Consider the following 56,382-nt stretch of genomic DNA (forward strand, 5'->3'; position numbering starts at 1 on the left):
CGTCTACGGGGATCTGGAGACCTCCACACTGCGGGAGCTGCCCCGCGGCCGCCGGCCGATCGTCAGCTCGGTGATCTTCGAAAAGGAGAAGCCGGCCTGGCTGGACCGGGCCTGGTTGCGGATCCGCGAGGAGGTGGCCGCCGGGCGGCAGGTCTACGTGGTGGCACCCCGCATCGACGAGTCCGACGAGGACAGCAAGCCCGGCTCGGCCGAGGCGCCCCCCCGAACCTCGGCCACCGCGGTGGGACTGTTCGATCGGCTGCGGTCCGGGCCACTGTCGGGGCTGCGGCTGGGCTTGATGCACGGGCGGCTCACCGGGGACGAGAAGGACGCGGTGATGGCGGCGTTCCGCAGTGGTGCGGTCGACGTGTTGGTCTGCACCACGGTCATCGAGGTCGGCGTCGACGTGCCCAACGCCACCGTGATGCTGATCGCCGACGCCGACTGGTTCGGCATCAGCCAGCTGCACCAGCTGCGCGGCCGGATCGGCCGCGGTGAGCACGCCAGCCTCTGCCTGTTGGTGACCTCGAGCGACCCGAGATCCAGGGCCGGCAAACGTTTGGATGCGGTGGCCGGCACGCTGGATGGGTTCGCGCTGGCCGACCTGGACCTGCGGGAGCGCGGCGAGGGAGATGTGTTGGGCCGCAACCAGTCCGGCTGGCGCGGCGGTCTGAAGCTGCTGTCGTTGGCCGATCACGGCGAGCTGATCGAAGCCGCCCGGGAGTTCTGCGTGCGGGCCTGGGCCGCCGACCCGTCCGATGCCGGTCTGGCGCTGCTGGCCGCAAGCTTCACCGATATCGACTACCTGGACAAGGCATGACATCCAACAGAAGAATGCTGCTGTGGCTGGCGGTGGCGGCGCTGCTGGCCGTCGTGGTCGCCGTCCAGACCGTGTCCGCGGCGAACCATCGCAGCCGTGCCCTCGCCGCGCAGGCCGGCATGCCCACCGTGGCGCCCGGCGCCGATGCACTGGCCGGAATCACGGTGGTTCCGGCCCGCACTCACCGCTACGATTACCGCCGCTCGTTGTTCGGCGACGCCTGGGACGACGACAACGACGCGCCCGGCGGCCACAACGGCTGCGACACCCGTGACGACATCCTCAACCGCGACCTCGTCGACATCACGCACGTGTCGACGAAGCGCTGCGCCGACGCGGTCGCCACCGGCACCCTGCATGACCCGTACACCAACGCCACGGTCGCCTTCACCCGCGGCGCCAAGATCGGCGAAGCCGTGCAGATCGATCACATCGTCCCGCTGGCCTACGCCTGGGACATGGGCGCCTCGGCATGGCCGTATCGCCAGCGGTTGCGCTTCGCCAACGACCCGGCCAACCTGCTCGCGGTCGCCGGGCAGGGCAACCAGGACAAGGGTGACGCCGGGCCGGGCCAGTGGATGCCGCCGAATAAATCGTTCGCCTGCCAGTACGCCGTCGCCTACATTGCCGTTCTACGCGGCTATGCGCTGCGTCTGGATCAGCCGTCGGCCGACATGTTGCGCCGGGCCGCCGCGACGTGCCCCACGGGATAGGGATGCGATGACGAACGACTACTGGGCCACCGCGCCCACCTTGCGCGGCGAACTTCTGCTGCTACGGCCGACGGTGCTCGCCGATGTGGCCGGACTGGCGCGTGCCTACGACGTCGAGTCCACCCGGTACTTCCTCTGCGGAAGCCAATCCGGCCCGCCCACCGAGCAGTCCGTGGCCGAGGCGCTGGCATCGCAGCGCCAGGTATTGACCCAGGTCGACGTGTCTACCGGCGACATCGTCGGGACGACGTCGATCTATGACATGAGCGAACTGCACCGCCGCGTGACGGTCGGCTACACCTGGCTGACATCGCGGGTACGCGGCTCGGCGGTCAACTCGGAGTCCAAACTGCTCTTGCTGGACCACTGTTTCGGCGCCCTCGGCGCGGTCCGGGTGCAATTCAATGTCGATGACCTCAACGAACGTTCCCGGAGCGCTGTGCAGGCCATCGGGGCAACGCAGGAGGGTGCGCTGCGCCGGCACGCCCGCCGTACCGACGGATCGTGGCGCACCACGATGGTCTACTCGGTGATCGACGAGGAGTGGCCGGCGGCGCGGGCCCGTTTGGTGGAGCGGATCAGCCGCCGAGCGGGCCGGGGTCAGACGCCGGTGTAGGTCAGCGGGTCCTCGCGGACGCGGGTGCCGTCGTTGAGGCCGTTCAAGGTGTCCATGTGCTCGCCGGCCAGCTCGAAGCCGAACACGTCGAGGTTGGACGCGATGCGCTCCGGCTGAGCAGAGCGCGGGATGACCACATTGCCCAGCTGCAGGCTCCACCGGATCAACACCTGCGCCGGTGTCTTGCCGTACTCGCCGGCGATCGACGTCACCGCCGGGTGGTCGAGCAGCCGACCCACCGCCAGCGGACTGTAGGCCTGCGTGACGATGTTGCGCTCGGCGTGCGCGGCCCGCAGCTCAGCCTGGTTGAGCAGCGGGTGCAGCTCGATCTGGTTGACCGCAGGTGTCTCGAACGCCAGCTCGATCACGTCGTCGAGGTGCGCCGCGGTGAAGTTGCACACCCCGATCGAGCGGGTCAGGCCCTGCTCCCTGGCCTGGATCAGCCCGCCGTAGCTGTCGACGTACATGCCCAGCGGAGGGGCCGGCCAGTGGACCAGGTACATATCGACATAGTCCAGTCCGAGTCGCTCCACGCTGGCCTCGCAGGCCTCGATGGCGGCGGTCAGCCCCTGGTCGGCGTTGGCCAGCTTGGTGGTGACGAACAGCTCGTCGCGCGGGATGCCCGACCCGGCGATCGCCCGGCCCACCGCCGCCTCGTTGCCGTAGACCTTGGCGGTGTCGATCAACCGGCAGCCCAGCTCGAGTGCGGCCGAGACCGCGCGCTCGGTTTCGGCGTCCGACAACTCGGCCACCCCGATGCCCAGAGCCGGAATCGTGTGATCGTCGTTGAGCGCGACGGAGGGGATCGCAGTGCCCGGCGTCATCTCACCTACCTGTGTAATCGAATGTGCGTGGATCGGGTCCCATTCGGACACCGTCGTCGAGCGAGGATATCGCGGCCATCTCTGCCGCGCCGAGTTCGAAGTCGAAGACGTCGAAATTGCTGACGATGCGCTCAGGGTTGACCGATTTCGGAATCACGATATTACCGAGCTGAATGTGCCACCGGATCAGCACCTGCGCCGGTGTCTTGCCGCAACGCTGTGCGACCGCGGTGACCGCCGGGTGCGCCAGCAGCGAGCCCCGCCCCAGCGGCGCCCACGCCTCGGTGGCGATACCCAGGCGGGCGTGCACCTCACGCAGTTCGGCCTGGGGAAACCGCGGGTGCAGTTCAACCTGGTTGACGACGGGCACGATGCCGGTCCCGTCGACGAGCATCTCGAGGTGTTCGCGTTCGAAGTTGCTCACCCCGACCGAGCGGATCCGGCCCTGATCCCGCAGATGGGCCAGCGCCCGGAAGGTCTCGACGAATTTGCCGCGCGCCGGAAGGGGCCAATGGATCAGGTACAGATCCAGGACGTCGAGACCGAGTCGGCCCATGCTCTTGTCGAATGCCCGCAGCGTCGACTCGTATCCCTGGTCGGCGTTCCACAGCTTGGTGACGACGTAGACATCGTCACGTGGCAGTCCGGAGGCCACCACCGCACGGCCGACCTCGCGCTCGTTGCCGTACATCGCCGCGGTGTCGATGTGGCGGTACCCGGCCGCAAGCGCGGTGCTCACCGCCTGCTCGGTGTCGGCGGGCGAAATCTGGTAAACCCCGAAACCGACGCAGGGGATCGAATTACCGTCATTGAGCGTGACCGAGCGCAAGTTACTTCGAGCAGTCATGACAGGAAGTCTGCCAGGCGGGTCCGGCCCCGGGTCGGCAGCGCGGTGGGCCGAACAGCTGCAGAGCACCGTCTTCAACGTCGGCATGAAGGTGACGCCGATGCTGCCGATCGGGGTGCAGCGGCTGATGACCGGTGGACGGTTGGTGACCATCGACGGCAATACCCTGGATCCCACGTTGCGGTTGGCGTTGGCCGGACAGCGCGCGTTGGGCATCAACGGCATCATCGTCGACGACGACGCCGCCGCTTCCCGGGCCCAGCTGCGTGACTTGACCGCCGGGCTCGGCGGCGCTGACATCCACGGCTGCGATGTACGCGATATCTCACTGCCCGGCCCGGCCGGCGAGATCGCCGCCCGGCACTACCGGCCGGTCGGTGATCCGGCAGGTGCAACCCACCCCCTGCTGGTCTTCTATCACGGCGGCGGATTCGTGGTCGGGGACTTGGACACCCACGACGCGGTATGCCGGCTCACGTGTCGCGACGCCGATATCGCGGTCCTGTCGATCGACTACCGGCTGGCCCCGGAACATCCGGCACCGGCCGCGCTCGACGACGCCTACGCGGCGTTCCGGTGGGCCCACGACCACGCCGCGGAGCTGGGTGCGGTGCCCGGGCAGGTGGCGGTGGGCGGGGACAGCGCCGGTGGCAACCTGGCCGCCGGGGTGGCGTTGCGGGCCCGCGACGACGGGGGACCGATGCCGATCCTGCAGTGGCTGCTCTACCCGGTGACCGACTCGGCCGCGGCGACCCGCTCGCGCACGCTCTACGGCAACGGCTACCTGCTCACCAAGCACGACATCGACTGGTTCACCGCCCAGTACGTGGGCCGCTCGCAGCTGGACCCGACCGACCCGCGGGTGTCGCCGTTGCGGGCTCCGGACTTATCGGGATTGCCGCCCGCGCTGGTCGCGGTCGCGGGCTTCGATCCGCTGCACGACGAAGGCGAACAGTTCGCCACGGCGCTGCGCGACGCCGGGGTGGTGGTCGACCTGCGGCGGATGCGGTCGCTGACGCACGGATTCATCAACCTGTTCGGACTGGGGGGCGGCAGCGCCACCGCGACTACCGGGTTGATCTCGGCGCTGCGCGCACACCTCAGCCGCGGCTGAGGCCCGTAGCGCACGCCGGTACGCTGAACCGCAAACCGACCACCGAACACGAGGACCAACCGACTGTGGCCAGCAAACCCAAACGCCCCGGCGCCTCCGGCTTGAGGGCCGCCGATCACAAACGCAACCTCGCCATGCAGATCGGGCTCGTCGCCATCGTGGTGGTCTTCGCGGCGGGCCTCATCGGCTACATCGTGATGTCCAACAGCCACAAGAAGGGTGCTGGGGCCGGCGAGGCGATCCGGGTGACATCGAGCAAGCTGGTCACCAAGGACGGCACTGATGAGCCCAAGGCTGTGCTGTCGTTCTACGAGGACTTCCTCTGCCCGGCCTGCGGCAACCTCGAGCGTGCGCTCGGCCCGACGGTGTCCCGGCTGATCGACAGCGGGGCCATCGCCGCCGACTACCACATGGTCGCGATCCTGGACCGGTCGCAGAACGACGACTACTCCTCGCGGGCGGGGGCGGCGGCCTACTGCGTCGCAGACGAGAGCAACGACGCGTTCCGCCGGTTCCACACCGCGCTGTACACCGAGGAACTGCAGCCCTCCGAGATCGGGACGGAGTTCCCCGACAACAAGCGCCTGATCGAGCTGGCCCGCCAAGCCGGTGCCGCCGGCAGCGTTCCGGCGTGCATCAACAGCGGCAAGTACCTCAAGATGGTGGGCGGCATGGCCCAGGCCGCCGGCATCCACGCCACCCCGACGCTGCGCATCAACGGCGAGGACTATCGCCCGTCGACCCCGGAAGCCCTGGTCGCGAAGATCCGGGAGATCGTCGGCGACCTGCCGGGTATGGACGTGCCGGCCAAGCAGTCGTGAGCATCGCGGCTCCGACGATCGAGTCACCCGCACCGCCGGTGTCGGGGGCACCGCCGTCGGCAGCTGCGGCCTGGGCGGTGCTGATCGCCGGGGTCGTCGGACTGGCCGCCTCGGTCACCCTGACCGTGGAGAAGATCCGGCTGCTCACCGATTCGGCCTATGTGCCGTCGTGCAACCTCAACCCGGTGTTGTCCTGCGGGCCGGTGATGGCCACCCCGCAGGCATCGGTGCTGGGTTTCCCCAACCCGCTGGTGGGGATCGTGGCGTTCACCGTGGTGGTGGTCAGCGGTGCGCTGGCGGTGACGAAAGTGTCTCTCCCGCATTGGTATTGGGCAGGACTGGCGGTGGGCACCCTGGCCGGCGCGGGCTTCGTGCACTGGCTGATCTTCCAGAGCCTGTACCGGATCGGCGCGCTGTGCCCCTACTGCATGGTGGTCTGGGCGGTCACGATGCTGCTGCTGGTGATCTTCACAGCCCTCGCATTCAGGCCGGATCGTGGACGCAGAATTTCGCAACTTCTGCACCACTGGCGGTGGACGTTGATTGCGTTATGGTTCATCGGGTTACTCCTGTTGATATTCCTGCGATTTCAGGACTACTGGCTGACGCTGATTTAAGGGGTGCCCTGTGATCTCCAAAGTGCTGGTCGCCAACCGCGGAGAGATCGCCATCCGCGCGTTTCGCGCCGCCTACGAGCTCGGGATCGACACGGTTGCGGTCTACGCCTACGAAGACCGCAATTCGGTGCACCGCCTCAAAGCCGACGAGTCCTACCAGATCGGCGAACCGGGACACCCGGTGCGCGGTTACCTGTCGGTGGAGGCCATCGTCGCCACCGCCAAGCGGTGCGGTGCCGACGCGGTCTACCCCGGATACGGCTTCCTCTCGGAGAACCCGCGGCTGGCGCAGGCCTGCGCGGATGCGGGCATCGCCTTCGTCGGCCCCGGCGCGGACGTGCTGGCGCTGGCCGGCAACAAGGCACATGCGGTGGCCGCGGCGCGCGAGGCCGGGCTGCCGGTGCTGGCGGCGTCGGAGCCCTCACGCTCGGTGGACGAATTGGTTGCGGCCGCAGCCGATATGTCCTTCCCGCTGTTCGTCAAGGCGGTCTCCGGCGGAGGTGGTCGCGGGATGCGCCGCGTCGCCGACATCGGCGGGCTGGCCGAGGCCGTCGAAGCGGCCAGCCGGGAAGCCGAATCGGCGTTCGGTGATGCGACGGTCTATCTCGAACAGGCGGTGATCAACCCGCGCCACATCGAGGTGCAGATCCTGGCCGACACCCACGGCAACGTCGTACACCTCTATGAGCGGGACTGCAGCGTGCAGCGCCGGCATCAGAAGGTCGTCGAGTTGGCGCCTGCGCCGAACCTGGATCCGGCACTGCGCGACAAGATCTGCGCCGACGCCGTCGCGTTCGCCCGGCACATCGGCTACAGCTGCGCGGGCACGGTGGAGTTCCTGCTCGACGAGCGTGGCGACTACGTGTTCATCGAGATGAATCCGCGGATTCAGGTGGAGCACACCGTCACCGAGGAGATCACCGATGTGGATCTGGTCTCCGCCCAGCTGCGGGTCGCCGCCGGGGAGACCCTTGAGGATTTGGGCCTGCGCCAAGACGACATCGTCCTGCACGGAGCGGCACTGCAGTGCCGGATCACCACCGAGGATCCGGCGAACGGATTCCGGCCCGACACCGGCCGGATCACCGCGTACCGCAGCCCGGGCGGCGCTGGAATCCGGCTGGACGGCGGCACCAACCTGGGCGCGGAAGTCAGCCCGCATTTCGACTCGATGCTGGTCAAATTGACCTGCCGGGGACGGGATTTTCCGACTGCGGTGAATCGGGCACGGCGGGCGATCGCCGAGTTCCGCATTCGGGGTGTGTCGACGAATATCCCGTTCCTGCAGGCTGTGCTCGACGATCCCGACTTCCGAGCCGGTCACATCACCACGTCGTTCATCGATGAACGCCCGCAACTGCTGACCTCGCACGCTTCAGCCGACCGCGGCACCAAGATCCTGACCTACCTGGCTGACGTCACCGTCAACCAGCCCCATGGTGCGCGCCCGTCTGCGGTGTACCCACGCGACAAGCTGCCCGACATCGACCTGTCGGGTGCGCCGCCGCCGGGCTCCAAACAGCGGCTGATGGAGCTCGGGCCGGAGGGTTTCGCCCGCTGGTTAAGGGCGTCGGCGGCTGTTGGGGTTACTGAGACGACGTTCCGGGATGCGCACCAATCGCTGCTGGCCACCCGGTTACGCACCAAAGGTCTGCTGAACGTGGCGCCGTACGTTGCCCGCACCACCCCGCAGTTGCTGTCGATGGAGTGCTGGGGCGGGGCGACTTACGATGTGGCGCTGCGCTTTTTGAAGGAGGACCCGTGGGAGCGCCTCGCTGTGCTGCGCGAGTCGATGCCCAACATCTGCCTGCAGATGCTCCTGCGGGGCCGCAACACCGTCGGCTATACGCCCTACCCGGAGCTGGTCACCTCGGCGTTCGTGGAAGAGGCCACCGCCACCGGCATTGACATCTTCCGGATCTTCGACGCACTCAACAACGTCGACTCGATGCGCCCGGCGATCGACGCGGTGCGCGAAACCGGCAGCGCGGTAGCCGAAGTCGCCATGTGCTACACGGGTGATCTGGCCAGCCCGGCCGAGAACCTCTACACCCTGGACTACTATCTGAGGCTGGCCGAGCAGATCGTGGCGGCAGGCGCGCATGTGCTGGCCATCAAGGACATGGCCGGCCTGCTGCGGCCTGCGGCGGCCACCACGCTGGTGAGCGCGCTGCGAAGCCGCTTCGACCTGCCGATCCACGTCCACACCCATGACACACCGGGTGGGCAATTGGCCACCTACGAGGCGGCCTGGCACGCCGGCGCCGACGCCGTTGACGGGGCGGCCGCACCGCTGGCCGGCACCACCAGCCAGCCCGCGCTGAGCTCGATCGTGGCCGCCGCAGCGAACACCGAATACGACACCGGCCTGTCGCTGTCGGCGGTGTGCGATCTGGAGCCCTACTGGGAAGGTGTGCGAAAGGTCTACGCGCCGTTTGAATCCGGGCTGGCCGGGCCTACCGGGCGGGTTTACCGCCACGAAATCCCCGGGGGCCAGCTGTCCAATCTGCACCAGCAGGCCAAAGCGCTGGGGCTGGCCGACCGGTTCGAGGACATCGAAGCCAACTACGCCGGAGCCGATGCGGTGCTGGGCCGGCTGATCAAGGTCACCCCGAGCTCGAAGGTGGTCGGTGACCTGGCCCTGACCCTGGTCGGCGCCGGCGTCACCGCCGAGGAGTTCGCGGCCGACCCGGCCCGGGTGGACATTCCCGATTCGGTGATCGGATTCCTGCGCGGGGAACTCGGGGAACCGGCCGGCGGGTGGCCGGAACCGTTGCGCACCAAGGCATTGGCAGGCCGCGAGCCGGCGCGCGAGGTGCAGCAGCTGTCCGCCGACGACGAGGCCGCGCTGGCGCTGACCGGACCGAAACGCCAAGCCACCCTGAACCGGCTGCTGTTTGCCGGTCCCACCAAGGAATTCGAGGAGCATCGGGACCTCTACGGCGACACCTCGCAACTGTCGGCCAACCAGTTCTTCTACGGACTGCGCCAAGGCGAGGAGCACCGGGTTCGGCTTGAACGCGGCGTGGAACTACTGATCGGCCTGGAGGCCATCTCCGAGCCGGACGAACGCGGCATGCGCACCGTGATGTGCATCATCAACGGCCAGTTGCGGCCGGTCGAGGTGCGCGACCGCAGCGTGGCCAGCGAGGCGCCGGTGGCCGAAAAGGCCGACCGCACCAAGCCCGGTCACGTCGCGGCGCCGTTCGCCGGGGTCGTCACGATCGGGGTGTCGGAGGGCGAGCAGGTCACCGCCGGACAGACCGTGGCCACCATCGAGGCGATGAAGATGGAGGCGGCCATCACCGCTCCGTCCGACGGAACCGTGGAGCGGGTGGCTGTTTCGCAGACCGCGCAGGTCGAAGGCGGCGATTTGTTGGTGGTGCTGAGCTGACCCGCATCGTCGGCGGCGCGGCTGGCGGGCGGCGCATCGCCGTGCCACCGCGCGGCACCCGCCCGACCACCGACCGGGTGCGTGAGGCGCTGTTCAACGTGCTCGACGCCCGGCTGGATCTGACCGGGATGGCGGTCCTGGACCTGTTCGCGGGGTCGGGGGCGCTGGGGCTCGAAGCGCTGTCGCGGGGTGCGGCCACGGCGGTGTTCGTCGAATCGGACCGTCGCGCCGCCGAGGTGCTGGCCGGCAACATCACCTTGTTGGGGCTGGCCGGCGCGACGCTGCGACGCGGCACGGTGACCGCGGTGCTGACCGGCGGCACCGAGGCCCCGGTGGATCTGGTGCTGGCCGACCCGCCTTACGAGGTTGCGGCCGCCGACATCGACGCGCTTCCGGGCTTGTTGACCGCCGGTGGCTGGGCCGGCCCCGGCACGGTCGTGGTGATCGAGCGCGCAGTGTCCAGCCCGCCGGTGGCCTGGCCCGACGGCTGGGAGGCGTGGCCGTCGCGGCGTTACGGCGACACCCGTCTGGAGCTGGCGGAGGTGGCCTGATCGGGCTGCTAGCGTCATGAACCATGAGCGGAGCACTGTGCCCGGGCTCGTTCGACCCGGTGACCCTGGGGCACGTCGACATCCTGGAGCGCGCGGCTGCGCAGTTCGACGAGGTGGTGGCCGCCGTACTGATCAACCCCGCCAAGAAGGGCATGTTCAGTCTGGACGAGCGCCTCGAGATGATCGGCGAAGCCACCGCGCACCTGCCCAATGTGCGAGCCGAATCCGGCCGTGGCCTGGTGGTCGATTTCGTCCGGGAGCGGGGGCTGACCGCGATCATCAAGGGCCTGCGTACCGGGACCGACTTCGAGTATGAGCTGCAGATGGCGCAGATGAACAAGCACATCGCCGGGGTGGACACCTTCTTCGTGGCCACCACGCCGCGGTATTCGTTCGTGTCGTCGTCGCTGGCCAAAGAGGTGGCATCGATGGGCGGGGACGTCTCCGACCTGCTGCCCGAGCCGGTGAACCGCCGGCTGGCCGCGAAGTTGGGCTCGTAGCGGCTTCGTCCTGCTCGCCTATTGCTGCCTGCCCCTGCAGATCCCCGCTGGTGGCGGCCGCACTGCGGGTCGGGCGGTCCGCCTGTCGACAACGTTCGGCCTGACCCGATTGCTTGCTAACGTCTGGAGCGTGGCGCAGCTGTCGGATGTGGAGAGTGTCGAGCTGTTGATCGCGGCTTCGCCGGAGCAGGTCTTTGCCCTGCTGACCGATCCGGGCCGTCATCACGAGTTCGACGGATCAGGGGCGGTGCGCGGCGTGCGTGGTTCGGCTGCCGCACTGGCCTTGGGCAGCAGGTTCACCATGTCGATGCGCAACGGCCTGCCGTACGCGATGGTGAACACCGTCATCGAATACCAGCTGAATCGCCGGATCGCCTGGCAGACTCGCGGGCCCACTGCGCTGGGGCGATTCGTGGCCGGACGGATCTGGCGCTATGAACTCGAACCGGGCGACGGCGGCACGCTGGTGCGGGAGAGCTGGGATATCTCCCGGGAATCGGTGCTCACCAAGGCACTGATCCGGTCGGTCGCCGACGCCACGCGCCGCAATATGGCGGCGACGCTGGCTCGGATCGACCGGCTCCTGACCGGCGAGGCGGGCTCGCGCTCATGAGCCTGCCCGCGCCCGGACCGGATTCCACCGCCCTTGTCACCGGCGCATCGTCGGGCATCGGCGCGGCCATCGCCCGGGAACTAGCCTCCCGCGGCCACCATGTCACGCTCGTTGCCCGCCGCGCTGACAAGCTGGACGCACTCGCCGCCGACATCGCCCACTCGGGCGGTCGCGCGGCCGTCCTAGCCACCGACCTGGCGGACGGCCACGCTCGGGCGGAGCTGCCGGAACGGGTCGAGGCACTGGGTCTGATCCCCGATATCCTGGTCAACAACGCCGGCGTTTCCACCTTTGGGCCCGTCGCCACCGCCGATCCGGCCGCCGAGATGCGCATGATCGAGGTCGATGTCGTGGCGGTGGCCGACCTGTGCACCAGGTTTCTGCCCGGGATGATCGCGCGCAGTCGCGGCGCCGTCCTCAACGTCGCCTCCACTGCGGCGTTTCAGCCACTGCCGGGCCAAGCCGGCTACGGTGCGTGTAAGGCGTTCGTGCTGTCCTACACCCAGAGTCTGAGCGGTGAATTGTCCGGCACCGGCGTCACCGCGACGGTCCTCTGCCCGGGCCCGGTGGACACCGGCTTCGGGGAGGCCGCCGGGTTTTCGAAAGAAGACGCCGAAGCCGCACTGCCCGCGGTCATGTGGGTCAGCCCCGAAAAGGTGGCGCGCACCGCCGTCGAAGCCGTCGCCGCCGGAAAGCTGGTGGCGATACCGGGTTTGGCCAACCGCGCGGCAGCAGTGCTCAGCCGGTTGACACCCAACCGGCTGCTCATCCCGCTGCTGGCCAGGACGCACCCGGCTGTCCATCGGCTGCCGCCGACGAAACGGGCGCCGTAATCCGTCCATGCCACCGAATCGTCGTGTGTGGATGGCCGACGGTCTACTCCGGTGCCAACCCCAAGCGCTCCGCAGCCCCCTTCCGCATCCGGGCAAAACCCTTGCCGCAACCCAGCACCCGTAGCGCGGCTTCGGCAATGCTCCACGGATACTCCGGCGGGCAGGTGCCGTCATCCAAGCGGCGGTTGATCACCGACTCCGCCAACCGGAACGGCAGATCCTCGGCGGCTTCGGGCCCGTCGTGCTCGGTGATCACCGCGCGCGCCAGCTCGCGGTAGTGATCGCGTAGCTCACCCCGGCGCCGCCGGAACGCGGCGAAACGCTCGACGCGAAGCTCCGGAAGCAGATACAGGCTGCCCAGATTCCAGCTGCCACCGCATAGTTGGGCGGTGTCGGCGACGACGAGTGTGTGCAGCCGCGGGGCCGGCGCCCCGGCTTCGGCCAGCAACTCGACGGCCAACTGCAGCGAGGTGTCAACGGTGTCGGCCAGCAGTGCGTCGAGGATGTCCTCCTTGGCGGCGAAGTGGTGATACAGCGAGGCCTGCCGGATCCCGACTCCCTCGGCGATGCGCCGGGTCGAGGTGGCCGAATAGCCGATGGTGGTGAACAACTCCGCTGCGGCATCGAGGATTTCGTCGCGTGCGCTGTTCCCGGGCCGGCGGGAGGCCACCAGCCTGGGACGTCCGCGTCGGTCGCTCTGCACGCACTACTGCCTATCACGCCGCAGCCGCCCCCGCATCTAAAACCTGTCAAGCGATAGAAAATATGCTACCGTCGGGTCATGGACACCGACTCGACCAGCGGGGCCCGTTCACACGCCCGCGCCCAGGCGCAGCACGCCGAAACACGGATACCGGCGACCCCCGATGACGTCGACCCGTCGCGGCTGATCTGGGCCGAGTCGATCCCACCGACCGGCTACGTCAGCAAGGTGCTGGGCCGCGGCAGCCGGATCCGGCTGATCGACGCCGACGGGGGTGCGTGCGCTCACCTGCTGCTGTATCGGGCCGAGGCGCCGTGGGAGCGGCTCAACATCGCCGACACCATGAAGGTGCCCTGGCAGGCTTACCTGAGCGCCGGCCATCCGCTGCTGTCCGATCAGGGCCGGGTGCTGGCCACCGTCGTCGCCGACTCGTCGGGCCACCACGACCTGCTGTGCGGACCCGACGCCACCGGCCGGCGGTTGCTGCTGCTGGGTGCGGTCAAGCAGGGCATGGACATCCGGGACGTGGCGCCCTCGGCGGCGCTGTTCCGGGGTGTTCGCGTCGATCCCGCCAGTGGCGCCCTGGAATTCACCGGGTCGGCGGGACCCGGCGCGGCGGTCGATTTGCTGCTCCATCTTCCGGTGGTGTTGGTGCTGGCCAACACCGCGCACCCGCTGGACCCCGACCCTCCCGGCGGCGCGCTCGACGTGCTCGGCTGGAGAGCCCTCGAGCAGCTGGCCACTCCGATCAGCGAGGACCCGGAGTACCTGCGCGCATGGGCGAACACCGAAGCGGTGGTGCGGGCATGGTGACCATCAGTGATGAGGTGGTGCCGGCCCGCGCACCCTGGTCGAAGGTGGTACGCGCCGGGGAGCAGCTGCAGATCATCGACCTGCACGGCAACCAGGCGGTGGACTGCCTGCTCTATGACGCCGGTGACCACACCCGTCGCTACAGCGCCCAGGCCACCGTCGCGGCCCAGCGCAACATCTTCTTGGGCACCGGCTCGGCGCTGCGCACCGCCGACGGCACCGCGCTGATGACCGTCGTCGCCGACGACGTCGGCAATCACGACACCATCGCCGGAGCCTGCTCGCAGGAGTCCAACACGCTGCGCTACGGCCATCACACCGTCCACCAGCACGCCTGCGTGGAGAACTTCCTGGCCGAGGGCGCCAGGCACGGCCTGGGCAAGCGCGACATCGTCTCCAACATCAACTGGTTCATGAACGTCCCGGTCGAAGCCGACGGCACCCTGGGCATCGTCGACGGGATATCGGCCCCGGGCAAGAGCCTGACCCTGCGGGCCGAGATCGACACCTTGGTGCTGGTCTCGAACTGCCCGCAGATCAACAACCCCTGCAACGGCTTCGACCCGACACCGGTGCGCATGGTGATCACCCGACCATGATCGGCATCGAGGTGGTGCAACCGGGCATGCTCACCACCGTGCAGGACTGGCCCGGGCGGGTCGGCTACTGGCATGTCGGAGTGCCGCCGTCCGGGCCGATGGACGACCTGTCGTTTCGCCTCGGTAACCAGGTGCTGGGAAACTACGAGGGCGCCGCCGGCCTGGAATGCACCAAAACAGGCCCGGCCCTGAGGGTTTCGGATCCTTGCTGGATATGCGTCACCGGGGCGGCGGTGCCGGTAACCGTGGATGGTGACGCGGTGCCGCAGTGGCAGTCGGTGCGGGTGCCCGGCGGTGGACTACTGGAGATCGACGCCGTCCCCGGCCCGGGATTACGGTGCTATCTGCTGGTGGAGGGCGGACTGTGCGAGCCGGAATTCCTCGGCAGTGCCGCGACATTCACCCAGGGCGGGCTCGGCGGCCACCGGGGGCGGGCTCTGCGCGGCGAAGATCAGCTCAGCGCGGCCGGCCGGGACGGTGCGCCGCCGGCGCTTGCCCGCGCACCCGGAGAGAGCCAGCCCAGTATCGGCTCGCACTGGGAATTGGCGGTGACCGAGGGGCCGCACGCCGCGCCGGAGTTCCTCACCCGCGCCGACATGACCACACTGACGAACACCGACTACACCGTGCATTTCAACTCCGATCGCACCGGAGTGCGGCTGGCCGGGCCGAAGCCGCACTGGGCCCGCCGAGACGGAGGGGACGCGGGCCTGCATCCGTCCAACATCCACGACACCGCGTACTGCGTTGGCGCACTGGATTTCACCGGCGACACCCCGATCCTGCTGGGGCCCGACGGGCCCAGCCTCGGCGGGTTCGTCTGCCCGGTGACGGTGGTGCGCGGCGACCGGTGGAAGCTCGGTCAACTCACCCCCGGTGACACTGTGCGGTTGGTGCCGGTGCGCGCCGATCACGCCCCGCCGCCGGCCTCGTTGGGTGCGCGGCGGCGGGCGGCATCACCGGTGGTGTTCTCCCGCTCCGGGGACGGCGACGACGGGGTGCTGCAGCGCTACACCGGCCGCGACGGTACCGCCGTCACCATGCGGCGCGCCAGCGATGGTGGCGTGCTGCTCGAATACGGCCCGACGACACTGGATTTGGCGTTGCGGGCGCGGGTGCAGGTGCTCTACGAACAACTCCGGGAGCGTGGCCTGCCCGGTCTGGCCGAACTGACGCCCGGTGTGCGGTCACTGCAGATCCAGTTCGACACCGACCAGTCCTCGTGCGCCCAGGTGGTCGAACAGCTGGCGGTCATCGACGACGCGCTGCCGCCGTGCGACGAGCTCGTCGTACCGAGCCGGTCGGTGCGCCTGCCGCTGAGCTGGGACGATCCCGGCACCCATGAAGCCATCCGTCGCTATGAGTACGGCGTGCGGTCCGACGCACCGTGGTGCCCGTCGAACATCGAATTCATCCGACGTATCAACGGACTCGATGACATCGCGCAAGTCCACGACATCGTCTTCGGCGCCCAGTATCTGGTGCTGGGTCTCGGAGACATCTATCTCGGGGCTCCGGTGGCCACGCCAGTGGACCCCAGACACCGGCTGGTCACGACGAAGTACAACCCGGCCCGCACCTGGACCCCGGAGAACGCCGTCGGGATCGGCGGAGCGTACCTGTGCATCTACGGTATCGAGGGACCCGGCGGCTACCAGTTCGTCGGCCGCACCACCCAGGTGTGGAACCACCGCCATGCCACGGCAGGCCTGTTCGATCCCGAAACACCGTGGCTGCTGCGCTACTTCGACCGCATCAGCTTCTATCCGGTCGGCGCGGACGAACTGTTGGAGCTGCGCGCCGACACCGCGGCCGGACGCGGCCGGGTGGCCATCACCGACGGCGAGTTCTCGCTGGCCGGTTACCACCGGTTCCTGGAAGACAACGCCGAGACCATCGCCGGATTCCGTCAACAGCAAACCGCTGCGTTCGCCGCCGAGCGCAGCGCCTGGCACCAGGCCGGCGAAATCGCCCGCTGTTAGGCCAATTCCAACGAGTCGTCGCGGCACAGCACGAAGAAGTACGGCCGGCGCGAGCCCCGCAGGTCCATCGCGCCGATCACCGCTTCGTCGGAGAGCCGGCGGAACACATCGTTGACCGGAGCCTGGTCGTAGACCATCGTCGCGCTGTCGGTTCCGCGGTAGCGCGTGGTGCGCAGCCGGGCCTTGGGCGAACGGGTCCGCAGCAGCGGCTGCAGCGTGCTGATCGGCCCGGCGAATGAGCGGTTCTTCAGCGCCGGCAGCTTGGTCGCGAGTCCGAGGACACTGAACGCCAGCGCCGGGTTGAACGCCCACAGCGCGGAGCCGTCTCGGGTGGGGAACAACAGCGGATGGACAGTCTCGGCATCGATGAACTGCTTGCCCCACCAGCCGCTGGCGGCCAACAGTCCGTCCAGCGGGTGGCCGGTCGGCAGCTCGGCGCCATGCCAGGTACCGAGCATGAAGTCGGGGTCGACTGCCTCCGCGGCGTCGAAGATCTCAAAGGCCTCGGTGGTCGTCGTCGGGACGCTCGAGAACAAGTCCTGCACCAGCATGCGATTCACCGTACTTGACAGATGTCAACGGAGGGAGCCCCGGTTAGAGCACCACCGTTTCGTTGTCCACCCGGATCACCCGATCCTGGCAGTGCCACTGCACCGCCCGCGACAACACAGCCCGTTCCACGTCGGCGCCCAACCGCACCAGATCGACCACGCTGTGGGTGTGGTCGACGCGCACCACGTCCTGCTCGATGATCGGCCCCTCGTCGAGCACCTCGGTGACGTAATGCGCGGTGGCGCCGATCAGCTTCACGCCGCGTTCCCGCGCCCGCTGATAGGGCGCCGCTCCGATGAACGCCGGCAGGAAGGAGTGGTGGATGTTGATCAGCGGGCAGGCAAGCGCATCGATGAACTCGCCGGTGATGATCTGCATGTAGCGCGCCAGCACCACCAGATCGACGTTGCCGCACAGCAATTGCAACTGACGCTGTTCGGCCTCGGCGCGGGTGTCACGGGTGGCGGGGATGTGAAAGAACGGCACCCCGAACGGGCGCACCTGCTCGGCCAGCTCCGGGTGATTGGAGATCACCATCACCACGGTCATCTCCAGCTCGCCACGACGGTTGCGCCACAGCAGATCCAGCAGGCAGTGGTCGGCCTTGGAGGCCATGATCGCCACCCGCTTGGGCTTGGTGGCCTCGGCGAACCGGTAGTCCATCGCGAACCGTTCGGCCAGCGTCGCGCCGAACCGCTGTTGGAGCCCGTCGATGGCAGCGGGCAGCCCGGGCAGGTGAAAGATCGCCCGCTGCACGAACGTCCCGCCCTCGGGGGCGGTCGAGTGCTGATCCAGCGAGATGATGTTGGCGCCGGCGTCGGCCAGAAAGGCGCTGACCGAGGCGATGATGCCGTGACTGTCGGGGCAGCGCAGCAGCAACCGGCCGATGTCGGCCGATTGGCCGCCGGACTCCTTCGCATCGCCCTGAGACATCGACCCCGACCTCCCGGGCCCCCCGGAATGCATAGCCATGGCCGCCCTTCGCCGATCCGAATACCAACGGGTCAGGCTACCGGTGAAGTGGACCAAAATCCGACACACCGGGCAGCTAACGCAGTCACACGCGTAACACAGGGCACACTAGCAACAACAACGATGCCTGGAGGGTGCTGCCGTGTACCGAGTGTTCGAAGCCCTTGACGAACTGGGCTCCATTGTCGAAGAAGCGCGCGGTGTGCCGATGACGGCCGGCTGCGTGGTGCCCCGCGGTGACGTGCTGGAATTGATCGACGACATTCGGGATGCGATCCCCGGTGAACTCGACGACGCCCAGGATGTGCTCGACGCCCGCGACTCGGTGCTCAATGAGGCCAAGGAGCACGCGGACTCCATGGTCAGCTCCGCCACCTCCGAATCCGACTCGCTGGTCAGCCACGCCCGGGCCGAGGCCGACCGGCTGCTGGCCGACGCCAAGGGCCAGGCCGACCGGATGGTTGCCGAGGCGCGCGGGCACAGCGAGCGGATGCTCGGCGAAGCCCGCGAGGAGGCCGCGCGGGTGACCGCGACCGCCAAGCGCGAGTTCGAGACCTCCACCAGCCGTGCTCAGGCCGAATGCGACCGGCTCGTCGAGAACGGCAACGCCGCCTACGAGAAGGCGGTGCAGGAGGGCATCAAGGAACAGCAGCGCCTGGTGTCGCAGAACGAGGTGGTGACCTCGGCGCGGGCCGAAGCCACCCGGCTGATCGACTCGGCGCACGCCGAGGCCGACCGGATGCGCGGCGAATGCGACATTTACGTCGACGCCAAGCTGGCCGAATTCGAGGATTTCCTCAACGGCACGCTGCGCTCGATCAACCGCGGTCGTCACCAACTGCGTACCGCCGCGGGCACCCACGACTACGCGACTCGCTGACCCGCGAACGCGGCACCGTCCGCTGCGTAGAATCGCGGCATGGCGAGGCACCCGAACGCACGCAGGAAGGCGACGCAGACTTCGCCATTCGTGGTCGATGTCGCCCGGCTGGGCCGGCGCCCCGGCTCGATGATCTCGCTTCAGGAGCAGCGATCCAGTCCGGCTCCCATCGGGCTGGACCTGGTGGCGATTGCGCCGCGCACCGCGGTCGATCTGGATCTGCGGCTGGAGTCGGTCTCCGAGGGTGTGTTGGTGACCGGTGTGGTCTCGGCGCCCACCGCGGGGGAATGCGTGCGGTGCCTGCAACCGCTGACCGGCGACGTCGAGGTCGAGCTCACTGAGCTGTTCGCCTACCCGGACAGCGCCACCGACGCGACCACCGACGACGACGATCTCGGCCGTGTCATCGACGACGCCGTGGACCTCGAGCAGGCGATCGTCGACGCGGTCGGGCTGGCGCTGCCACTGTCTCCGCTGTGTGAGCCCGACTGCCCGGGACTCTGCCCGGACTGCGGGGTGGCGCTGGCCGGTGCCGAACCGGGCCACCAGCACGACAAGATCGATCCGCGCTGGGCCAAGCTCGCCGGGATGGCGGGGCCTCCCGGGCCTCAGGGAACCAAGTCGAGCGACGACGGTGACCGGTGAGCCGACCCCGGCAAGCCGTGCTCGACGCACTCGGGGTCGACATGGCCGACGACCTGCTCACCCTGGCCGTCACTCATCGCAGCTACGCCTACGAGAACGGCGGGCTGCCCACCAATGAGCGCCTCGAGTTCCTCGGCGACGCAGTGCTCGGGCTGACCATCACCGACGAACTGTTCCACCGGCACCCGGACCGGCCCGAAGGCGACCTGGCCAAACTGCGCTCCAGCGTGGTCAACACCGTCGCGCTGGCCGACGTGGCCCGCGGGCTGACCGCGGACGGCCTGGGCGCGCACCTGCTGCTCGGCCGCGGGGAGGTCACCACCGGCGGAGCCGACAAATCCAGCATTCTCGCCGACGGCATGGAGTCGCTACTGGGTGCGGTGTACCTGCAACACGGCATCGACACCGCGCGCGAGGTGATCCTGCGGCTGTTCGGACCGCTGCTCGACACCGCAGCCACCCTGGGGGCGGGGCTGGACTGGAAGACCAGCCTGCAGGAACTGACCGCCGCCCGCGGGCTCGGCGTGCCGAGCTACCACGTCAGCTCGACCGGGCCGGACCACGACCGGGAGTTCACCGCGACCGTCGTCGTGTCGGACACCGAATACGGGTCCGGTGTCGGCCGGTCCAAGAAGGAAGCCGAACAGAAGGCGGCGGCGGCGGCCTGGACGGCGCTCGACGCCGCCGCCTCCGGGTAAGCCATGCCGGAGCTCCCCGAGGTCGAGGTGGTCCGCCGCGGCCTGAACACCCACCTGGTGAGCCGCACCATCACCGGAGTGCGGGTCCATCACCCTCGTGCGGTGCGCCGGCACGAGGCCGGGCCCGCCGATCTGACGGGCCGGCTGCTCGAGGCCCGGATCACCGGCACCGGCCGGCGCGGCAAGTATCTGTGGCTGCTGTTGAGTACGGACGAGGCGCTGGTGGTGCACCTGGGGATGAGTGGGCAGATGCTGCTGGGGGAGTTGCCCGACACCAAACACCTGCGGATCGCCGCGGTGCTCGATGATGGCACGAAGGTCAGCTTCGTCGACCAGCGGACGTTCGGCGGCTGGCAGCTCACCGACCTGATCGAGGTGGACGGCAGCGTGGTCCCGGTGCCGGTGGCGCATCTGGCCCGCGACCCGCTGGACCCGCGCTTCGACGCCGAATCGGTGGTGAACGTGCTGCGGCGCAAGCACTCCGAGATCAAACGCCAACTCCTCGACCAGACGGTGGTGTCCGGGATCGGCAACATCTACGCCGACGAAGCATTGTGGCGTGCCGGGATTCGCGGCACCCGGATGGCCGACACGCTGTCCCGGCCGCGGTTACGCGCGCTGCTGGAGGCTGCCGGGGCGGTGATGCGTGACGCGCTGGCCGCCGGCGGAACCTCGTTCGATTCGCTCTACGTCAACGTCAACGGAGAGTCCGGCTACTTCAGCCGGTCACTGGACGCCTACGGCCGTGAAGACGAGCCGTGCCGGCGCTGCGGCACCGCCATCCGCCGGGCGAAGTTCATGAACCGCTCGTCGTATTACTGTCCGAAGTGCCAGCGCTGACAGGGTTACTCGAAGATATCGCGGTGTACCCGACCCGGCGGCAACGTCGGGTCCACGAACCACTCCCGGCCGAATAGCAGCCCGGCCACCTGCGGTGGAAGGCGCAACAACACCGCGAACAGGCGTGCCGCCGCCGCATTGTTGGCGATCTGCGAACGGTGCGCGGCGAAAGCGTCGCGCTTCTGCCGCGCGAACCGAAACACGTTGATCCGGTGGGTGATCGTCGAACCAGGTGCGTACGCGGTGCGTACTACATCGTGCGGGTACGGCGCCGGAAGACGCAGCAGCCCAGCGGTATTGGCGACCCGTACCAGTAACTCCCGGGGCATCGTGGCCTCCAGCACACGCGGTGTCGCGGCGAGTTCGGCGGCCCGCTTGCCGACATGATGGACCTGCACGTGGTCACGATGGCCGTAGCCGCCGTTGGACTGGTAGCTCAACAGCAGGTCCGCGCCCTCATCGCGCAGGATGGCGGCCAGCCGCTGCGCCGCCTCCTCGGTGTCGGCGCGGGCGAATCTGACCCGGCCCGGCGGGTCGGGATAGAACTCCGCCCCGAAGCCGCTGTCGGCATAGCCGAGGCATTCCACCCGATGCACACCGAGAATCCCCGCGCTCGAACGCAATTCGCCGAGCCGTGCGTCACCGTCGTCGTCGTTGCTCACGCGTCCGTCGGTCGCCACCACCACGACCACTCGATGCCCGTCGGCTGCCGCGCGTGCCAGGGTTCCCCCGGTCAGCACCGCCTCGTCGTCCGGATGGGCATGGAATGCGACGACGGTGGCCATGGCAGGTCAGTATGCCGGTGTCAGCGCCGCAGCTGCGCGGCGTGGCTGCGGACGGCCTCACCGGCCTTGGCCAGCGACCCGCAATCAAACGGCGGCTGCGGGTCGTACTCGATCATCAGCTGCACGGCCCGGGCCGCCTCGGCGTCCACCAGCAGTTCGACGAGCCGCAGCGCCATGTCGATGCCACTGGAGACCCCCGCGGAGGTGACGATCCGCTGCGGCAGGTGCTCGACCACCCGCTGTTCCACGTAGCGAGCCCCCAGGTGCTCCAACATGTCGACGGCCCCCCAGTGCGTGGTCGCGGTCAACCCGTCCAACAGGCCCGCCGCGGCCAGCAGCAGCGAGCCGGTGCATACCGAGGTGGTCAAGCGGGTCTGGGTGTGGGCGCCGCGCAACCAGTCGAGCAGCTCTGCGTCGTCGAGCAACGTCCGTGTCCCGATACCGCCGGGGACCACGACGACCTCCGGGTGGGTCACCTCGTCGAGCCGCGCGTCACAGAGCAGCCCGAGCATCCCGTTGTCGCTGCGCACCTCACCGCGCCGCTGCCCGACGAAAACCACCTCGATGTCGGGGATCCGCTGCAGCACCTCGTACGGTCCGATCGCATCCAGTGCGGTGAATCGGGGAAACAGCGGAACTGCAACCTGCACCGGGTGCCCCTTCACCGCTGCAACGGGTCGAGTGTGAGCAGCAGGCGAACGAGTTCGGCTTGGCGATGTACGCCGGTTTTGTCGAAAACATGCTGGAGGTGGGTCTTCACCGTGGTCAGTGACACTGACAACTCCTCTGCGATCGGAGTCAAACCTGCTCCCCGCATCACGAGCAGAGCAACCTGCGCTTCGCCTTTCGTCAGATCATACAGGTGCCGCAGGAGCGTAGCGGGAGGTTCGGGCTGTCGCTCGGGGTCGACAATGATGACCATCGCCCGCCCGTTCTGCGGCGCCGCAACCGAATTCGGTTCTAGCGGCAGCACATGAAGCACGTAAGGGCGGCGCCCGGAGGGCCGCGCGCAGAGGAATGACCCGCCCCAGATGTCGGGGCCGTTCAGGTCGGATGCCCGGGCGATGCTGCTCTCCAACCGCGCGTCGGCGCATCGAGCCTCGGCCTTGAGGTGGCCATTGTCGATCTGCAAACCGTCATCTGAGCGGAGAATTTGCTCGGCGGCACCGTTGATGTACACCGACCGGCGTCTTTCGAGGATGACAATTCCGTGGCTCACCGCCTCACTGGCCTGCGTGAGGTCAGCGCAGCGGTGATCGAGTTCGTCGAGACGGCCTTGCATACGCAGCGCCTGCTGCAGATGGGGGCGGAGACGGTCGATCAGTGCGATGCGCTCGGGACTGTCGAACCGATCCGATTGCCTCACGTCCGCGACGGCAAGACTGGTCACCGCCGGCCCGGCGGTGAGACGCATGAATAACCCGTCGTGCAGCCCATTCGGGCGTGCCCAATCGATCTGAAATTCGCAATGTTGGTAGGGCCACATCAGCTCGGCACCGGTCCGCACCGTCCCCACCGGGCCCGTTTCGACTGCGCAGAGCACGTGATCCAGTTGTTGATAGTGCGCTGCGTAAGCCTGCGCCGCTGCCGGAGGCATCTGAGCGTGCATGAGGGTGCGCGAGCCGCTCTCCGAGAACACCAGCGAAGCGGTATGCGCGTCGAAGGCGTGGGCGATCGCGGCCATGGTGGTATTCCATTGCTCCGGAGCCAGAACGGCGGAGTAAATACCAGAGATCAATTGTGAGAATTCATCGACCGCGCTCATCGTCGACCCTGAATTCGCAGATAGGCCTGCACATCCCACACATCCGCATCTCCCGGTTGCGAAGCGCTGGGAAGACCGCTGTCTTCTTGACAGCAAAAGCGTACTCGGACTTCATCCGAACGGATGAGGTAATCGGTTGCTCGAAATGCTTGCCTTGGGATGCGCTCGCAGGTGGTTTCCGAATCTGAACCACCGCTGTTCCAAGGAGGCGACTGTCGTGTCGCAATTGGTCATCAAGCCCGGGATGTAACGGGCACAACAGAACACCGACGAAGGGAATCGAAAAATGTCTGAACAGAATATCGAGCTGGTCCGGAGCGGTTACCAAGCGTTCGCCGACGGCGATACCGACACCCTGATGGCACTCTTCGACGACGACATCGAATGGGTGCAACCCGGTGACAGCGCGGTCAGCGGAATCCATCGGGGCAAGAAGGAACTCGGTGAGTTCCTGGTGGCGCTGACTGCGAAGTCGCCGAGCATCGCTCCGCAGCGTTTCCTGGCCGACGGCGACACCGTCGTGGTCCTCAGCGAGGGCAGCTTCGGCGGTGAACGGGCCCACAGCGCCGAGGTTTACACCGTCCGCAATGGCAAAACGGTGCGGGTCCAGGTGTACGGCGACACGGCCATGATGGAACGCCAATACGGCAAAAAGCGCGTCGCGGCGTCTTGATCGGCCGCCGGCGTGGTGAAGCGCCGGGTTCGCGGTAAAAATGTCCCCATGACGAAATTGTGGGTGGAACGAACCGGAACCCGGCGCTACACCGGGCACAGTTCCCGGGGCGCGCAGGTGCTGGTCGGCAGCGAAGACGTCGACGGCGTTTTCACCCCCGGAGAACTGCTGAAGATCGCGCTGGCCGCCTGCAGTGGGATGTCCAGCGATGCCCCGCTGGCCCGCCGGCTCGGCGACGACTATCCGGCCACCATCGAGGTCTCCGGTGCCGCCGACCGTGAGCAGGAACGCTATCCGCTGTTGGAAGAGACCCTGGAGTTGGACCTGTCGGCCCTGGACGAAGCCGAGAAGCAGCGGTTGCTGACCGTTGTGCGCCGCGCCGTCGACCAGGTCTGCACGGTCGGGCGCACGCTCAAGTCCGGCACCGAGGTGCGCTTCGAGATCACCGATGGTGACCGGGCCTGACGTTCGGCTCACCGCCTGGGTGCATGGGCACGTCCAGGGCGTGGGCTTTCGGTGGTGGACCCGGTCGCGGGCTCTGGAGTTGGGGCTGACGGGGTACGCCGCCAACCGCCCCGGCGGCCGGGTGCAAATCGTCGCCCGGGGGACCCGCCCGGACTGTCAACGACTGCTGGACCTGCTGCAGGGCGGCTCCACGCCGGGCCGGGTGGACACCGTCGTCACCGATTGGGCGCCCGCCGGGGAGCCGATCGACGGATTCAGCGAACGTTAGACCGGTAGTCTCACACCCCGTGCACCTCAAGAGTCTGACGCTGAAGGGCTTCAAGTCCTTCGCCTCGCCGACGACTCTGCGCTTCGAGCCCGGCATCACGTGCGTGGTCGGACCCAACGGCTCCGGGAAATCCAACGTCGTCGACGCGCTGGCCTGGGTGATGGGCGAGCAGGGCGCCAAGACGTTGCGTGGCGGCAAGATGGAGGACGTCATCTTCGCCGGCACGTCCTCGCGCGCCCCGTTGGGCCGCGCCGAGGTCACCGTCACCATCGACAACTCCGACAACGCCCTGCCGATCGAGTACGCCGAGGTGTCGATCACCCGGCGGATGTTCCGTGACGGGGCAAGCGAATACGAGATCAACGGTGCCAGCTGCCGGTTGATGGACGTCCAGGAGCTGCTGAGCGACTCCGGCATCGGCCGTGAGATGCACGTCATCGTCGGCCAGGGCCGGCTGTCGCAGATCCTGGAGTCGCGGCCCGAAGACCGCCGGGCGTTCATCGAAGAGGCCGCCGGTGTGCTCAAGCACCGCAAACGCAAGGAAAAGGCGGTCCGCAAACTCGACGCGATGTCGGCCAACCTGGCCCGGTTGACCGACCTGACCACCGAACTGCGCCGCCAGCTCAAACCGCTCGGCCGGCAGGCCGAAGTCGCGCGCCGCGCCGCCACCATCCAGGCCGACCTGCGGGACGCCCGGCTGCGGCTGACTGCCGACGACCTGGTCAACCGGCAGACGGAGTTCGCCGGAACCACCGATGCCGAGGCGACGCTGCGCCGTGAACACGACCTGATCACCGAGCGGCTCACGGTGGCCGCCGACGAGCTGACCACCCACGAGTCCGCGGTCGCCACCTTGACACAACGCGCCGAAGCCGCACAGCAGACCTGGTTTTCGCTGTCGGCGCTGGCCGAGCGGGTGAGCGCCACGGTGCGCATCGCCAGCGAACGCGCCCACCACCTCGACGAGGAGCCGATCACCTCCGGCGGCGTCGACCCCGACGCGTTGGAGGCCGAGGCCGAGCAGGTGGCCGCCGCCGAGCAGCAGCTGCTGGCCGCACTGACCGAGGCCGGCACCCGGCTTGAGGCCGCCCGCGCCGAGTTGGCCGAACGCGACCGCCGCAGCGCTGAGGCGGAGAAGGCGCACCTGGCCGCGGTGCGTGCCGAAGCGGACCGCCGCGAGGGACTGGCCCGGCTGACCGGCCAGGTGGAGACGATTCGGGCGCGTGTCGAGTCGATCGACGCCCACGTGGCGCAGCTGTCGGCTCGCATCGAGGAAGCGGCCGCGCGCACCCAGGCCGCACGGGCGGAGTTCGAAACGGTGCAGGGCCGGGTGGGCGAGCTCGATCAGGGCGAGGTCGGTCTCGACGAGCAGCACGAGCGGACGGTGGCGACCTTGCGGCTGGCCGACGAGCGAGTCGCCGAGCTGCAGGCCGCCGAGCGCGGCGCCGAACGCCAGGTGGCCTCCTTGCGTGCCCGCATCGACGCCCTGTCGATGGGGCTGGAACGTCGCGATGGCGCCGCTTGGCTGGCCGAGAACCACAGTGACTCTGGGCTTTTCGGGTCGATTGCCAAGCTGGTCAAGGTGCGCTCGGGGTACGAGGCGGCGCTGGCCGCGGTGCTCGGGTCGGCCGCCGACGCGCTGGCCGCGGAGACCGCCGGTGCGGCCCGCGCGGCGCTCAACGCGCTGAAGAGCGCCGACGGCGGGCGGGCCGCGATCGTGCTGGGGGACTGGCCGCTGCAGATGCCCTTGCAACAGACCGCCCTGCCCGACGGGGCGCAGTGGGCGCTGGACCTGATCGACGCCCCCGATCGGTTGCGGGGCGCGATGACGGCCATGCTGTCCGCGGTGGTGGTGGTCGGCGACCTCCCCGCGGCGCTGGACTTGGTGGCTGCCCACCCGGGAGTGCGTGCGGTGACGGTCGAGGGCGACCTGGTCGGCGCCGGCTGGGTCAGTGGCGGCTCGGACCGCAAGCCATCCACCCTGGAGATCAACAGCGAGATCGACAAGGCCCGCGCCGAGCTGGCCGGCGCCGAAACACAGGTCGGACAACTCAGTGCGGCCCTGTCCGGCGCGCTGACCGAGCAGACCGCCCGTCAGAACGCCACCGAGCAGGCGCTGGCCGCACTCAACGAATCCGATGCCGCTATCGCCGCGATCCACGAGCAGCTGGGCCGGCTCGGGCAGGAGGCCCGCGCCGCCGACACCGAGTGGCGCCGCCGGCTGCGTGAACGCGAAGAGTTGGAGACCGGCCGGGCGCAGACCGTCACCGAACTCGGCGCTCTGGAGACCCGGCTGCGCAACGCGGAACAGGATTCGCCGTCCGCCACCGTGCAACCGGTGGACCGGCAGCAGATCGCGGCCGCCGCCGAGGCGGCGCGCAGTGTCGAGGTGGAGGCACGGCTGGCGGTGCGCACCGCCGAAGAACGTGCCAATGCCGTTCGGGGCAAGGCGGATTCCCTGCGCCGGGCGGCCGCGGCCGAACGCGAGTCGCGGGTGCGTGCCGAGCAGGCTCGCGCCGCCCGGGCGCTCGCCGCGACCACGGCGGCCGCGGTGGCCGACGCCGGGAGTGCGTTGGCCCGGCGCCTGCAACAGGTGGTGGCGGCGGCATCACGGATCCGGGACGGGCTGACCGGCGAACGCCAGCAGCAGGCCGCCGCGATGGTCGCCGTCCGCGACGAGGTGAACTCGCTGAGCACCCGCATCACCGCGCTCACCGAGTCGCTGCACCGCGACGAAGTCGCCAAGGCCCAGGCCGCCCTGCGCATCGAGCAACTCGAGCAGACCGTGCTCGAACAGTTCGGCATGAGCTCAGCGGACCTGATCGCCGAATACGGTCCGGATGTTCCGCTGCCGCCGACCGAGTTGGAGCTCGCCGAATTCGAGCAGGCCCGCGAACGCGGCGAGCAGGTGACCGCGCCCGCCCCGATGCCTTTCGACCGGCCCACCCAGGAACGCCGGGCCAAGCGCGCCGAACGCGAGCTGGGCGAACTGGGCCGGGTCAACCCGCTCGCACTCGAGGAGTTCGCGGCGCTCGAAGAACGCTACAACTTCTTGTCCACCCAACTCGAGGACGTCAAGGCGGCCCGCAAGGACCTGCTCGACGTGGTGTCCGACGTCGACGCCCGCATTCTGCAGGTGTTCACCGACGCTTACGTCGACGTGGAGCGCGAATTCACCGAGGTGTTCGCTGCGCTGTTCCCCGGTGGGGAGGGCCGGCTGCTGCTGACCGATCCCGGCGACATGCTGACCACCGGCGTCGACGTCGAGGCTCGCCCGCCCGGCAAGAAGGTCAAGCGGCTGTCGCTGCTGTCCGGCGGGGAGAAGTCGCTGACCGCCATCGCGATGCTGGTGGCGATCTTCCGGGCCCGCCCGTCGCCGTTCTACATCATGGACGAGGTCGAGGCTGCGCTCGACGACACCAACCTGCGCCGTCTGCTGGCCTTGTTCGAGATGCTGCGGGCCCGCTCGCAGCTGATCGTCATCACTCACCAGAAGCCGACGATGGAGATCGCTGACGCGCTGTACGGGGTGACCATGCAGGGCGACGGGATCACCGCGGTGATCTCCCAGCGCATCCGCGGCGAGGAACTGGTCTCGAACCGGTCGTGAACCCGCCCTGGCAGCTGCTGCCACAATGGCGGGCGTGTCGTCTCAAAGTCTGTGGATCATCGTCGGCGTCGTCGCCGCCCTAGTCGTCATCACCGCACTGATCCTGGGTCTGGTGCGCCAGCGCCGTCGGCGCATCAGCCTGTCCGCGCCGCAGCGCGAGCCCCTGGACCGCTCGGGTGGGTACGCTGCTTCCTCAGATATCACGTTCAGCCGGACGGAGCCGGCACAGGAGCCCCCGGCCCCGGTCATCGGAGACGACGCGACCGTTCCGCGAGACGCGCCCAGACGCAGCATCACCGACGTTGATCTACCCGAAGCGCCCCTCGAGGCGCCGCCCGAGCCCCAAGCACCGCCGGCGACCGGCGAAAGCATCGAGCCGGTGGACGGCCGGATGCAGCGCCTGCGCGGCCGGTTGGCCAAGTCGCAGAACGCGTTGGGGCGCAGCGTGCTCGGGTTGCTCGGCGGGGGAGACCTCGATGAGGACTCCTGGCAGGACGTCGAGGACACCTTGCTGGTGGCCGATCTGGGCCCCACCGTCACCGAATCGGTGGTCGCCCAGCTGCGTGAACGGCTGGCAGGTGGGCAGGTGCGCACCGAATCCGACGCCCGCGCGGTGCTGCGCGACGTACTGATCGGCGAGTTGCAGCCCGGCCTGGACCGCGCCATCCGCGCGTTGCCGCACGACGAGCATCCATCGGTGCTGCTGGTGGTAGGGGTCAACGGCACCGGCAAGACCACCACCGTCGGCAAGCTGGCCCGGGTGCTGGTGGCAGACGGCCGGCGGGTGGTGCTGGGCGCGGCCGACACGTTCCGGGCCGCGGCCGCCGACCAACTGCAGGCCTGGGCGGCGCGGGTGGGCGCCGAGGTGGTGCGCGGCGCCGAGGGAGCCGACCCGGCCTCGGTCGCATTCGACGCCGTCGACAAGGGCGTTGCGGCCGGCGCCGACGTGGTGGTCATCGACACCGCCGGCCGGCTGCACACCAAGACGGGCTTGATGGACGAACTCGGCAAGGTCAAGCGCATCGTGAGCCGCCGGGCATCCGTCGATGAGGTGCTGCTGGTGCTGGACGCCACCATCGGGCAGAACGGACTGGCGCAGGCCAGGGTGTTCGCTGACGTCGTCGACATCACCGGGGTGGTGCTGACCAAACTGGACGGGACCGCCAAAGGCGGCATCGTTTTCCGGGTGCAGCAGGAGCTGGGGGTGCCGGTCAAGCTGGTGGGCCTGGGCGAGGGGCCAGACGATCTGGCGCCCTTCGAGCCGGCGGCCTTCGTCGACGCGCTGCTGGGCTGACGGGTCCGGGCCGATCGTGACCTGGCTGTTACCTCGGGTCGGCGGCTACGGTAATTTTTCCCTGTGCCCTCCACACTGTTTGGCGCGGTCGCGCGCTGCCTTGCCCCCCTGCTGACCGTCGCTGCCCTGGCCGGCGCGGGCCCCGCCCTGGCCGACGGGGACAACCCGCTGGCCGGTATGCCCTTCTACGTCGATCCCATCTCGAAGGCGATGCATGCATCGAACGGCCAGCCGGACAGTGCCGAGCTGGCCCGGGTCGCCAACACGCCGCAGGCGTACTGGCTCGACCAGGCGTTCGGGGTCGGTTCGGTCGGCGCAACGGTGGCCCGCCACACCGGCGCGGCGGCGGCGGCCGGTGCCATGCCGGTACTGGTGCTCTACGCCATCCCGCACCGTGATTGCGGAAGCTATGCGGCCGGTGGGTTCTCCTCCGGCGCGTCCTACCGGGCCTGGATCGACGGCGTCGCCGACGGGATCGGCGGCTCGCCGGCCGCGATCGTGCTGGAACCCGATGCGCTGGCGATGGCAGATTGTCTCTCCGGTGACCAGCGCCAGGAACGCTTCGACCTGATCAGCTACGCCGTCGACACGTTGGGTCGCAACCCGGGCACCGCCGTCTACGTCGACGCAGGGCACTCGCGCTGGGTCAAAGCCGGCGAAATGGCCAACCGGCTCAACCAGGCCGGGGTGGCACGCGCGCGGGGCTTCGCCCTCAACTCCACGAACTACTTCAGCACCGAAGAGGAAATCGGTTACGGCGAAGAGATTTCGGGGATGACGGGCGGCGCGCACTACGTGATCGACACGTCCCGCAACGGTGCCGGCCCCGCTGAGGGCGACCCGTTCGGGTGGTGCAACCCCAGCGGGCGGGCGCTGGGCACGCCGCCGACCACCAACACCGCCGGGGGCCACGCCGACGCCTACCTGTGGGTCAAGCGGGTCGGGGAGTCCGACGGCAGTTGCGGTTCCGGTGAACCCGCCGCGGGGCACTTCGTCAGTGACTACGCCATCAATCTGGCACGTAACGCGGGCTGATCGGGCCGACCCAGCTGGCCTCCCGGTCACCGTCATGCCACCGCGCGAACACGTCGGGGTGTGTGCAGGTCACCGACGAGCTCGGCTGGGACACCATGGCCGACGAGGTAGAAGAATCCGGTGGTGTGGGTCTCGTGCTGGCCGAACATCGGAACCTGCTCACCGATGTCGAGGCCGGCGATTGGATGACCTTCTCCGGCCGGCTCCGCGAACACCAGTCACACGGCAACGACTTCGGATAGTCGACGGACCCGCGGACTACAGTGACGGCATCGGCTGGAAGGGAGCATCCCCATGATCGAGCTACTGGCGGACATGCCCGAGGGAGTGACCGGAATTCGGGTGTCGGGGCGGCTTCGCGGCGACGAACTGCGTGAGATCAAGCCCTCGCTGCACGAGCTTCTGCAGGGCGGCGATATTCGGATCGTCGAGGTCATCGACTCCGACTACGAGGGCTTCGGGCCCGGCGGGCTGACCGAGGACATCAAGCTCGGTCTGGGAGCCGTGCTGCCGCATCACGCCGCGTTCAATCGGATCGCGGTGGTGTCCGACAAGGACTGGGTCGCCCACGTTCTGCATGCGCTCGAGTGGATGATTCCCGGCGAACTGGCGGTGTTCGGCCTCGATGACGTCGAACGCGCCAAGGAATGGGCTGCCGGCTGACCGACGGATGGGCTCGGCATCGAGATCGTTCCCGCCCACGCCGCCTAAGGTCAAGCGGTGACGATCAGCTATGACGAGGCGCTGCGGGAGCGGATCCGGGCACGTCTGGAAGCGCATGACCGCCGCGCCGTGACCGATCCGTCGAAGCGGCACGCGGCCGTCGCGGTAGTGATCGTGGACTCCGAGATCGGCGAAGACCGGGTCGACCCCGCGCCGGTGGACGACTGGATCGGCGGGCGGCCCATGCCGGACGCCGGACTCGACGGCCGCATGGTCGACGTATCCGGAGGTGCTGCTTTCCTGCTGTGCCGCAGAGCATCTCGTCTCACCTCGCACGCCGCGCAGTGGGCGCTGCCCGGTGGCCGGCTGGATCCCGGTGAAACCGCGGTCGATGCTGCGCTGCGGGAGTTGGACGAGGAGGTCGGTATCAGGCTGCCCGCCTCAGCCGTGCTGGGTCTGCTCGACGACTACCCGACCCGCTCCGGATACGTCATCAGCCCGGTGGTGGTCTGGGGCGGTGGGCGGCTCGATCCGCGGCCCGCGCCCGACGAGGTGGTGGCGGCCTACCGGGTGGGGCTGCACCAGTTGCAACGCGACGACTCCCCGCGCTTCATCTCGATCCCGGAGAGCTCGCGTCCGGTTGTGCAGATCCCGTTGGGCAACGACCTCATCCACGCGCCGACCGGGGCGGTGCTGCTGCAATTGCGGTGGCTGTGCCTGGAGGGTCGAGGAGACCCTGTCGATGAGCTGGAGCAACCGGTGTTCGCCTGGAAATAACTCCGGGCACCGATGCCTCGCTTTAGGCTGCGATCCATGGTGAAGGACCGCGCCGCGCTTGTCGCCGGCAGCATCCGGCTGGCCTCGGGAGTCTCGTTCCTGGTCGATCCCCTGCGAGCGAACCGGATCTGGGGTGAGCCGGACGATCCGGGCCCTTCGGCCCGGCTGCTGCTCCGGTCGATGGGCTACCGCGACGCCCTGATCGGGGGCCTGTTGCTGTACGCAGCCGTGCGTGGCCGAGATACCCGCGGCTGGTTTCTGGCATCCGGTGGCGCGGACGCGGCCGATCTGCTGGGCGGGATGAGCGTGCACGCCGACCTCAAGCGCGGCCAGCAGATCATCGGCCTCGGTGGAGCGATCGTCGGTATCGGCGTTGGGCTCTGGGGTGCCACGCGGCACGCCGGTCAGGGTGCCCAGCGTCGCGGGTAGCCTCGACATCGCCCGCGCTGCGGGCGCCGGGACGGAGGGAACATGACTGTTGTCGTCGTCGATGCGGGACCCGGGCGGGTCTGCCGGTCGGTCGAGGTGGCAGCGCCGGCGGCCGAGCTGTTCACCATCGCCGCCGACCCGCGCCGTCACCAGGAACTGGACGGGTCGGGCACGGTTCGCGACAACGCCCACGCGCCGGCGGAAGTCGCTGTCGGGTCGAAGTTTTCGACAAACATGAAGATGTACGGCGTCCCCTACCGGATCACCAGCCGGGTGACCGCGCTCAAGCCGAACGAATTGGTTGAGTGGCGCCATCCGGAGGGGCACCGCTGGCGCTGGGAATTCGAGGCCCTCGCACCGGCCCTGACCCGGGTCACCGAGACGTTCGACTATCACGACGCCGGTGCGCTCAGGCGGACGTTCTATGAGCTGACAGGATCGATCAAGGCCAACAAGAAGGGCATCGAGGCGACCCTGGCCAAGTTGCGTGACCGCTACGCGGCAACGTAGGCGGGCACTCGACTGCTGACGCGGTTGAGCCCCGTCGTGGTAGAACCGGAACTCATGAGTGGTCTTGCGGGCCAGACCCGATGGATGGACGCCACTGCGCAGGCGCAGTTGGTCGCCAAAGGTGAGGTCAGCCCCAGCGAACTGCTGGAAGCGGCGATCGAGCGGATCGAACAGTCGAATCCGACTCTGAACGCGGTGGTCATGCGGTGGTTCGACCATGCCCGATCGGTGGCCGCGGACCCGAGCCTGCCCACCGGCCCGTTTCGTGGAGTCCCGTTCCTGCTCAAGGATCTCTACACCAGTTTCGCCGGCCAAACCCTGTCCAACGGCAACGCCGCCCTTAAAGCGGCCGGCAAGATCGACGCTTCCGACACCACGCTTGTCGCCCGATTCAAGGCGGCCGGGCTGGTGATCGCCGGACGGACCAATAGCCCGGAATTGGGCAGCCTGCCCACCACGCAGCCGCTGGCCTGGGGGCCGACCCGCAACCCGTGGGCGCCCGATAGGACGCCGGGAGGATCCAGCGGCGGGGCGGCCGTTGCGGTGGCGACCGGGATGGTGCCGTTCGCCAATGCGTCCGACGGCGGCGGCAGCATTCGCATCCCGGCGTCGTGCTGCGGGCTCGTGGGACTCAAGCCCAGCCAGGGCCGCATCACCGTCGGCCCGGCCCGCGCCGAGGCAGGGCTCGGCGTCGAACTCTGCGTCAGCCGCTCGGTGCGCGACACGGCGGGCCTTCTGGACGCGGTGCGCGGCCCGGGAGTCGGCGACACCGTCATGGCGCCCGCGCCGCGTCGCCCCTATGTCGAGGAGGTCGGCGCCGACCCGGGAAAGCTGCGGATCGGGCTGCTCGACGTGCACCCGCGGGGCGGGTTCCTACACGAGGACTGTCGATCGGCGGTACGGGCGGCGGCGTCGATGCTGGAGGGGCTCGGGCACATCGTCGAGCCGACGTGGCCGGACTGCCTTTCCGACACCACGTTGCCGCAGAAATTCATGGCGCTGTGGGCGGCGCAAATGGCACTTGCCGCCCGCGATATCGGTGCGACGCTGGGTCGCGAGATCACCGCCGCGGACATGGAGCCGGTGAACTGGGCCCTCGTCGAGCAGGCGCAGCGGCTGAGCGCCGTCGACTATGCCGCGGCGCAGGCGGCGGGGTGGGCTTTCCGGCGTGCGCTGCAACAGTGGTGGGCCGACGGCTGGGACCTGCTGCTGACGCCGACGGTCGCCGAGCCGCCACCACTGTTGACCGAGTTCGAGAACAATCCCGCCGATCCGACTGCCCCGCAGCGCCGCGCCGGGCAGTTCGCCGCATTCACCCCGCCGTTCAACATGAGTGGGCAACCGGCGATCAGTCTTCCGCTGTACCGCAATGCCGAGGGTCTGCCGATCGGGGTGCAACTCGCCGCCGGCTACGGTCGCGAGGATGTGTTGATCGGTGTTGCCGCGCAACTGGAATCGGCCCACCCGTGGGCGCAGCTGCACCCCTGAGACTCAGAAGGCCCCCGTCGAAACGGGGGCCTTCGGCTAGACGGGAAATTGCTACTTCGGGGGCATCCGGATGCCGCCGTCCACCCGGACGACCTCGGCGTTCATGTAGGAGTTGGTGAGCAGCTCGACCACCATCGACGCCAGCTCCTCGGGCTTGCCGAGCCGGTGCGGGAACAACACGGACTCGCCGAGCTTGGCTTTGAAGGCTTCCGAGGCCTCTCCCTCCCCGTAGATCGGGGTGTCGATCAGGCCGGGGGCGACGGTGTTGACCCGGATCCCCGACGCGGACAGGTCGCGGGCCACCGGCAGGGTCAGGCCCACGACGCCACCCTTGGACGACGAGTAGGCGGCCTGACCGATCTGGCCGTCGAACGCAGCGACGCTGGTCATGTTGACGATCGCGCCGCGCTCGCCGGTCTCGGTGAGCTCATTGCGGCTCATCGCGGTGGCCGCGATCCGGATGCAGTCGAAGGTGCCGACCAGGTTGATCGCCAATACCTTCTTGTAGGCGTCCAGGCTGTGCGCGGAGTCGAACTCGCCGTCCTTGCCGATGGTTCGCTGCGCCCAGCCGATACCGGCCGAGTTCACCAGCGCCCGCAGCGGGCCGAGGTCGGTGGCGGTCTTGACCGCGTCGATGATCTGTTCGGTGCTGGTCACGTCGACGGATACGAACACTCCACCGATCTCGTGGGCCAGCGCCTCACCCTTGTCCGCCTGCAGGTCCGCGACGACGACCCGGGCTCCCCTGTCGGCCAACTGGCGGGCAGTGGCCGCACCGATTCCTGATGCGCCACCGGTGACGATCGCGCTTGCTCCGTTAATATCCACGTCGGACACTTTACGCGGACGTTAGTCCCCGGGGGATTCGGGCGTGGTGAAATGGCGAAAATTATCAACACGTCCCAATAACACGAGTTATGTCAGTTTGGCTGGTTTTCTGCGGAACACCGGACTAAAACTGTTGTGCGTGATCTAATTTCGGTTCCAGTTCTGCAACAGGTCGGTAACACGTTCGAGGGCGTTCAGGGGAGTTTCCATGGCTGGTATCGCGGCGATGTCGGGCCTGCGCGGCGCGGGGGCGTCTCGCCACCTGCGTGCAGTTCTCGGTGTGCTGAGCGTTTTCTCCGTGTTCGGTGGTCTGGTCGGTGTCAATGCCGCGTCGCCGTTGGCGGCGCCGTCGTCGGCTGCGGTGTCGCAGGCCGTAGCGCTGAGCGCCTCCGACGATGTCGCTGCGGCGGCCGGGGGAGGCGTTGCATTCGTGATGGGCGGCAGCGGTATTCCGTTGCCGTCGGACGGATACGTCAACGCCGCCGACATCTTGTACCTGCAACCGCACGGCTTCACCGGGACCGCGCAATCGCTGTTCACTCCCCAGCTGTACTTCCCAGGCAACGTCTCGGAAGTGCAAGGCGCCCAGATCCTGGCCCAGGCGATCAACGAACAGATCGCCACCGGTCAGGTCAACGCCGACAATCCGGTGTACGTGTTCGGCTACTCGCAGAGTTCGGCGATGTCGTCGATGACGATGGAGCAGCTCTATCACCAGGGTGTGCCGGCTGAGGATGTCCATTTCGTGATGGTCGGCAATTCTGCCAACCCCAATGGTGGCGTTGTCGAAATGCTCAACGGTTCGGGCGGGGACGTCAGCTTCTGGTTCGGTCTGACCCTCGGGCACCCGACCCCGGACTACTTCACCACCGACGTCTACACGATGGAATACGATGGATTTGCCGACTTTCCCCGGTACCCGCTGAACCTGTTGTCCACTCTCAACGCCATCGTCGGCATGGTTTTGATACATGACGGATATCTGGGTCTGAGTCACGATGACATCGCGAACGCAATCCAGTTGGAGACCACCGACCCCGGCAGCTTGACCGACTACTACATGATCCCCACTGAGCATCTGCCGCTGCTGGACCTGCTACGGCTCAACCCGGTTTGGGGCAGCCCGCTGGCCGCCTTGTTGGAACCCAGCATGCGCATCCTGGTGAACCTGGGTTACGGCAGCCTCACCGAAGGCTGGAACCAGGGGCCGGCCAACGTGCCGACCGCCATCAGCTGGGACCTGCTACCGAGCAACATCAGCTGGGGGGACGTCAACGCCGCCTTGGCCGGCGCCTGGACCCAAGGAGTCCAGGACGCCTTCAAGGAACTGGCGGATCCGCGGACTTACATCCCGGGGGGATTCCTCGGGGAAGAGCCGTTCTCGACGCTGTGGAATGCCGCGCAACGCGTCGCCTTCGACAACCAGGACCCCACCGGGCTGTTCGGCGGTTCGGCGATGGCCACGGATCCCGCGGATACCTCGGATCTCGTGAACACCCTCGGTTCGCCGGTGGACGGCAATCCCGACCTGTCCTGGGTCGCCGACCTCCTCGGCCTTGACGCAATCACCCCCGCTTAAGGCCGCTTCGGCCCGTCACTCCGGATTTGTCGCAGAAAGGTCTTCCCAAATGAATCGTCGCCGTCGTCGCAAATTCGGGCAGCACGGTATTACCGCAACCGGAAGGTTGGGGCGTGCACTGGGCGGTGCCGTAGCGGCATTGGCCCTTGCGCTGACACCACTGGCGACCTCACCGTCGGCGCAGGCCGACTTCGACTTCCTGGACCCCAGCAGTTGGTTCGACCCATCCGCCGTCGACCCGGTCGACATCGGCATGGCCAGTGCCGATCCGATCGACATCGGCTCGGTCGACTTCAATGCGTTCTCGCCGGGCGACTGGGCCGAGCTGTACCAGGACAACTTCTACATCCCGTTGCACAGTGCGATTCAGGTCTGGATGCACGACGCGGGCAATCAACTCACGATCGATCTGATCAACACCCCGTGGGTCCTGATGTTCGGCCGGGATCTGATCGGCGATGGACTCGATGGCTTCACCGGCATGAACACCTCGCTGTTCGGCTGGCTCGGTTTCGGAGACCTCGGCGACGGTGGATTCCTGTTCGGTGACGGCGGCACCGGGACGGTGGGCGTCGCGGGCGTCGACGACGGTATGGGTGGCGCAGGCGGCGACGCCGGATTGTTCGGCAACGGCGGTGCGGGCGGTCAGGGTGCCGCTGCCTTCCTCGGTGGCAACGGCACTGTGGTCGAGGCCGGCGCCGGTGGTCAGGGCGGCTCCGGCGGCATGTGGTTCGGCGACGGAGGTGTCGGCGGCCAAGGCGGCACCGGCTTCTACGACACCTTCAACGGCACCTCGCTGGTGTCGCACGCCGGTGGCGAAGGCGGCGAGGGCGGTGACGTCTTGGCCGGTTGGGGCTTCGGCGGAGCCGGCGGTGTCGGCGGGTCCGGCTGGGCCGGGATCAACAACACCGTGATTACGGCGTTCAACGGCGGCGACGCCGGCAACGGCGGAGTCGGCGGGAGCGCCGGTTGGTTCCTGGGCAACAGCGGTGCCGGCGGCGAAGGCGGGACCGGCGGCTCCGGTGCGGCCGGTGCCTTCGGTACGGCGTCTCAGCCCAACGGCGGCAATGGCGGCAACGGCGGCGACGGCGGGCAGGGCGGTGCGGCCGGCGCCAGCAACGCGTGGGTCGGCGAGGCCGGTCAGGTCGGTGGAGACGGTGACGGCGGCGCCGGTGGTGCGGGCGGTGCGGGTTTGAACAACCCGATGGGACTCGGGGGCCATGGCGGTGACGGCGGCTCGGGTGGGGCCGCGGGCCACGGCTCAACCGGCGGTAACGGCGGTGTCGGGGGCGTCGGTGGTGCGGGCGGCAATGGCCTGGTCGGTGCTGCCGGCGGTCGTGGCGGAAACGGTGGCTCGGCGCTCGACTTGGTGGGCAGCTCCGGCGGGGCCGGTGGTAATGGTGGGGTCGGCGGCAACGGCAGCGTCGGTGACGGCGGCGAGGGCGGCCACGGCGGCCACGGCGGAGCCACCGACGGCACAGCCGGGGTCGCGGGTCAGCCCGGCCAGCCCAACGACGGTGGGACCGGTGGCGCCGGGGGCGCCGGCGGCCCCGCCGGCACGCCTGGCTAGCAGGAGCGACGCGCTGGACCTCAGTGCCCGGCCAGCATGGCGTGCACGTTGTCGGCGAACGCGGCGGTGCTGAAACAGACGGGTTCGGCGAACTCCTCCAGCGTCATCGCCTCGTTCCAGCTGGCGTCGGCTGCCGTGCGCAGCAGCGGTTTGACCATCGACGTTGCGTGCGGAGGCATCGCGGCGACCCGCGAGCACCAGTCGTCGGCCGCGGTCAGCAGCTGATCATGAGCGACGACTTCGTGCACCAGGCCCAGCCGTTGCGCGGTGCCGGCGTCGATGGGCTCGCCTCGCAGGTAGTAGGCCAACGCCCCCTGGTAGCCGAGCCGCCGCGTCAGGGCCCAGCTGGTACCCACCTCTGGAAGCAGCCCGAGCCGGCCGAACGCGGGCACGATCACCGCCCGATCGCTGGCGATGGTCAGATCGCAGGTCAGCGCCCAGGCCAGGCCGACACCCGCGGCGGCGCCGTTGAGTGCGGCGATGAAGATGGTGTCCGATGCGGCGATAAGCCTGGCGACACCGCCGAACTCGCGCCGAATCCACCGCCACACATCGGCCACCCCCTCCGGGGCCGGATCCGTGCGCCGTTCGGTGACGGTGGACATCATCTTCAGGTCGCCGCCGGCGCTGAATCCCGGGTCGGCACCGGTCAACACAACGGCGCGAACGTCCGGGTCGGCGTCGAGTGCGGTCAGCGCGCGCCGCAGCTGACGCACCAGCGGCGCAGACAGCACGTTGAGCCGGTCCGGTTCGTGCAGCGTCAGCACCGCCCGGTCGCCGCGGTGCTCGACGCGTACCCGGTCGGGTGCGTCCGGATCGTCTCCGTCGGCGACCAAACGGTTGTACAGGGATTCGGTCATCGTTCCTCCTCTTCTACTGGGCGGGTTTCTGGGCCCGCAACGCCACCCACGCCGCGTCGGCGAAGGTTTTGATGGCGCCGCGCGGAAGCCTCGCCGCTCCGCCGGCGAGCCAATAGCGGCTGAACTCCTGTGCCGGCCCGAACCACAATGCGGCCGTGATCGGAGTTTGAATCGGTCGCAGTGCGCCGTAACCCTGATGTGGGCGCCACCAGTCCCGGACAGCGGTGAAGAAATCCCCGTTGGACTCCCGCAGCGCCGGGCTGTCGCGCCGATCACCCAGCAGCAACTCCGCTTCACCCCGGTGCGCCGTCACCCACCGCAAGTGGTGGTCGACGCCGCCGCGAATCCCGCCCTCGGCGGTCGCGTGCGCCCGCAGCATGGTGATGAACCCGGCCTGGTACTCGGCCATCACTTGGGCGTACACCGCCGCCGCCAGCGCGGCCTTGTCCGGGAAGTGGTGATACAGCGCGCCCACGCTGACCCCGGCCTCCCGGCGGACATCTTCCAGGGTCGCGGTCAGCGCCTCGTTGGCGGCGAACCGCAGCCGTGCCGCCTTCAGCAGCTTGCCCCGCGCGTCCGATACCGACACGAGGACTACTCTACTTGAATCGAGGAATCCTCGGTAGATCAGGCTTCCGGTTGTAACCAGCGGGTATGCTCCGTGCGTGAGCACAGCGGTGGTGGTGGGCGGCGGGCCCAACGGGTTGGCTGCGGCGGTCACCTTGGCTCAACACGGTGTGCAGGTCAGCGTGCTCGAAGCCGCCGACGAGGTCGGCGGTGGCACCCGCAGCAGCGAGGCGATCATGGCCGGCCTGCTGCACGACCACTGCTCGGCGATTCACCCGATGGCGGTCGGTTCCCCGTTCCTGTCCGACCTGGACTTGGGCCGCTACGGCTTGCAGTGGCGCTGGCCGCAGGTGGACTGCGCGCATCCGCTCGACGACGGCAGCGCCGGGGTTCTCTACCGCTCCGTCGAGCAGACCGCAGCCGGCCTGGGCCGCGACGGCGGCCGCTGGCGACGGCTGTTCGATGGCCCGGTCGCCCGGTTCGATGCGCTCAACGAGGACATCATGGGCCCGTTGTTGCGGCTCCCGCACCATCCACTGACCCTGGCCCGGTTCGGCGCACCCACCGTGCTGCCCGCTTCGGCGTTGGCCCGCTGGTTTGCCACCCCGCAAGCGCGGGCGTTGTTCATCGGCGTTGCGGCACACGCGTTTCGCCCATTGCACTACCCGATGACCTCGGCGATCGGGCTGGGCATCCTCACCGCCGGACACCGGCACGGCTGGGCGGTGGCGGCCGGGGGATCACAGGCGATCACCACCGCCCTGGTCGCCGTGCTGGCCGAACTGGGCGGCACCATCGAAACCGGGGTAGCGGTGGAGTCGATATCGCAACTGCCGCCCGCCGACGTGACACTGTTCGATCTGGCTCCGGAGGCCGTGGCACGCATCCTGGGAGACCGGTTGCCGCGGCGGGTGGCCCACGCCTACCGCCGGTTCCGGCGGGGTCCGGGTGCCTTCAAGGTCGACTTCGCCGTCGATGGCGGCGTGCCCTGGACCAACGCCGACGCCCGGCTGGCCGGCACCGTACATCTGGCCGGGACTCATGCTGAGTTGGCCGCCACCGAGCGTGATGTTCACGCCGGCCGGATGCCCGAGCGGCCGTTCGTGCTGGTCGGCCAGCAGTACCTGGCCGACTCGCAGCGATCCGTCGGCGACGTCCACCCGGTGTGGACCTACGCCCACGTGCCCAACGGCTACACCGGCGACGCCACCGCGGCGATCATCGCCCAGATCGAACGGTTCGCACCGGGTTTCCGCGACCGCGTCGTCGGCCACGCCGTGCGCAGCACCACCGACATGGCGCTCTATAACCCCAATTTCGTGGGCGGTGACATCATGACCGGCGCAAAAGACCTCCGCCAGCTGACCTTTGGGCCGCGGGTCACGCTTTCGCCATACAGCACGGGAATTCCCGGCACCTACATCTGCTCGGCGGCGACCCCACCGGGGCCGGGGGCGCACGGCATGTGCGGTGCCAACGCCGCGCGCCTGGCGCTGGACTACTTGCAGTAATGAATCCGGCTGCGGCCCGCCGCAGTGTGTATCGCCGCACGGCCCTGTGAGCAGGTTGTGACATGTCTGCAACGGCGCGGCGTTAAAGGCGAAACAACCAATGCGCATTGTTTGACCAGCTTGGTCCGTATCCACCAGCTGTGTCGGCGAGGAGGTTGGGACTCTTGGATCGTTTTCCGACTATGGGGGTGCCGGACACCGGCGATACCGCCTGGCTGCTGATCAGCGCCGCGCTGGTGCTGCTGATGACACCCGGCCTGGCGTTTTTCTACGGCGGGATGGTGCGCGCCAAGAGTGTGCTGAACATGATCATGATGAGCGTCAGCGCGATGGGTGTGGTGACCGTGCTGTGGGTGCTCTACGGTTACTCGCTGGCCTTCGGTGACGACGTCGGCAATGTGGTCGGCCGCCCCACTGATTATTGGGGCCTGAAGGGCCTTATCGGTGTAAATGCGGTCCCCGCCGGTTCGGGCGGCACCACCCCCGCGGTTGAGATTCCGGTCGTCGGTACGGTGCCGCAGAGCGTTTTCGCCGCATTTCAGTTGATGTTCGCGATCATCACGGTCGCCTTGATCTCCGGGGCGGTCGCCGATCGGTTGAAGTTCGGCGGCTGGCTGTTGTTCGCCGCCCTGTGGTCGAGCGTCGTGTACTTCCCGGTCGCGCACTGGGTATTCGCATTCGACGGGGTCGCGGCGGCCCACGGCGGCTGGATCGCCAATAAGCTGCATGCCATTGACTTCGCGGGCGGCACCGCGGTGCACATCAATGCGGGCACCGCTGCGTTGGTGCTGGTGGTCATTTTGGGCAAAAGGACCGGCTGGCCGGGGGCGATGCGGCCGCACAATCTCCCGTTGGTCATGCTCGGTGCCGGCCTACTGTGGTTCGGCTGGTACGGGTTCAACGCCGGCTCGGCGGTCAGCGCCAACGGTGTCGCGGGGTCGACATTCATCACCACCACGGTCGCGGCCGCCACTGCGATGCTCGGTTGGCTGTTGGCTGAGAGGCTCCGCGACGGACATGCCACATCGCTGGGCGCCGCGTCGGGAATCGTGGCCGGCCTGGTTGCCATCACGCCGTCGTGTGCCGCGGTGAACGTCGTCGGTGCGCTGGTTATCGGTGCCGTCGCGGGCGTTGCCTGCGCATTGGCGGTCGGATTGAAATACCGTTTCGGTTTCGATGATTCGCTCGATGTAGTCGGGGTGCACCTGGTCGGCGGACTCATCGGCACCGTGCTGGTGGGATTCCTTGCGGCACCGGCGACCGCTGCGATCGCCGGTGGGACCGGCGTGTCCTCAGGCTTGTTCTACGGTGGCGGTACGCAGCAGTTGTGGCGCCAGATCGTCGGCGCGTTCAGCGTTGCGGCATATTCGGCGCTCGGTACGGCTGTCGTGGCGTTGATCGTCAAATACACCGTCGGACTGCGTCTTGGCGCGGAAGTTGAAGCCTCGGGCGTCGACGAAGCGCTACACGCCGAAAGTGGCTACGACTTCGGGGCTGTCGGCGGACCGGTTCCCATCCACCCCGCCGAAGAGAGGCGAGCCAATGAAACTGATCACCGCGATCGTCAAGCCATTCACGTTGGAGGACATCAGGATTGGGTTGGAACGAGCGGGGCTGCAGGGCATGACGGTCAGTGAAGTTCGGGGTTACGGGCGGCAGAAGGGCCACACCGAGGTCTACCGGGGGGCGGAGTACTCGGTCGATTTCGTACCCAAGGTGCGGGTTGAGGTCCTGGTCGACGACTTTGCGGTAGAACAGATTCTGGACATCATCGCGCGCGCCGCACGCACCGGCAAGATCGGCGACGGCAAAGTGTGGGTGAGCCCGGTGGAATCGGTGATGCGGGTGCGTACCGGTGAACGGGGAGCAGATGCCCTATGAGATCTGACCCGAGTTGATCGTGATGGGCCGCGATGACGCACAGCGATCGGGATCCCGTCACCCAGTCAGGGCGATGCTTCCGCACTGCAACTGATTTGTCGCTGGCGCGAGCCGAGATTCGGTCGGAGGCTGCGGGTCGATTGGATCCCGCTGCGCTACGCGACGCGTGGCGGCGGCTGCACGAATGCTGGTTGACCGCGAAGGCGACCGAGATCGGCATTGGGGCCGAGAGCGGATTCGCGATCGTCGCGACCGGCTCGCTGGGCCGGTGCGAGTTGCTTCCCGGCTCCGACTTGGACCTGTTGCTGTTGCACGACGGCAAGCCCGTCGCTGCTGTCGAGGAGGTCGCCGGGCTCCTGTGGTATCCGCTGTGGGACGCAGGCGTTCGCCTCGATCACAGCGTGCGCACCGTCGCCGAGGCCGTTGAGGTCGCCGGTGTTGATCTGCTTGCGGACCTGGGCATGCTTGAGGCGCGCCATATCGCTGGAGATGAGCGATTGTCGGCGCAACTCGTTCGCGAGGTGCGTCACCAGTGGCGGGACGGAATCCGTTCCCGTTACGGTGAACTCGTCGAAACGACGCACTCGCGGTGGCGGCGTAGCGGCGCGATCGCGCATCGTGTCGAACCCGATCTGAAATGCGGACGCGGTGGATTACGCGATGTTCAGTTGCTCAACGCGCTGGCGATCGCTCATCTCACGGATCGTGCGACTGTCCGCCGCTCGGAGAGCCGAGGAGGTTCGGTCGGTGCGGCCTACCTCCGACTGCTTGACGTCCGCACTGAACTGCATCGAGTGTCCGGCCGCGGGCACGACGTGCTGCTGGCCCAGTACGCCGACGAGATCGGCGCTGCGCTACGCATCGGCGACCGGTACGACCTGGCACGCAGCCTGTCCGATGCGGCCCGCACCATCAGTTACCGTGTCGACGCCGGCCTGCGGATCGCTGCCAATGCACTGCCGAGACGCGGAATTTCAGCCGTGCGGCCGCGGCTACGGCGGCCGCTGGACGACGGGGTGGTCGAATACGCCGGAGAGGTGGTACTGGCGCGCGACGTCCGACCCGAGCGCGATCCCGGTCTGGTGTTGCGGGTGGCGGCCGCGTCTGCCTGCACCGGATTGCCCATCGCGGCGGCCACGCTGAACCGTTTGGCCCACGACGCGCTCGAGCTGTCAGTGCCGTGGCCGCGGGAGGCCCTCGAGGATCTTTTGGTGCTGCTGGCTGCCGGCCCGGCGATGGTGGCAACCATCGAAGCGCTCGATCGCACTGGGCTGTGGGGTCGCCTGTTCCCGGAATGGGCGGCGATTCGCGATCTACCGCCCCGCGACCCCATCCACATATGGACCGTCGACCGGCATCTCATCGAGACGGCGGCTCTGGCTGCGGCGTTCACCACCCGGGTGGCGCGCCCCGACCTGCTGGTCCTGGCCGCCCTCCTGCACGACGTCGGCAAGGGCGGCGGTGGCGATCACAGCCTGATCGGCGCTCGGCTGGTCACCGAGATCGGTGCCCGGCTGGGCCTGTGGCCCTGTGATGTCGCGATGCTCTCCACGCTGGTGACGCACCACCTGCTGCTGTCGAAGGTCGCCACCCGCCATGACCTGAATGACCCGGACGTCATCGCCGGTGTTGCTGCGGCGCTGGGCGGGGATGTGGTGCTGCTGGAGGTGCTGCACGCGTTGACCGAGGTCGACGCGCTGGCCACCGGCCCGGCGCTGTGGAGCGCTTGGAAGGCGTCGCTGGTCGCCGACCTGGTTCGACGCTGTCGACTCCTCATGGCCGGTGAGGTAGTGCCGCAGGCCGATCCGGTCGCCGCCGAGTACGTCTCGCTGGCAGCAGCGCATGAAGTGCGCGTGGAACTGCACCCCGATTCCGACGGTCGTACCTACCGCGCCGTCATGTTCGGGCCCGAACAACGCGGTCTGCTGTGGAAGGCTGCGGGCGTGTTGGCGCTGAATGGGCTGCGGGTGCATGCGGCGACGGTCAACATTCGGCACGGGGCGGTGATCACCGAGTTCGTGGTGTCTCCGTATTTCGGCTCACCGCCGGCTGCCCAGCTCGTTTGTGAGCAGTTCAGTCTGGCGCTCGCGGACGACATCGACGTGCTCGCCGCGTTGCAGCGACGCCAGGGCGAGCCTCACCGAATCTCCGACGGCGGTGTTTCCGCAGGGGTGCCGGCGAGCGGTCCCTCGCCCTCGCCTCGCGTCTTGTGGTTCGACAGCACGCCCGGCCGGCTGATTCTCGAAGTCCGTGCAACCGATCGCCCCGGCCTGCTGGCTCGGCTGGCGGCAGCGCTGGAACAGTCCGGGGCCGACATCGTCTGGGCAAAAGCCACCACGCGGGGGGCAACGGTAGACGACGTGTTTTGTGTGGCGCCACCCGTGCCGGCGGATCGCGCGGTGATCGAGAAGCATCTGCTCGCCACATTGGATTGACTCAGCGTTGTCGCCAGGGCGGCTGACCACAAATCCGTCGCGGCCCGTTTCCGTCCCGGCCGCCATTTTCTGCTGTCGACCGGACATGGAGATCTTCTTTCGTCGGGTACGCAGATCAAATGGCAGCAGTCTGCCCACGCAGGTTTCCCGGCTTTCGGTACATCGGGCAGGGAAGCCGACGAATTCATCCAATAAGTGATTGGATGATTGCATTCGCTGAAAATGGCGTAGCAATGCGACCGTCCGTCCTGTGGGTCTATCTCCGGCCCGCAGGATCGGCCACGTGCCGGCCGGCGTGATTTCTACCGCTTCACCCACACCGGTGGTCATCGTCGAGGTAGCGCTGGGAGTCAGGGAGCTGCCAGGTACGGGGGATAGATTGTGAGCAAGACGAAACACGGACGAAATACCAGGAATGATGATGCGACGTTGCAGCAGGTTGGCGCCCGTACGGTTGGGCGTTGCCGGCGTGGCCCTGGCGGTTGGACTCAGCGGTGCCGGCATTTTGCCGGCCGGCATGACGGCGGCGGCAATTTTCCCGGCGGGTTACGTGGTGTCAGCGCCGGTCGCAGCCGCTGCTGGTTCCCAAGGCTGCATTATCGGCCTGAATTGTGGCTGTATTCGCTACCGCACCTGTCCGGGGGATCGACGGCGGCCGCCGGCACGCACACCCGAGCCCCGGCTGGACGGAGATGCCCCCGCTGTTGCCAGCGACCAAGGGGTAGCCCCAGCATTCACACGAACACCTGTTTGGGCATCACCGTCGGCTTGACGCCGTAGCGGGGCACACCTGAACCGAAGCCGGCGCGCCCGGCGGAGGCCGCCGATCCCATCCCGGCCGGCACGGCCTGCATCTGCGCGGCCTCGTCGGCGGCAGCGGTCCAGCCCGAGCCTGCCGATGTCGCGACCTCGGTACCCGCCGCCGCCGACCAGGTGACCGGTACCGACACCCCGCCGATGGTGGATGCCTGGCCCAGTCCTGCCAACACCGGCGCCGCACCGGATGCCAGCACGCCGGCCGGCTGCACCATGCCCGCCAGGACCGCTGGGCCCAAACCGGCCGCAAGACCTTCCGCGCCGACAACGTCGGATGCCAGGGTGGCCGGGCCCGCCAAGGCCAGGGTGTGGCCCAGCGACACCGCGGTCGGGATCGCGGTGCACACAAACCAAGCCGCGGTGTTCACGCCTCCGTTGATGGCATTCGAGAACAACGGAGTACCAAAAAAGAGGTCGGCGATATCCATGGCCGGCGACGTTGTCAGAGGCGAGGCGACCGCCTGCAGCGCCCCCTGCAGGGTGGAGACCGCTTGAGTCAGCTCCTGCTGGAGCCCGCCGGCGGCAATGGTACTGGCGATAGCCGACCCGGCAGGATTGGTCGTCTGCGGTGCCGGGGTCATCGGAGACAACGCTGCTGCGCTGGCCGACGAGGTGCTGTAGCCGACCATGGCCAGGGCATCTTGCGCCCACATCTGCAGGTAGTGGGCTTCGGTTGCCAGGATCGCCGGGGTGTTCTGCCCCAGAAAGTTTGACGCCACGAGTGCCGCCAGCTGGGCCCGATTGGCAACGATCACCGGCGGCGGCACCGTTGCCGCGCGGGCGGCCTCGAATGCGGCCGCCGAGGCCATTGCTTGCGAGCTCGCCTGCTGAGCGGCGGCGGCGGTGGAGTTCAGCCAGCCGACGTAGGGCGCCGTGGCGGCGGTCATCGACGCCGACGCCGGTCCCAGCCACTCTCCGGTCAGCTCCGAAATCACCGATTGGGTGGACGACGCCGACGACTCCAACTCGGCGGCCAGGCTGCTCCACGCCGACGCGGCCGACATCAGCGGCCCAGAACCGGCTCCGCTGTACATCCATGCGGAGATGATCTCCGGGGGTAACACTCCGAAATCGACGGACATGTGGGCACTCCCGTTCTCGAAGGGGCGGTTTGCTAGACGGCCGTCGGCTTGGGCACGACGGTGGGCTTGACGCCGTAGCGCGGCGCGCCGAATCTCCCGACGCCGCCGCCGGCCGAGCCTGCCGACGGCATCATGGCCGGCACCGCGGCCATGGCCGTCGCGTGTTGCGGGGTAACCAGACCCGCGGCCGCCAACCGGGCCGGAGCGGCGTTCGCGGCGGCGATCCCCTCGCCGGCCCAGCTCGGCGGTACCGACAAGGCGCCGACCGTGGCGGCCCGCGCCACGCCTGCTGCCACCGGTGCCGCGCCGACGCCGGCCGTCGTGGCCGGCGCCGCCACGCCGGCCAGCATTGCCTGGTCCATCCCGACCAGGCCTGCGGACCCGGCTGCTGCCTCTTCGGGAAAGTCGAGAAGACCGCCACCGGCCAGACCGAGCAGTGCAGAGCCGGCGGAGGCCCAGTTGCCCATCCCGATATTGCCGATGTTGGCGAGATTGCCGGACAGCAGCGACGAACTGCCGCTGGTCGGGACACCGAGGATGTTGGTCAACAACCCCTGGATCGCTGCGTCCAGCGACGTCGTCGACTGGTTGGTCGCCTCGGCAGAGGTATACGCACCGGCGTTCTGCCCCAAGACCTGCACAAGCTGCTGGTGAACGGCCGCCGCTTGGTCGCTGATCGACTGGTAGAGGCTGCCGTAGGTCGCGAACACGGCCGCCTGCATTTGGGATACCGGGTCCGTGCCCGCTGGGGCAATGGCGGTGGTGGGGCTCAGTACCGCTGCGTTCTGCGCGGCGAGGACTTCGCCAATACCCTGGAGTTGCCCCGCGGCTGAGGTCATCGCTTCAGGCGCTGCTTTCACAAATGACATGGGTGCTCCTCACGGACTGGTCGAGTGATTCCCGATGTTTGGTATAGCTCGCACGCTGAGAGTTGCACGAATTAGTGCGCGCTGGCGGTGTCGTAACACTTTGTTAGCGGCCGCACGTTCAATTTTAACGAAAATCTTTTGCCGGTGAGGGCTATGAAACTTCGCATTAATGGTCATGATTCGTGGCATTAACTGGGCAATTTCTCTAACACCACAGTTACATTTTTGACAGGTCCGATTTCCCTGGCCGCACGCGAAATTGTCCTGACCGTCAGCCAAATCCGCTGCTGCCGCACCGCCTCGACTGCAGCCGGATATCCGACACCGTTTAGGCTTGAGGGCGTGTTCGAATCACTGTCCGACCGGTTGACCGGTGCTCTTCAGGGGCTGCGCAGCAAGGGTCGGTTGACCGACGCCGACATCGATGCCACCGCCCGGGAGATCCGGCTGGCGCTGCTGGAAGCCGACGTGTCACTGCCGGTGGTGCGGGAGTTCATCGGCCGGATCAAGGACCGCGCCAAGGGCGCCGAGGTCTCCGGTGCACTCAACCCGGCCCAGCAGGTCGTCAAGATCGTCAACGAGGAGCTCATCGGCATCCTCGGCGGGCAGACCCGCACGCTCACCTTCGCCAAGACCCCGCCGACGGTGATCATGCTGGCCGGCCTGCAGGGCGCCGGTAAGACCACTCTGGCCGGCAAGCTGGCCACCTGGCTTCGCGGCCAGGGCCACACCCCGCTGCTGGTGGCCTGTGACCTGCAGCGACCGGGCGCGGTCAACCAGCTGCAGGTCGTCGGCGAACGGGCCGGGGTCGCCGTGTTCGCGCCGCACCCCGGTACCTCCGCCCACTCGCACGAGGCCCAGATCAGCGCGGGTGACCCGGTCGCCGTCGCCGCCGGGGGCCTGGCCGAAGCCAAGGCCAAGCACTTCGACGTCGTCGTCGTCGACACCGCCGGGCGCCTCGGCATCGACGAGCAGATGATGGCCCAGGCCGCCGCGATCCGCGACGCCGTGCAGCCCGACGAGGTGCTGTTCGTGCTGGACGCGATGATCGGCCAGGACGCCGTGGCCACCGCCGACGCGTTCCGCGAGGGTGTCGGGTTCACCGGTGTGGTGCTGACCAAGCTGGACGGCGACGCCCGCGGCGGTGCGGCGCTGTCGGTACGTGAAGTCACCGGCACCCCGATCCTGTTCGCCTCCACCGGGGAGAAGCTGGAGGACTTCGACGTCTTCCATCCCGACCGGATGGCCAGCCGAATCCTGGGCATGGGCGACGTGCTGAGCCTGATCGAGCAGGCCGAGCAGGTCTTCGACGCGCAGAAGGCCGAGGAGGCCGCCGCCAAGATCGGCTCCGGCGAGCTCACCCTGGAAGATTTCCTCGAGCAGATGCTGGCGATCCGCAAGATGGGCCCGATCGGCAACCTGCTGGGCATGCTGCCCGGCGCCGGCCAGATGAAGGACGCGCTGGCCGCCGTCGACGACAGCCAGCTCGACCGGCTGCAGGCCATCATCCGCGGCATGACCCCGGCCGAACGGGCCGACCCCAAGATCATCAACGCCTCCCGCCGGCTGCGCATCGCCAACGGCTCCGGGGTTGCCGTATCCGACGTCAATCAGCTCGTCGACCGGTTCTTCGAGGCCCGCAAGATGATGTCGTCGATGATGGGCGGCATGGGCCTGCCCGGCATGGGCCGCAAGAGCGCCAGCCGTAAGGCCAAGGGCAAGAACGCCAAGAAGGGCGGCAAGAAGCGGGGTCCGACTCCGCCGAAGACGCGGGGCCTTTTCGGTCCCGGCATGCCGGCCGGCTTCCCGGACTTGTCGCAGATGCCCGAGGGCCTCAACGAGCTGCCGCCAGGGCTGGCCGACTTCGACCTGTCCAAGCTGAACTTCCCGGGCCAGAAGTAATTTGGCGCTCCACGTCTCCGGCCGCGGGCTGCCCGACGAACAGCCTGTCGAGTATTGGATCGTCGACGGCCGCATCAGCGTCGAACCCGTCGACGGCGCGCAGACCGTCTTCACCGACGGCTGGATCATCCCCGGGCTGGTCGACGCGCACTGCCATCTGGGGATCGGCGCCGGCGGGCCGGTCGGGCTCGACGAGGCGATCGGCTACGCCGAGACCGAACGCCGCGCCGGGGTGTTGCTGCTGCGCGACCCCGGGGTGCCGATCGACACCCGCAGCCTCGACGACCGCGACGACCTGCCGCGCATCATCCGCGCCGGCCGGCACTTGGCGAAGCAGAAGCGCTACATCCCCGGCCTGGCGATCGACGTCGACGACGAAGCCCAGCTGCCGGATGCGGTGGCCGAGCAAGCCCGCGTCGGTGACGGCTGGGTGAAACTGATCGGGGACTGGATCGACCGTTCGGTGGGGGATCTGGCGCCACTATGGTCCGACGGCGTGCTCACCGATGCGATCGCGGCCGCGCACGCCAACGGTGCCCGGGTCACCGCCCACGTGTTCGGGGAAGATGCGTTGCCCGGCCTGATCGACGCCGGCATCGACTGCATTGAGCACGGCACCGGTATCACCGACGACATCATTTCGCTGATGCTGGCCCACGGCACCGCCCTGGTGCCGACGCTGATCAACATCGACAACTTCCCCGGCATCGCCGACTCGGCGGCCAAGTATCCGACCTACGCCGCGCATATGCGCGCGTTGCACGCCAGCTCACGGGACCGGCTGAGCGCTGCCCGGGAAGCCGGAATCCCGATCTACGCCGGCAGTGACGCCGGCGGCATGGTCGCCCACGGCCGGATCGCCGACGAGGTGGAGGCCCTGACCGGGATCGGGCTCAGGGCCACCGAGGCGCTCGGTGCGGCGTGCTGGGAGGCCCGGCGCTGGCTGGGCGCACCGGTGCTGGAGGACGGTGCACCGGCTGATCTGGTGTGCTTTAGCGCGGATCCGCGCCTTGGCCCCGACGTGCTGGGCCGACCGGATCTGGTGATGTTGCGCGGCCGGGTGTATTAGCCACGTCGGCGAACGTGCACTGACTGCGAGTTATCGCCGAGATTTTTCGCGCTGACTACACGTTCGGCGAGGGCGAGCACCCTTCTGACCGCTACAGGCTGCCGACGCCGGACATCGGCCCCTGCGCGAAACCCCAATCCAGCAGGGCGGCAGCTTGATCCCAGTAGTTCGGGCCGCCCTCGTGGATCAGCCCGTACATCATCGCCACCACCAGCCGCCGGCCGTCGCGGGCGGCCGCGCCGACGTAGGTCTTGCGGGCGGCGTCGGTGAATCCGGTCTTGCCGCCGATCGCCCCGGGGTAGCGGGCCAGTAACTCGTTCATGGTGACGATCGGTCGTTCACCGAACTCGGTGGGGAACATCGCCGAGGGCTGCGCGGTGATTCCGGCGAACACCGGGTTGGCCATCGCCGCCCGGAAGATGGCCGCCAGGTCATGCGGGGTGCTCGCCCCGGGTCCGCCGGGGCCGTCCAGCCCGGACGGCGTGCTGGCGTGGGTGCCGGTGGCTCCGACCGCGGCGGCTTTGGCGTTCATCTTCGCCACGGCCGCTTCCGGCCCGCCGAGCATGTCCGCGAGCGCGTTGGCGGCATCATTGCCCGACACCAGCAGCAGGCCTTCGAGCAGCTGACGGGTGGTGTAGCTGCGGCCGGGCTTGATCCCGACACAGTTGCACTCCACCGCGGTGTCGGCCGGGCTGGCGACCACGGTGTCGTCGAGGTTCAGCTCATCGAGCACCACCAGCGCGAGCAGCACCTTGATCGTGCTGGCCGGTGGGGTGGCGGCGTACCCGTTCTGCTCGGCGAGGATCTGCCCGGAGTCCAGGTCGGCGATGAGCCAATTCGGGGCCGGGCCGGCCGGGATCGGCGCCGACCCCAGCGGTTGCGCGACGTCGGCGACGGCGGTCACCGCGGGAGTGGCGAATAAGGCTGCCGCGGCCACGGCCAACAAGGCCAGAATCTTCCGCATGGCCGGTTACCCTACCGCCCCCAAGCACTGCAGTGTTCAATCGAGGAATGCTGAGCCAGGCCGAAATATCGGATCGGTGGGAGATCCAGCAACTGCTGGTCGACTACTCCACAGCCATCGACACGCGCAACTTCGATGACCTCGACGCGGTGTTCACCGACGACGCCTACATCGACTACCGCGCGATGGGCGGTATAGAGGGGCACTACCCGCAGGTGAAGGCCTGGCTGGCGGAGGTGCTGCCGAATTTTGCCGGCTACGCCCACATGCTGGGGTTGCCGTCGATCCGGGTGGACGGTGACGCCGCCACAGCACGCACGTTCTGTTTCAACCCGATGGTGTTCGGTGGCGAGAAACCCGCGACCATGCTGTTGGGCCTGTGGTACGACGACGAGTTCGTCCGCACCGCCGACGGCTGGCGGATGACCCGCCGCGTCGAGACCAAGTGCTTCGAGAAGCTGCCCTGAGCCGATTTCTGCTGACGGGGCCCGTTCTGGCACAATAGGCGGCTGTCCACCGTGCGACTGTGCCCTGTGAAGGGCGTGCGGTCACGCGGCGCAACACGCGAGGCAAAACCGGACGTGGGGTAAATCCGCCCCTGTCGCTGAATTGCAGCGTGCTACCAAGGAGTTAAGTCATGGCTGTCAAGATCAAGCTCACCCGGCTCGGCAAGATCCGCAATCCGCAGTACCGCATCTCGATCGCCGACGCGCGCACCCGCCGGGACGGCCGCTCCATCGAGGTCATCGGCCGCTACCACCCCAAGGAAGAGCCGAGCCTTATCGAGATCGACTCGGAGCGCGCCCAGTACTGGCTGTCGGTCGGGGCCCAGCCCACCGAGCCGGTGCTCAAGCTGCTGAAGATCACCGGTGACTGGCAGAAGTTCAAGGGACTGCCCGGCGCCGAGGGCAAGCTGAAGGTCAAGCCGGCCAAGCCGAGCAAGCTGGAGCTGTTCAACGCCGCACTGGCCGAGGCCGAGGGCGGCCCGACTACCGACGCCACCACGGCCAAGAAGAAGAAGGCGCCGGCCAAGAAGGCGGCCAAGGACGACACCGCTGAGGCCAAGGACGACACCGCTGAGGCCAAGGACGAGTCCGCTGAGGCCAAGGCCGAGGCCCCCGCTGCTGAGGCTCCCGCTGCTGAGGCCGCCGAGCCGGCCACCGAGAGCTGAGCGCGGCCATGAGTGCAGTGGTGGCAGATGCCGTCGAGCACTTGGTGCGCGGCATCGTCGACAATCCGGATGATGTCCGGGTCGACATGGTGACCAATCGGCGTGGCCGCACCGTCGAGGTGCACGTCCACCCCGACGACCTGGGCAAGGTGATCGGTCGCGGCGGCCGCACGGCCACTGCGTTGCGCACCCTCGTCGCCGGTATCGGTGGACGCGGTATCCGCGTGGACGTGGTGGACACCGACCGGTAGCCGGCCGGGTCATGGAGCTGACGGTAGGGCGGGTGGTCAAAGCCCACGGCATCACCGGCGAGCTCGTCGTCGACATCCGCACCGACGACCCCGAACTCCGGTTCGAGCCGGGAGCGAAACTGCACGCCCGGAAAGCCGGCGTACCGCAGCGTGATTACGTCGTCGAGACGTCGCGCCCGCACGGTGCGCGCCTGCTGGTGCGACTGGCCGGGGTCGGTGACCGGGACGGCGCCGATGCGTTACGCGGCAGTGTTTTCGTCGTCGACTCCGCCGACCTGCCGCCGATCACCGAGCCGGACACCTACTACGACCACCAACTCGAAGGTCTGCAGGTGCGCACCGGGGCGGGGGAGGAGATCGGCACCGTCACCGAGGTGCTGCACACCGCTGCCGGCGAGTTGCTCGCAATCAAGCGGACCGATGGCCGGGAACTGTTGGTGCCGTTCGTCGCCGCGTTCGTGCCCTTGGTGTCACTGGCCGACCAGGTCGTCGAGATCGATCCGCCCGACGGCCTGCTCGACCTGGAGTAGTAGGCGGCATGAAAGTCGATGTACTGACGATCTTCCCGGACTACCTGGACCCGATCCGGCAATCGTTGCCGGGCAAGGCGATCGAGTCCGGACTGGTCGAGTTGGGTGTCCACGATCTGCGGCGCTGGACCCACGACGTACACCGCTCGGTCGACGACACCCCCTACGGCGGTGGGCCGGGGATGGTGATGAAGGCCCCGGTCTGGGGTGAAGCACTCGACGAAATCTGTTCGGAGCAAACCGTTCTCGTCATACCATCCCCGGCCGGTGTGCGCTTCGATCAGGCGACCGCGCAGCGGTGGAGCCACGAACAGCATCTGGTGTTCGCCTGCGGCCGCTACGAAGGCATCGACCAGCGGGTTGCCGACGACGCCGCCCGGCGGATGCGGGTCGAAGAAGTGTCGATCGGCGACTACGTACTGGCCGGCGGGGAAGTCGCGGTGCTGGTGATGCTCGAGGCGGTGCTGCGGCTGATGCCCGGAGTGCTGGGCAATCCGGCGTCACAGCAGGATGATTCGCATTCCCCGGACCGCGATGGACTCCTGGAGGGGCCCAGCTATACCCGACCGCCGAGCTGGCGCGGCCTGGACGTTCCGGAGGTGCTGCTCTCGGGTGACCACGCCCGGATCGACGCCTGGCGCCACGACGCCGCGGTGGCGCGGACCAGGCAGCGCCGACCGGACCTGTTGGGCGAGTAGCGGACTAGGCCGTGGCGGGCCCTGCTTCGCCGCGCTCGCAATCTCCGCTAGATCCGGCCGCCGGGGAAGATCGTCTTGACGGCCTGGGTGATCGTGGTGCGCGCGGTGGTGTCGTCGCTGGGCTGCAGTGACTCGATCACCACCACGTAGCGACGGTCCGCGCCGACCACCCCGGTCGACAGGTGCATCCAGTTGTTGCCGATGCAGCACATCCAGCCCTGTTTGACCGCCACCGGCTCGTTGTACAGGCCCTCAGGAATCCCGAATCGCTGCGGGTAGCCGTCGATGCCAGTCGGGGTGGACAGTGCCAGGTCGTTGATGATGATGTTGGCCCGGTCTGCCGAAAGACCTCCGGAGCCGTTGAGCAGCATGTCGTAGTAGCGGGCCAGGTCGGGTGCGGTGCTGATGGTGTTCCACCAGGCGCCGTTGGACGGCGGCGACGTACCGGCCAGGCCGTAGCGGCTTGCCACCCGGGTGACGATGGCGTTGCCGCCGTGCTGACTCCAGAACGTCTCGGCGGCCCCGTCGTCCGAGGAACGCAGCATGAGATCCAAGGCGGCCTGGTCGTCCGCCGACAATCCGGTCTCCGGCTGGTGGATCAGCAGGTCGTCGGCGATGAACAGCTTGGCCACCGAGGCGGTGGCGATCGACCGGGTGTTGCCGTTGGTGACCAGTTGATGCGAGATCCGGTCCAGCACGGCCACCGAGATGTTGGCACCGGCCTTGGCCGCTTCCTCGGTCGCGTCCTGCATGCGCGCCGCGAGTCCGTCGACCACGGCAACCGGGGGGATGGCGGGTGCTCGGGGGGCTTCGATGGCGGTGGCCACCGGTGTCACCTCAGCCGCGCGGTACTGCGGGGGCCGGGTCGCGGCGGCACCGTAGACCTTCTCGTCGCAGCCGAATACCACCGTCGATATCACCATGACTATGGTCAACAAAAGCATCGATGGCCGCACGGCTGGTAGGCCTCCTCAACAGGTATCAGTCGGGGAACCGACATCTACGGGCTCGCCACACTGCTGCCATCGGCCCGCCGCATAGGTTACCGCGTGGACACCCGGATCGTGCAGTCCGCCTCCCCATCAGACTT

The 56,382-nt window shown here is 68.3% G+C and carries 58 protein-coding genes (1 of these 58 cut by a window edge); 43 read left to right on the top strand and 15 right to left on the bottom strand.

Annotated elements, in window-relative coordinates; all coding sequences use genetic code 11:
• The 3 genes in view from recG to ACZYY4_RS13510 are tightly spaced (at most 7 nt apart) and all read left to right on the top strand, a layout consistent with a single transcriptional unit that may run on beyond the window.
• Positions 1–820: the end of an ATP-dependent DNA helicase RecG gene (gene recG / locus ACZYY4_RS13500; RefSeq protein WP_463810496.1), read on the top strand. 1,409 nt of this gene lie to the left of the window's left edge; the window shows 820 of its 2,229 coding nt (coding positions 1,410–2,229); its start codon lies beyond the left edge, outside the window; its stop codon occupies positions 818–820.
• Positions 817–1,533 carry an HNH endonuclease family protein gene (locus ACZYY4_RS13505; protein ID WP_463810497.1) on the top strand — a complete coding sequence of 239 codons (717 nt, stop codon included), beginning with the start codon at positions 817–819 and terminating at the stop codon, positions 1,531–1,533. The genes recG and ACZYY4_RS13505 overlap by 4 nt, the downstream gene beginning before the upstream one ends.
• A 7-nt stretch (positions 1,534–1,540) precedes the next feature.
• On the top strand, positions 1,541–2,149 hold the full coding sequence (locus ACZYY4_RS13510) for a GNAT family N-acetyltransferase (RefSeq protein WP_463810498.1): 609 nt from the start codon (positions 1,541–1,543) through the stop codon (positions 2,147–2,149).
• On the opposite strand, the gene ACZYY4_RS13515 is transcribed toward ACZYY4_RS13510, so the two are convergent.
• Both ACZYY4_RS13515 and ACZYY4_RS13520 read right to left on the bottom strand, forming a co-directional pair.
• Positions 2,134–2,973, bottom strand: a complete 840-nt coding sequence (locus ACZYY4_RS13515; protein ID WP_463810499.1) for an aldo/keto reductase — start codon at positions 2,971–2,973, stop codon at positions 2,134–2,136. The genes ACZYY4_RS13510 and ACZYY4_RS13515 overlap by 16 nt on opposite strands.
• A 1-nt stretch (position 2,974) precedes the next feature.
• Entirely contained in the window at positions 2,975–3,820 is an 846-nt protein-coding gene (locus ACZYY4_RS13520) for an aldo/keto reductase (protein WP_463810500.1), read from the bottom strand.
• Here ACZYY4_RS13520 and ACZYY4_RS13525 point away from each other — a divergent pair.
• The 8 genes from ACZYY4_RS13525 to ACZYY4_RS13560 all read left to right on the top strand — a co-directional run bounded on the left by ACZYY4_RS13525 (position 3,819) and on the right by ACZYY4_RS13560 (position 12,263).
• Positions 3,819–4,934 carry an alpha/beta hydrolase gene (locus tag ACZYY4_RS13525; RefSeq protein ID WP_463810501.1) on the top strand — a complete coding sequence of 372 codons (1,116 nt, stop codon included), beginning with the start codon at positions 3,819–3,821 and terminating at the stop codon, positions 4,932–4,934. The two genes, ACZYY4_RS13520 and ACZYY4_RS13525, sit on opposite strands and share 2 nt — an antisense overlap.
• A 65-nt stretch (positions 4,935–4,999) precedes the next feature.
• On the top strand, positions 5,000–5,755 hold the full coding sequence (locus ACZYY4_RS13530) for a DsbA family protein (protein ID WP_463810502.1): 756 nt from the start codon (positions 5,000–5,002) through the stop codon (positions 5,753–5,755).
• Positions 5,752–6,372 (top strand): vitamin K epoxide reductase family protein, encoded by a 621-nt coding sequence (locus ACZYY4_RS13535; protein WP_463810503.1) that lies wholly within the window; start codon positions 5,752–5,754, stop codon positions 6,370–6,372. The genes ACZYY4_RS13530 and ACZYY4_RS13535 overlap by 4 nt, the downstream gene beginning before the upstream one ends.
• 10 nt (positions 6,373–6,382) lie before the next feature.
• Positions 6,383–9,766 (top strand): pyruvate carboxylase, encoded by a 3,384-nt coding sequence (locus ACZYY4_RS13540; RefSeq protein WP_463810504.1) that lies wholly within the window; start codon positions 6,383–6,385, stop codon positions 9,764–9,766.
• A complete protein-coding gene (gene rsmD / locus ACZYY4_RS13545) occupies positions 9,763–10,317 on the top strand; it encodes a 16S rRNA (guanine(966)-N(2))-methyltransferase RsmD (RefSeq protein ID WP_463810654.1) in 555 nt (184 codons plus the stop codon). Before ACZYY4_RS13540 ends, rsmD begins: the two co-directional genes overlap by 4 nt.
• Before the next feature lie 23 nt (positions 10,318–10,340).
• Positions 10,341–10,817: a pantetheine-phosphate adenylyltransferase gene (gene coaD, locus ACZYY4_RS13550; protein ID WP_463810505.1), complete on the top strand. Its 477-nt coding sequence runs from the start codon at positions 10,341–10,343 to the stop codon at positions 10,815–10,817.
• Between the two features lie 130 nt (positions 10,818–10,947).
• Complete coding sequence (locus ACZYY4_RS13555; protein WP_463810506.1) at positions 10,948–11,430, top strand: SRPBCC family protein; 483 nt, start codon at positions 10,948–10,950, stop codon at positions 11,428–11,430.
• Complete coding sequence (locus ACZYY4_RS13560) at positions 11,427–12,263, top strand: SDR family NAD(P)-dependent oxidoreductase (protein WP_463810507.1); 837 nt, start codon at positions 11,427–11,429, stop codon at positions 12,261–12,263. The genes ACZYY4_RS13555 and ACZYY4_RS13560 overlap by 4 nt, the downstream gene beginning before the upstream one ends.
• Before the next feature lie 43 nt (positions 12,264–12,306).
• On the opposite strand, the gene ACZYY4_RS13565 is transcribed toward ACZYY4_RS13560, so the two are convergent.
• Positions 12,307–12,966 (bottom strand): TetR/AcrR family transcriptional regulator, encoded by a 660-nt coding sequence (locus ACZYY4_RS13565; protein ID WP_463810508.1) that lies wholly within the window; start codon positions 12,964–12,966, stop codon positions 12,307–12,309.
• A 78-nt stretch (positions 12,967–13,044) separates the two neighbouring features.
• On the opposite strand from ACZYY4_RS13565, the gene ACZYY4_RS13570 reads away from it, so the two are divergent.
• The 3 genes from ACZYY4_RS13570 to ACZYY4_RS13580 are packed head-to-tail and all read left to right on the top strand — an operon-like array spanning position 13,045 to position 16,360.
• The gene (locus ACZYY4_RS13570) at positions 13,045–13,779 is read left to right on the top strand and encodes a DUF1989 domain-containing protein (protein ID WP_463810509.1); all 735 of its coding nucleotides are present in this window, start codon (positions 13,045–13,047) and stop codon (positions 13,777–13,779) included.
• A complete protein-coding gene (locus ACZYY4_RS13575) occupies positions 13,773–14,378 on the top strand; it encodes an urea amidolyase associated protein UAAP2 (RefSeq protein WP_463810510.1) in 606 nt (201 codons plus the stop codon). Before ACZYY4_RS13570 ends, ACZYY4_RS13575 begins: the two co-directional genes overlap by 7 nt.
• On the top strand, positions 14,375–16,360 hold the full coding sequence (locus tag ACZYY4_RS13580; RefSeq protein ID WP_463810511.1) for a 5-oxoprolinase/urea amidolyase family protein: 1,986 nt from the start codon (positions 14,375–14,377) through the stop codon (positions 16,358–16,360). The genes ACZYY4_RS13575 and ACZYY4_RS13580 overlap by 4 nt, the downstream gene beginning before the upstream one ends.
• Here the strand turns inward: ACZYY4_RS13580 and ACZYY4_RS13585 are convergent.
• Together ACZYY4_RS13585 and purU are read right to left on the bottom strand one after the other, a co-directional pair.
• The gene (locus tag ACZYY4_RS13585) at positions 16,357–16,911 is read right to left on the bottom strand and encodes a DUF4334 domain-containing protein (RefSeq protein ID WP_463810512.1); all 555 of its coding nucleotides are present in this window, start codon (positions 16,909–16,911) and stop codon (positions 16,357–16,359) included. The two genes, ACZYY4_RS13580 and ACZYY4_RS13585, sit on opposite strands and share 4 nt — an antisense overlap.
• Before the next feature lie 43 nt (positions 16,912–16,954).
• On the bottom strand, positions 16,955–17,845 hold the full coding sequence (gene purU, locus ACZYY4_RS13590) for a formyltetrahydrofolate deformylase (protein ID WP_463810513.1): 891 nt from the start codon (positions 17,843–17,845) through the stop codon (positions 16,955–16,957).
• Positions 17,846–18,026: 181 nt separating this feature from the next.
• Between purU and sepIVA the strand changes: the two genes are divergently transcribed.
• Genes sepIVA through mutM form a run of 4 tightly spaced genes read left to right on the top strand, consistent with a single transcriptional unit; the run spans position 18,027 to position 20,947 of the window.
• The gene (gene sepIVA, locus ACZYY4_RS13595; protein WP_463810514.1) at positions 18,027–18,764 is read left to right on the top strand and encodes a cell division protein SepIVA; all 738 of its coding nucleotides are present in this window, start codon (positions 18,027–18,029) and stop codon (positions 18,762–18,764) included.
• Between the two features lie 39 nt (positions 18,765–18,803).
• On the top strand, positions 18,804–19,409 hold the full coding sequence (locus tag ACZYY4_RS13600) for a YceD family protein (protein ID WP_463810515.1): 606 nt from the start codon (positions 18,804–18,806) through the stop codon (positions 19,407–19,409).
• Complete coding sequence (gene rnc / locus ACZYY4_RS13605) at positions 19,406–20,107, top strand: ribonuclease III (RefSeq protein WP_463810516.1); 702 nt, start codon at positions 19,406–19,408, stop codon at positions 20,105–20,107. The genes ACZYY4_RS13600 and rnc overlap by 4 nt, the downstream gene beginning before the upstream one ends.
• 3 nt (positions 20,108–20,110) lie before the next feature.
• Positions 20,111–20,947 (top strand): bifunctional DNA-formamidopyrimidine glycosylase/DNA-(apurinic or apyrimidinic site) lyase, encoded by an 837-nt coding sequence (mutM, locus tag ACZYY4_RS13610; protein WP_463810517.1) that lies wholly within the window; start codon positions 20,111–20,113, stop codon positions 20,945–20,947.
• A 5-nt stretch (positions 20,948–20,952) separates the two neighbouring features.
• On the opposite strand, the gene ACZYY4_RS13615 is transcribed toward mutM, so the two are convergent.
• The 3 genes from ACZYY4_RS13615 to ACZYY4_RS13625 are packed head-to-tail and all read right to left on the bottom strand — an operon-like array spanning position 20,953 to position 23,497.
• On the bottom strand, positions 20,953–21,732 hold the full coding sequence (locus ACZYY4_RS13615) for a PIG-L deacetylase family protein (protein ID WP_463810518.1): 780 nt from the start codon (positions 21,730–21,732) through the stop codon (positions 20,953–20,955).
• Positions 21,733–21,752: 20 nt separating this feature from the next.
• Positions 21,753–22,382 (bottom strand): DJ-1/PfpI family protein, encoded by a 630-nt coding sequence (locus ACZYY4_RS13620; RefSeq protein ID WP_463810519.1) that lies wholly within the window; start codon positions 22,380–22,382, stop codon positions 21,753–21,755.
• An 11-nt stretch (positions 22,383–22,393) separates the two neighbouring features.
• Complete coding sequence (locus ACZYY4_RS13625) at positions 22,394–23,497, bottom strand: helix-turn-helix transcriptional regulator (RefSeq protein ID WP_463810520.1); 1,104 nt, start codon at positions 23,495–23,497, stop codon at positions 22,394–22,396.
• Between the two features lie 286 nt (positions 23,498–23,783).
• Between ACZYY4_RS13625 and ACZYY4_RS13630 the strand changes: the two genes are divergently transcribed.
• The 12 genes from ACZYY4_RS13630 (at position 23,784) to ACZYY4_RS13685 (ending at position 34,709) form a co-directional block, all read left to right on the top strand.
• Positions 23,784–24,170: a nuclear transport factor 2 family protein gene (locus ACZYY4_RS13630; protein ID WP_463810521.1), complete on the top strand. Its 387-nt coding sequence runs from the start codon at positions 23,784–23,786 to the stop codon at positions 24,168–24,170.
• A gap of 48 nt (positions 24,171–24,218) precedes the next feature.
• Positions 24,219–24,635 carry an OsmC family protein gene (locus ACZYY4_RS13635; RefSeq protein WP_463810522.1) on the top strand — a complete coding sequence of 139 codons (417 nt, stop codon included), beginning with the start codon at positions 24,219–24,221 and terminating at the stop codon, positions 24,633–24,635.
• A complete protein-coding gene (locus ACZYY4_RS13640; protein ID WP_463810523.1) occupies positions 24,619–24,903 on the top strand; it encodes an acylphosphatase in 285 nt (94 codons plus the stop codon). The genes ACZYY4_RS13635 and ACZYY4_RS13640 overlap by 17 nt, the downstream gene beginning before the upstream one ends.
• Positions 24,904–24,922: 19 nt before the next feature.
• Positions 24,923–28,513: a chromosome segregation protein SMC gene (smc, locus tag ACZYY4_RS13645; protein WP_463810524.1), complete on the top strand. Its 3,591-nt coding sequence runs from the start codon at positions 24,923–24,925 to the stop codon at positions 28,511–28,513.
• A 34-nt stretch (positions 28,514–28,547) separates the two neighbouring features.
• The gene (ftsY, locus tag ACZYY4_RS13650) at positions 28,548–29,807 is read left to right on the top strand and encodes a signal recognition particle-docking protein FtsY (RefSeq protein WP_463810525.1); all 1,260 of its coding nucleotides are present in this window, start codon (positions 28,548–28,550) and stop codon (positions 29,805–29,807) included.
• 63 nt (positions 29,808–29,870) lie between these two features.
• Positions 29,871–30,842, top strand: coding sequence for a glycoside hydrolase family 6 protein (locus ACZYY4_RS13655; protein ID WP_463810526.1), 972 nt, complete (start codon positions 29,871–29,873; stop codon positions 30,840–30,842).
• Between the two features lie 62 nt (positions 30,843–30,904).
• A complete protein-coding gene (locus tag ACZYY4_RS13660) occupies positions 30,905–31,084 on the top strand; it encodes a hypothetical protein (protein ID WP_463810527.1) in 180 nt (59 codons plus the stop codon).
• Between the two features lie 52 nt (positions 31,085–31,136).
• A complete protein-coding gene (locus ACZYY4_RS13665; RefSeq protein ID WP_463810528.1) occupies positions 31,137–31,505 on the top strand; it encodes a SpoIIAA family protein in 369 nt (122 codons plus the stop codon).
• Positions 31,506–31,562: 57 nt separating this feature from the next.
• The gene (locus ACZYY4_RS13670) at positions 31,563–32,282 is read left to right on the top strand and encodes an NUDIX hydrolase (protein ID WP_463810529.1); all 720 of its coding nucleotides are present in this window, start codon (positions 31,563–31,565) and stop codon (positions 32,280–32,282) included.
• Between the two features lie 36 nt (positions 32,283–32,318).
• A complete protein-coding gene (locus ACZYY4_RS13675) occupies positions 32,319–32,711 on the top strand; it encodes a DUF4267 domain-containing protein (protein ID WP_463810530.1) in 393 nt (130 codons plus the stop codon).
• A gap of 42 nt (positions 32,712–32,753) precedes the next feature.
• Positions 32,754–33,221, top strand: coding sequence for an SRPBCC family protein (locus ACZYY4_RS13680; RefSeq protein WP_463810531.1), 468 nt, complete (start codon positions 32,754–32,756; stop codon positions 33,219–33,221).
• Positions 33,222–33,275: 54 nt separating this feature from the next.
• Entirely contained in the window at positions 33,276–34,709 is a 1,434-nt protein-coding gene (locus ACZYY4_RS13685; protein ID WP_463810532.1) for an amidase, read from the top strand.
• A 51-nt stretch (positions 34,710–34,760) separates the two neighbouring features.
• On the opposite strand, the gene ACZYY4_RS13690 is transcribed toward ACZYY4_RS13685, so the two are convergent.
• Positions 34,761–35,537, bottom strand: a complete 777-nt coding sequence (locus tag ACZYY4_RS13690) for an SDR family NAD(P)-dependent oxidoreductase (protein ID WP_463810533.1) — start codon at positions 35,535–35,537, stop codon at positions 34,761–34,763.
• A 208-nt stretch (positions 35,538–35,745) separates the two neighbouring features.
• On the opposite strand from ACZYY4_RS13690, the gene ACZYY4_RS13695 reads away from it, so the two are divergent.
• The gene (locus tag ACZYY4_RS13695; protein WP_463810534.1) at positions 35,746–37,116 is read left to right on the top strand and encodes a PE-PPE domain-containing protein; all 1,371 of its coding nucleotides are present in this window, start codon (positions 35,746–35,748) and stop codon (positions 37,114–37,116) included.
• Positions 37,117–37,165: 49 nt separating this feature from the next.
• Complete coding sequence (locus tag ACZYY4_RS13700; protein WP_463810535.1) at positions 37,166–38,686, top strand: PE family protein; 1,521 nt, start codon at positions 37,166–37,168, stop codon at positions 38,684–38,686.
• Between the two features lie 20 nt (positions 38,687–38,706).
• Here ACZYY4_RS13700 and ACZYY4_RS13705 read toward each other — a convergent pair whose 3' ends face one another.
• The gene (locus ACZYY4_RS13705; RefSeq protein ID WP_463810536.1) at positions 38,707–39,546 is read right to left on the bottom strand and encodes an enoyl-CoA hydratase/isomerase family protein; all 840 of its coding nucleotides are present in this window, start codon (positions 39,544–39,546) and stop codon (positions 38,707–38,709) included.
• A 13-nt stretch (positions 39,547–39,559) separates the two neighbouring features.
• Complete coding sequence (locus ACZYY4_RS13710; RefSeq protein WP_463810537.1) at positions 39,560–40,135, bottom strand: TetR/AcrR family transcriptional regulator; 576 nt, start codon at positions 40,133–40,135, stop codon at positions 39,560–39,562.
• A gap of 76 nt (positions 40,136–40,211) precedes the next feature.
• Between ACZYY4_RS13710 and ACZYY4_RS13715 the strand changes: the two genes are divergently transcribed.
• From ACZYY4_RS13715 to ACZYY4_RS13730, 4 genes are all read left to right on the top strand, one after another.
• Complete coding sequence (locus ACZYY4_RS13715) at positions 40,212–41,624, top strand: phytoene desaturase family protein (protein WP_463810538.1); 1,413 nt, start codon at positions 40,212–40,214, stop codon at positions 41,622–41,624.
• Between the two features lie 164 nt (positions 41,625–41,788).
• A complete protein-coding gene (locus ACZYY4_RS13720) occupies positions 41,789–43,261 on the top strand; it encodes an ammonium transporter (protein WP_463810539.1) in 1,473 nt (490 codons plus the stop codon).
• On the top strand, positions 43,167–43,505 hold the full coding sequence (locus ACZYY4_RS13725) for a P-II family nitrogen regulator (RefSeq protein ID WP_463810540.1): 339 nt from the start codon (positions 43,167–43,169) through the stop codon (positions 43,503–43,505). Before ACZYY4_RS13720 ends, ACZYY4_RS13725 begins: the two co-directional genes overlap by 95 nt.
• A 32-nt stretch (positions 43,506–43,537) precedes the next feature.
• Entirely contained in the window at positions 43,538–45,940 is a 2,403-nt protein-coding gene (locus tag ACZYY4_RS13730; protein ID WP_463810541.1) for a [protein-PII] uridylyltransferase, read from the top strand.
• Between the two features lie 734 nt (positions 45,941–46,674).
• On the opposite strand, the gene ACZYY4_RS13735 is transcribed toward ACZYY4_RS13730, so the two are convergent.
• Together ACZYY4_RS13735 and ACZYY4_RS13740 are read right to left on the bottom strand one after the other, a co-directional pair.
• Positions 46,675–47,838, bottom strand: coding sequence for a PPE family protein (locus tag ACZYY4_RS13735; protein WP_463810542.1), 1,164 nt, complete (start codon positions 47,836–47,838; stop codon positions 46,675–46,677).
• A 32-nt stretch (positions 47,839–47,870) separates the two neighbouring features.
• Positions 47,871–48,707: a PPE family protein, SVP subgroup gene (locus tag ACZYY4_RS13740; protein ID WP_463810543.1), complete on the bottom strand. Its 837-nt coding sequence runs from the start codon at positions 48,705–48,707 to the stop codon at positions 47,871–47,873.
• A 342-nt stretch (positions 48,708–49,049) separates the two neighbouring features.
• On the opposite strand from ACZYY4_RS13740, the gene ffh reads away from it, so the two are divergent.
• Positions 49,050–50,609 (top strand): signal recognition particle protein, encoded by a 1,560-nt coding sequence (ffh, locus tag ACZYY4_RS13745; RefSeq protein WP_463810544.1) that lies wholly within the window; start codon positions 49,050–49,052, stop codon positions 50,607–50,609.
• A gap of 1 nt (position 50,610) precedes the next feature.
• Positions 50,611–51,678 carry an amidohydrolase family protein gene (locus tag ACZYY4_RS13750; RefSeq protein WP_463810545.1) on the top strand — a complete coding sequence of 356 codons (1,068 nt, stop codon included), beginning with the start codon at positions 50,611–50,613 and terminating at the stop codon, positions 51,676–51,678.
• A 91-nt stretch (positions 51,679–51,769) separates the two neighbouring features.
• Here the strand turns inward: ACZYY4_RS13750 and ACZYY4_RS13755 are convergent, their stop codons facing one another.
• Positions 51,770–52,642, bottom strand: coding sequence for a D-alanyl-D-alanine carboxypeptidase family protein (locus ACZYY4_RS13755; RefSeq protein ID WP_463810546.1), 873 nt, complete (start codon positions 52,640–52,642; stop codon positions 51,770–51,772).
• Positions 52,643–52,689: 47 nt separating this feature from the next.
• Between ACZYY4_RS13755 and ACZYY4_RS13760 the strand changes: the two genes are divergently transcribed.
• The 5 genes from ACZYY4_RS13760 to trmD all read left to right on the top strand — a co-directional run bounded on the left by ACZYY4_RS13760 (position 52,690) and on the right by trmD (position 55,292).
• Positions 52,690–53,109 (top strand): nuclear transport factor 2 family protein, encoded by a 420-nt coding sequence (locus ACZYY4_RS13760; RefSeq protein ID WP_463810547.1) that lies wholly within the window; start codon positions 52,690–52,692, stop codon positions 53,107–53,109.
• A gap of 170 nt (positions 53,110–53,279) precedes the next feature.
• Positions 53,280–53,813, top strand: coding sequence for a 30S ribosomal protein S16 (rpsP, locus tag ACZYY4_RS13765; RefSeq protein ID WP_463810548.1), 534 nt, complete (start codon positions 53,280–53,282; stop codon positions 53,811–53,813).
• Between the two features lie 8 nt (positions 53,814–53,821).
• On the top strand, positions 53,822–54,064 hold the full coding sequence (locus tag ACZYY4_RS13770; RefSeq protein WP_019736217.1) for an RNA-binding protein: 243 nt from the start codon (positions 53,822–53,824) through the stop codon (positions 54,062–54,064).
• An 11-nt stretch (positions 54,065–54,075) separates the two neighbouring features.
• Complete coding sequence (rimM, locus tag ACZYY4_RS13775; RefSeq protein ID WP_463810549.1) at positions 54,076–54,594, top strand: ribosome maturation factor RimM; 519 nt, start codon at positions 54,076–54,078, stop codon at positions 54,592–54,594.
• An 8-nt stretch (positions 54,595–54,602) separates the two neighbouring features.
• Complete coding sequence (trmD, locus tag ACZYY4_RS13780) at positions 54,603–55,292, top strand: tRNA (guanosine(37)-N1)-methyltransferase TrmD (RefSeq protein ID WP_463810550.1); 690 nt, start codon at positions 54,603–54,605, stop codon at positions 55,290–55,292.
• 47 nt (positions 55,293–55,339) lie between these two features.
• Here trmD and ACZYY4_RS13785 read toward each other — a convergent pair whose 3' ends face one another.
• Entirely contained in the window at positions 55,340–56,215 is an 876-nt protein-coding gene (locus tag ACZYY4_RS13785) for a serine hydrolase (RefSeq protein WP_463810551.1), read from the bottom strand.
• Between the last annotated feature and the right edge of the window lie 167 nt (positions 56,216–56,382).

The organism is Mycobacterium sp. IDUB_21, from assembly GCF_055419425.1.

Coding starts and splice junctions, on each gene's coding strand:
- ACZYY4_RS13505 (WP_463810497.1), top strand. CDS start 817: ATGACATCCAACAGAAGAATGCTGCTGTGGCTGGCGGTGGCGGCGCTG.
- ACZYY4_RS13510 (WP_463810498.1), top strand. CDS start 1,541: ATGACGAACGACTACTGGGCCACCGCGCCCACCTTGCGCGGCGAACTT.
- ACZYY4_RS13515 (WP_463810499.1), bottom strand. CDS start 2,973: ATGACGCCGGGCACTGCGATCCCCTCCGTCGCGCTCAACGACGATCAC.
- ACZYY4_RS13525 (WP_463810501.1), top strand. CDS start 3,819: ATGACAGGAAGTCTGCCAGGCGGGTCCGGCCCCGGGTCGGCAGCGCGG.
- ACZYY4_RS13520 (WP_463810500.1), bottom strand. CDS start 3,820: ATGACTGCTCGAAGTAACTTGCGCTCGGTCACGCTCAATGACGGTAAT.
- coaD (WP_463810505.1), top strand. CDS start 10,341: ATGAGCGGAGCACTGTGCCCGGGCTCGTTCGACCCGGTGACCCTGGGG.
- ACZYY4_RS13560 (WP_463810507.1), top strand. CDS start 11,427: ATGAGCCTGCCCGCGCCCGGACCGGATTCCACCGCCCTTGTCACCGGC.
- ACZYY4_RS13570 (WP_463810509.1), top strand. CDS start 13,045: ATGGACACCGACTCGACCAGCGGGGCCCGTTCACACGCCCGCGCCCAG.
- ACZYY4_RS13575 (WP_463810510.1), top strand. CDS start 13,773: ATGGTGACCATCAGTGATGAGGTGGTGCCGGCCCGCGCACCCTGGTCG.
- ACZYY4_RS13580 (WP_463810511.1), top strand. CDS start 14,375: ATGATCGGCATCGAGGTGGTGCAACCGGGCATGCTCACCACCGTGCAG.
- ACZYY4_RS13585 (WP_463810512.1), bottom strand. CDS start 16,911: ATGCTGGTGCAGGACTTGTTCTCGAGCGTCCCGACGACGACCACCGAG.
- purU (WP_463810513.1), bottom strand. CDS start 17,845: ATGTCTCAGGGCGATGCGAAGGAGTCCGGCGGCCAATCGGCCGACATC.
- ACZYY4_RS13600 (WP_463810515.1), top strand. CDS start 18,804: ATGGCGAGGCACCCGAACGCACGCAGGAAGGCGACGCAGACTTCGCCA.
- mutM (WP_463810517.1), top strand. CDS start 20,111: ATGCCGGAGCTCCCCGAGGTCGAGGTGGTCCGCCGCGGCCTGAACACC.
- ACZYY4_RS13615 (WP_463810518.1), bottom strand. CDS start 21,732: ATGGCCACCGTCGTCGCATTCCATGCCCATCCGGACGACGAGGCGGTG.
- ACZYY4_RS13625 (WP_463810520.1), bottom strand. CDS start 23,497: ATGAGCGCGGTCGATGAATTCTCACAATTGATCTCTGGTATTTACTCC.
- ACZYY4_RS13630 (WP_463810521.1), top strand. CDS start 23,784: ATGTCTGAACAGAATATCGAGCTGGTCCGGAGCGGTTACCAAGCGTTC.
- ACZYY4_RS13635 (WP_463810522.1), top strand. CDS start 24,219: ATGACGAAATTGTGGGTGGAACGAACCGGAACCCGGCGCTACACCGGG.
- ACZYY4_RS13640 (WP_463810523.1), top strand. CDS start 24,619: ATGGTGACCGGGCCTGACGTTCGGCTCACCGCCTGGGTGCATGGGCAC.
- ACZYY4_RS13665 (WP_463810528.1), top strand. CDS start 31,137: ATGATCGAGCTACTGGCGGACATGCCCGAGGGAGTGACCGGAATTCGG.
- ACZYY4_RS13675 (WP_463810530.1), top strand. CDS start 32,319: ATGGTGAAGGACCGCGCCGCGCTTGTCGCCGGCAGCATCCGGCTGGCC.
- ACZYY4_RS13680 (WP_463810531.1), top strand. CDS start 32,754: ATGACTGTTGTCGTCGTCGATGCGGGACCCGGGCGGGTCTGCCGGTCG.
- ACZYY4_RS13685 (WP_463810532.1), top strand. CDS start 33,276: ATGAGTGGTCTTGCGGGCCAGACCCGATGGATGGACGCCACTGCGCAG.
- ACZYY4_RS13695 (WP_463810534.1), top strand. CDS start 35,746: ATGGCTGGTATCGCGGCGATGTCGGGCCTGCGCGGCGCGGGGGCGTCT.
- ACZYY4_RS13700 (WP_463810535.1), top strand. CDS start 37,166: ATGAATCGTCGCCGTCGTCGCAAATTCGGGCAGCACGGTATTACCGCA.
- ACZYY4_RS13705 (WP_463810536.1), bottom strand. CDS start 39,546: ATGACCGAATCCCTGTACAACCGTTTGGTCGCCGACGGAGACGATCCG.
- ACZYY4_RS13725 (WP_463810540.1), top strand. CDS start 43,167: ATGAAACTGATCACCGCGATCGTCAAGCCATTCACGTTGGAGGACATC.
- ACZYY4_RS13730 (WP_463810541.1), top strand. CDS start 43,538: ATGACGCACAGCGATCGGGATCCCGTCACCCAGTCAGGGCGATGCTTC.
- ACZYY4_RS13735 (WP_463810542.1), bottom strand. CDS start 47,838: ATGTCCGTCGATTTCGGAGTGTTACCCCCGGAGATCATCTCCGCATGG.
- ACZYY4_RS13740 (WP_463810543.1), bottom strand. CDS start 48,707: ATGTCATTTGTGAAAGCAGCGCCTGAAGCGATGACCTCAGCCGCGGGG.
- ACZYY4_RS13755 (WP_463810546.1), bottom strand. CDS start 52,642: ATGCGGAAGATTCTGGCCTTGTTGGCCGTGGCCGCGGCAGCCTTATTC.
- ACZYY4_RS13760 (WP_463810547.1), top strand. CDS start 52,690: ATGCTGAGCCAGGCCGAAATATCGGATCGGTGGGAGATCCAGCAACTG.
- rpsP (WP_463810548.1), top strand. CDS start 53,280: ATGGCTGTCAAGATCAAGCTCACCCGGCTCGGCAAGATCCGCAATCCG.
- ACZYY4_RS13770 (WP_019736217.1), top strand. CDS start 53,822: ATGAGTGCAGTGGTGGCAGATGCCGTCGAGCACTTGGTGCGCGGCATC.
- rimM (WP_463810549.1), top strand. CDS start 54,076: ATGGAGCTGACGGTAGGGCGGGTGGTCAAAGCCCACGGCATCACCGGC.
- trmD (WP_463810550.1), top strand. CDS start 54,603: ATGAAAGTCGATGTACTGACGATCTTCCCGGACTACCTGGACCCGATC.
- ACZYY4_RS13785 (WP_463810551.1), bottom strand. CDS start 56,215: ATGGTGATATCGACGGTGGTATTCGGCTGCGACGAGAAGGTCTACGGT.